This window comes from Dyella sp. 01N448 (genome assembly GCF_056399225.1).
Window position 1 is genome coordinate 285,876 of sequence record NZ_JBFTQX010000001.1, and the last position, 55,280, is coordinate 341,155.

The following is a 55,280-nucleotide window of genomic DNA, read 5'->3' on the forward strand; positions in this document are numbered from 1 at the left end:
GGTAATCTTGAATTTTTCATGACACGTGTTCGTGTTCAGGAAAAATATATTGCAATGCACAAAATGATTTGGTAGGGTAGCCGCCACTACCCCTAATCCCGTCGAGGGACCCAAGTCATGACGCAGCAACTGAACTCCCAGGTTTTCGCCTACGCCAAGCAGCTGGCCGATAGCGCCTTCAAGGCACAGTCGGTGGCCTTCAAGGGTTTGGAGCAGGTCGCCGATCTGCAGATCCGTGCGCTGGAAAAGCAGACGGAAGCTGCGGCTGACTTCTTCAGTGGCGCCCTCGAGACCCGCGATATCGACGGTTTCCGCGTCCTTTGGGAAAAGGCAGCTGCCGCCGGTCGTGAAAACGCCGAGCGCGCCGTGGCCGTCACCCAGGAAATCATCGCCGTGACGCAGAAGACCGCCGAATCGCTCAGCGCGCTCGCGCAGGAGCAGCAGCAGGCTGCCAACGACGCCGTGGCCGCTCCGGTTGCCGCCGTCAAGAAGGCCGCTGCCGCCGCTGGCGCCAAGTAAGACCGCTTAGCGACGCAGCGCTTCTTCCCCCCAGTTGCGTCTAAGGGCCGGACGGTTGTCCGGCCCTTTTTCTTTCGTGAGTTCTCACGACGGCTGCTAGTTTTGTGAACAGATCGGCCTGTGGACAAGATGTCGCGCCAGCCGCGGCTTGTCGCTGTAAATGCCCCGCTGATATACTTTTTGGGATTGGACCGTGGCCCGCAGCTGGTTCGGTGCCGCCTTGAGCGAAGCCGCGCGGGAACATCACGTGATCAACAGTCTTGCTTCCGGTCGTCGTCTGGCACTGCGCATGATTTTGCTGCAGCTCGCCGTGGCGGTGGCCGTCGGTCTCACCTTCCTGATGCAGGGGCCCCGCGAAGCCGTGGCGGCCGCTGCAGGCGCCACGCTGGTGGCGCTGGGTTCCGCGCTGCTGGCGTGGCGCTCCTTCAAGGGGTTGGGTGGGGGAGGCACGGCCATGTGGCACGTGATGTCAGGTTTGGTCCTGAAGTGGATCGTGATCTTCGGAGGGCTGATCGCGATCCTGGGTCAATGGAAATTACCGCCACTAGCTGCCATCACGGGGCTGGTGGCTGCTTACGCAATAAATCTGCTGGCGTTCAGATTCAAGGGCTAACACATGGCAAGCGAGCCGCAGGGCGGACTAACTGAGTACATCCAGCATCACCTTCACCACAATGTGGTGAGCCTGGGTGATGGTACGTTCATGAAGATCCACGTCGACTCGCTCGTCGTGTCCTTCGTGCTGGGTGCCCTGTTCTGCCTGTGGTTCTGGCTGAAGGCCCGCAAGGCGACTTCGGGCGTACCGTCCAAGGGCCAGGCCTTCGTCGAGATCATCGTGGAGTTCGTCGACACCCAGGTGAAGGACACCTTCCACGGCGATCGCCGTACGGTGACCCCGCTGGCGTTGTCCATCTTCATGTGGGTCGTGTTCCTGAACACGATGGACCTGTTGCCGCTGGATGCGCCCGGCTGGGGCGTGAAGACCATCGCCGGTGCCGAGGTTGCTCACCACACCTTCTTCCGCTGGGTTCCCACCGCCGACATCAACACCACCATGGGCCTGGCCCTGGCCGTGTTCTTCATCGTGCTCGCGCACGGCATGAAGGCCAAGGGCGTGGGCGGCTTTGGCTGGGAGCTGATCACGGCGCCGTTCCATGCGGACAACGTGGTCGTCAAGATCATCCTGATGCCGTTCAACCTCGCGCTCAACGTCATCGAATACCTGTCCAAGCCGGTCTCGCTCGCCATGCGACTGTTCGGCAACATGTACGGCGGTGAGCTGGTCTTCATGCTGATCGCGGGCCTGTTCGCGGGCTGGATCAGCTTCCTGCCGGGTGTGCTGTTCAACACCGTATGGGCGATCTTCCACATCCTGATCATCCTGCTGCAGGCGTTCATCTTCATGATGCTGACCATCGTCTACATCGCGACGGCGCGTGAGCATCACTAAGTTTCGCTTTACTCCAAGTTTCGCTTCATCTTTCTTGTTCCAACCAACAACCCGTTATCGATTCACAGGAGAACACCATGGAACTCATCGCACACGTGCAGGGCCTGACCGCCATTGCCATCGGCATCATCATCGGCCTCGGCGCTCTGGGCGCTTGCTTGGGTATCGCCATCATGGGTTCCAAGTTCCTTGAGTCCGCCGCACGTCAGCCGGAGCTGGTGCCGCTGCTGCAGGGCCGCATGTTCCTGCTCGCCGGCCTGATCGACGCTGCGTTCATCATCGGCCTGGCCGTTGCGCTGCTGTTCGCCTTCTCGAACCCGCTGATCAGCGTCCTGCCGCACTAAGTATTCGCTTGGCCGCAAGGCCGATCGGAGAGCGGGTTAGGTGGTGCCGCGGCGAATCCAAAGCCGCGGCTTCACGTCAGCTTCAACGCGTTCGGGAGTATTTGGAAAGCTCATGAATATCAATCTGACTTTCCTGGGCCAGATGGTTTCTTTTGCCATCCTGGTCTGGTTCACCACCAAGTTCATCTGGCCGCAGCTCAATCACGCGATTGAAGAGCGCCAGAAGAAGGTTGCCGATGGTCTGGCCGCCGCTGAAAAGGCGCGCGCCGAACTCAAGGACGCCGACGCCAAGGTGGCCGTCGAGATCAAGCAGGCCCGTCAGCAGGCCAACGAGATCATCGAGCGAGCACAGCAGCAGGCCAACCAGATCGTGGACAAGGCTCGCGCCGAAGCCGTGACCGAGGCCAGCCGTCTGAAGGCCGCCGCTGCCGAGGAAATCGTCAGCATGCAGCAGCGTGCGCGCGAAGAACTGCGTGGCTGGGTCGGCCGTCTGGCGGTCCAGGGTGCGGAGAAAATCGTGCAGCGCGAAGTCGACGTCAACGCCCACAAGGCGATGCTCGACCAGCTCGCGGCCGAGATCTAAGCCATGGCACAGGCAATCACCCTCGCCCGTCCGTATGCGCGTGCCGCCTTCGAGGTAGCCCATGCGGCCGGCTCGCTGGGCGCATGGTCGCAGGCGCTGGCCTTTGCCGCGGAAGTGGCAAAGGACTCGCGCGTGGCCGGTTTCGGCAACGATCCGCGCGTGACGTCGGACCAGCTGGTCGCGTTGCACCTGCCGCAGGGCATGGCTGCCGACGCGCCGTTCGCCCGTTTCCTGGGTGAGCTGGCCGAGCACCGTCGCATGGCGCTGCTGCCGGAAATCGCCGCGCTGTACGAACAGTACAAGCGCGAATCCGAATCGCAGCTGTTGGTGAAGGTGACCAGTGCATTCGCGCTGGATGCCGCCCAGGCTGAACAGCTGAAGGTGTCGCTGAAGCGTCGCTTCAAGCGCGAGATCGAACTGGAAACCCAGGTCGACGCCTCGCTGCTGGGTGGCGTGGTGATCGATACCGGCAGCGAAGTGATCGACGGTTCGGCTCGTGGACGTCTGGCGCGCATGACCCGCGCCTTGACTGCCTAAAAATTTAAGCGAAGTCCGTTTCGCGAAGAGCCCCGCCCGCGGCAGGCGCTTCAAAAAAGACTCAAATCTCAGGATATCGACCCATGTCCAGCTCCACCTTGAACCCGTCCGAGATCAGCGAACTGATCAAGACCCGCATCGAGCAGTTCAAGCTCGGCGCGGAAGCACGTAACGAAGGCACCATCATCAGCGTGTCCGACGGCATCGTGCGCATCCACGGCCTGGCCGATGTGATGCAGGGCGAAATGATCGAACTGCCGGGCAACTCCTATGCGCTGGCGCTGAACCTCGAGCGCGACTCGGTGGGCGCCGTGGTGCTGGGCGAATACCAGCACCTGCGCGAAGGCGACACCGCCAAGACCACCGGCCGCATCCTCGAAGTGYCGACCGGTCCGGAGCTGCTGGGTCGCGTGGTCGATTCGCTGGGCAACCCGATCGACGGCAAGGGCCCGCTGAACGCCAAGACCAGCTCGGCCATCGAAAAGGTCGCGCCGGGCGTGATCTGGCGTAAGTCGGTCGACCAGCCGGTGCAGACGGGCTACAAGTCCGTCGACTCGATGATCCCGATCGGCCGCGGCCAGCGCGAGCTGATCATCGGCGACCGCCAGACCGGCAAGACCGCGCTGGCCATCGACGCGATCATCAACCAGAAAGATTCCGGCATTAAGTGCATCTACGTTGCCATCGGCCAGAAGCGTTCGTCGATCGCCAACGTGGTGCGCAAGCTCGAAGAGAACGGCGCGCTGGCCAACACCATCGTGGTGGTGGCTTCCGCTTCCGAGTCGGCCGCGCTGCAGTACATCGCGCCGTATTCGGGTTGCGCCATGGGCGAGTACTTCCGCGACCGCGGCGAAGACGCGCTGATCATCTATGACGATCTGTCCAAGCAGGCCGTGGCCTACCGCCAGATCTCGCTGCTGCTCAAGCGCCCGCCGGGCCGCGAAGCCTACCCGGGCGACGTGTTCTATTTGCACTCGCGTCTGCTCGAGCGTGCGGCTCGCGTCTCCGAGGAGTACGTCGAGAAGTTCACCAACGGTGAAGTGAAGGGCAAGACCGGTTCGCTGACCGCGCTGCCGATCATCGAAACGCAGGCCGGTGACGTGTCCGCCTTCGTGCCGACCAACGTGATCTCGATCACCGACGGCCAGATCTTCCTGGAAACCGACCTGTTCAACGCCGGCATTCGCCCGGCGGTGAACGCCGGTATCTCGGTGTCGCGCGTGGGCGGTGCCGCCCAGACCAAGATCGTCAAGAAGCTGTCCGGCGGCGTGAAGCTGGCCCTGGCGCAGTTCCGCGAGCTGGCTGCGTTCGCGCAGTTCGCCTCGGACCTGGACCCGGCCACCCGCGCCCAGCTGGACCGCGGCCAGCGCGTGACCGAGCTGATGAAGCAGGCGCAGTACGCGCCGCTCTCCATCGCCGAACTCGCACTGTCGGTGTACGCCGCCGAGAAGGGCTACCTCGACGACCTGCCGGTCAACAAGGTGCTGCCGTTCGAGAAGGGCCTGCACGCGTTCATGCACCAGAACCACGGCGAGCTGATGAAGAAGATCGTCGCCACCGGTGACTGGAACAACGACATCGAAGCCACCTTCAAGTCCTCGCTCGACGAGTACAAGAAGACCGGCAGCTGGTAAGCAATAAAGGGTGTACGGCCGTCCAGACGGCCGTACCGCACTCCGGTCAGCTGACCGGGATCGCACTAACCCAGATAGGTTGAGGCAAACGTGGCAAGCGGACGCGAAATCAAAACCAAGATCAAGAGCACGCAGAACATGCGCAAGGTGACGCGCGCGCTCGAGATGGTCTCGGCCTCGAAGATCCGCAAGGCGCAGGATCTGATGAAGGCCTCGCGTCCCTATGCGCGTGCCATGCGCAAGGTGATCGCGCACGTGGCCCAGGCCAGCACCGACTTCAGCCATCCGTTCCTGCTGGAGCGCGAGAAGGTGCAGCGCGTCGGCTTCCTGGTGGTCAGCACCGATCGCGGTCTGTGCGGCGGCCTGAACTCGAACCTGTTCCGTCGCCTGCTGCCGATCATCCGCGAGTGGCAGGACAAGGGCGCGGAAATCGACGTCGTCGCCGTCGGCCAGAAGGCCACCCAGTTCTTCCGCCGCATCAAGGGCGTGAACCTGATCGGCAGCGTCACCCACCTGGGTGAGAAGCCGAAGGTCGAGAGCCTGATCGGTGTGATCAAGGTCATGCTCGATGCCTACACCGAAGGCAAGCTCGATCGCGTGTTCCTGGCCCACAACGACTTCATCAACACCATGACGCAGAAGCCGGCGGTCCACGCACTGCTGCCGCTGCCGGTGGTGGCACAGGAGATGGTCAGCGGCGAAGGCAAGCCGAACTCGCCGGATTTCCCGGTGGCGGGCCTCAAGCTCGAGCAGAAGCACGACTGGGATTACATCTACGAACCCGATGCCGCCACCGTGCTTGAGCACGTGCTGGGTCGTTACATCGAGTCGGTGGTGTACCAGGGTGTGCTGGAAAACCTCGCCAGCGAGCATGCCGCGCGCATGGTCGCGATGAAGAGCGCATCCGACAACGCCAACAAGGTGATCGGCGAACTGACGCTGATTTACAACAAGGCGCGCCAGGCGGCGATCACGCAGGAAATTTCCGAGATTGTTGGTGGTGCCGCGGCGGTATAACCGGCGCTGTAGCCCAAAATTATTTTGGCGACGCATAGCGGCGCCGCAACAGACACTAAAAGATCCATCCGGAGCACATCCATGAGTCAGGGCAAAGTTGTACAGATCATCGGCGCGGTCATCGACGTGGAGTTCGCACGCGATCAGGTGCCGCAGGTTTACGACGCGCTGAAGGTCGACGGCACCGACATCACGCTGGAAGTCCAGCAGGTGCTGGGTGACGGCATCGTCCGTACGATTGCCCTCGGTTCCACCGATGGCCTCAAGCGCGGCCTGGTGGCCCGCAATACCGGCGAAGGCATCAAGGTGCCGGTCGGCAAGGCCACGCTGGGTCGCATCATGGACGTGCTCGGCAATCCCATCGACGAAGCCGGCCCGATCGGCGAGGAAGACCGCTGGGTCATCCATCGCGAAGCCCCGAGCTACGACGACCAGGCCACCGCCAACGACCTGCTGGAAACCGGCATCAAGGTCATCGACCTGATCTGCCCGTTCGCCAAGGGCGGCAAGGTCGGCCTGTTCGGCGGCGCCGGCGTGGGCAAGACCGTGAACATGATGGAGCTCATCAACAACATCGCCAAGGCGCACTCGGGTCTGTCCGTGTTCGCCGGCGTGGGCGAGCGTACCCGCGAGGGCAACGACTTCTACCACGAGATGAAAGACTCCAACGTGCTCGACAAGGTCGCGATGGTGTACGGCCAGATGAACGAGCCGCCGGGCAACCGTCTGCGCGTCGCGCTGACCGGCCTGACCATGGCCGAGTACTTCCGCGACGAGAAGGACGCGTCGGGCAAGGGCAAGGACGTGCTGCTGTTCGTGGACAACATCTACCGCTACACGCTGGCCGGTACCGAAGTGTCCGCGCTGCTCGGCCGTATGCCGTCCGCCGTGGGTTACCAGCCGACGCTGGCCGCCGAAATGGGCGTGCTGCAGGAGCGCATCACCTCGACCAAGACCGGTTCGATCACCTCGATCCAGGCCGTGTACGTGCCCGCGGATGACCTTACCGATCCCTCGCCGGCGACCACATTCGCCCACTTGGATTCGACCGTCACGCTGTCGCGTAACATCGCCTCGCTGGGTATCTACCCGGCCGTGGATCCGCTGGACTCGACCAGCCGCCAGCTCGATCCGGATATCGTCGGCGCCGAGCACTACGACGTGGCCCGCCGCGTGCAGGGCACGCTGCAGCGCTACAAGGAGCTCAAGGACATCATCGCGATCCTGGGCATGGACGAGCTCTCCGAAGACGACAAGCAGGCCGTGTCGCGCGCCCGCAAGATCGAGCGCTTCTTCTCGCAGCCGTTCCACGTGGCCGAAGTGTTCACCGGCTCGCCGGGCAAGTACGTGCCGCTGAAGGAAACCATCCGCGGCTTCAAGATGATCGTGGACGGCGACGTGGACCACCTGCCTGAGCAGGCGTTCTACATGGTCGGCGGCATCGACGAGGCCATCAAGAAGGCCGAGGAAATGGGCGCCAAGAAGGCGGCCTGATCCCTGTGAGGCATCACGGTGAAGCGCGCAGGCCGCACTTCACTTAGCTCCACACAGCATCGTCTGCTTTTCACCGAACGCACCGGAATACCGTCATGAGTCATACCCTCCGTGTCGACATCGTCAGCGCCGAAGCCGAGATCTTCTCCGGCGACGCGCAGCTCGTGGTCGCCACCGGCGAGATGGGCGAACTGGGCATCGCGCCCCGCCATGCGCCGCTGATCACCCGCCTGAAGCCCGGCCACGTGGATGTGGTGCTGGCCAATGGCGAGCGTCAGCAGTTCTGGGTGTCCGGCGGCATCCTGGAAGTGCAGCCGCAGGTTGTCACCGTGCTGGCCGATACCGCCGCACGCGCCTCCGACCTGGATGAAGCCGCCGCCCAGCGCGCCAAGCAGGAAGCGGAAGACGCCCTGGCCAATCGCACCGACGCGGTCGAGATCGCCGAGGCGCAGGCCAAGCTGGCCCAGGCCATCACCCAGCTGCAGGCGCTGGAGCGCATGCGCAAGACGCTCAAGCACTGAGCAAGCTTGCCCGGGTAGCACCCCGCAGAACGCCGGCCCTGGGCCGGCGTTTTTGTTTATGCTGAGGCTACTCGACAGCGAGGGGGCTACGACATGGATGCGAAGCAGCAAGCTGATTGGCACAGGTTCCCAAGGTTCCTGTTGGTCGCGTTGATCGCTTCGCTGGCCGGGTGCGCGAACGCACCTCACGCCACCTCGACCAAGCCGTCCACTGAAGGTGACACCTCGTATAGGTCCGTGGCCAAGGACGATATGCAGCACTACCAGCTCGCCATGGGTGAGATCTCTACCGGGGCGATTCCCTGGGATCATCCCTCGCCGCCGTACCCGGCCGCCCTGCTCGATCAGCGCCTGCCGCCACAGGAGGTGGAGGCCACGCTTGTCGTCAACGAAGCAGGCAAGGTGGTCGAGGTACGCATCACCGATGAGGCGCAGGCCGATGCGCAGATCCGCCTGTTCGATCAGGCCGTGCGTGAGACCACCATGCAATGGACGTTCGAGCCGCTGCGTTTCAGCCAGTGGGCCGCGGATGCCAACGGCAATAGTCATCAAGTGAGCAGCCAGACGCGCCCCTTCAGTCTTGACTACGTGTTCCGCTTCGCCTGGAAAGACGGCAAGCCGGTTGCCGATGCCAGCGCGGCCAAACACGCCCTGCCATAGCCATAGGTTCTACATCCTCAGGGCCTTAGGGCACTGAGCCTCGGCTGCTATCCTCCGCCGCTAGTCAAGGACAGGTTGGATCCCATGCTCAAGACCACGCCGTTGCACGTCATCGTTCTCGCCGCCGGCGAGGGCAAGCGCATGAAGTCGAAGAAGGCCAAGGTGCTGATGCCCCTGGCCGGCCGGCCCCTGCTTGCCCACGTGCTCGAGGCGGCGCGTGCATTGCAGCCGAAGGCGATCCACGTGGTCTATGGGCATTGCGGCGACCAGGTGCGTGCGGCGTTCGAGGGCCAGGACGACCTGCACTGGGTGCTGCAGTCGCAGCGGCTAGGCACCGGCCACGCCGTGCGCGAGGCACTGCTGGAAGTGCCCGACGACGTTACCGTGCTGGTGCTCTACGGCGACGTGCCGCTCACGCGTACGCAGACGCTGGAGGCCCTGGTACGAGCCGAAGGCACGGTGAGCCTGCTCGCCACGCGCGTCACCCATCCGCACGGCTACGGCCGCGTCCTGCGCGACGGCAACGGCTTCGTGCGCGCCGTGGTCGAAGAAAAGGATGCCGACGACGCACAGCGCGCGATGAACCTGATCAATACGGGCATCCTGGCGGCCGATGCAGTCGCCTTGAAGCGATGGACGTCCAAACTCGATCGCAACAATGTGCAGGGCGAGTACTACCTCACCGACATCTTCGCCATGGCGGCCGGCGAAAATCGCGCGGCAGCCTGCGTGGAATGCGAAGACGAATTCGAGACCGCCGGCGCCAACAATCCCTGGCAGCTGGCGGAGCTTGAGGCTCAGTACCGTTCGCGTGCGGCCCAGGCGTTGGCGCTGGAAGGCGTGCGCATCGCCGATCCGCTGCGCATCGATGTGCGCGGCAAGGTCAGCGCCGGCATGGATGTCGAGATCGACGTGAACGTCGTGCTCGAAGGCGACGTGCAATTCGGCGATGACGTACATATCGGCCCGTTCACGCGCCTCAAGGACGTGAAGCTAGCCAGCGGCACCGTGGTGCAGGCGCACTGCGACCTCGAAGGCGTGGTGACGCACGGGCCCTGCACGATCGGCCCGTTCGCGCGACTGCGTCCGGGCACGGAGCTGGCGGCGGGCGTGCACATCGGCAATTTCGTCGAGACCAAGAAAGCCGTACTCGGCGAGGGCAGCAAAGCCAATCACCTGAGCTATCTGGGCGACACACTGATCGGCCGCGGCGTGAACATCGGCGCCGGCACCATCACCTGCAATTACGATGGCGCCAACAAGCACCTCACCGTGATCGGCGACCGTGCCTTCATCGGTTCCAACAGCGCGCTGGTCGCGCCAGTCACCGTGGGCGAGGATGCGACGATCGGCGCCGGTTCGGTGATTGGCAAGGAGGCGCCAGCCGGCGAGCTGACCATCGCACGCGCCAAGCAGGTAACGCTGCATGGTTGGAAGCGACCGACCAAGCAGTCGTGAAGGATTGCCGCCGCCCGGCGTCTTGGCCCAATCACGGAGTAGTCATGCGCATCGAAATGTCGATCGGTACGTTGCTCGGGTTGCTGCTGTTGAATGCCTGCGCCAGTTCGCCCAGCGGCGATGCAGCGGTGCAGCTGTTTGGCGCGCAGGACGCGCCACGGTTTCACGCCTATCTGGCATGCACCAGCAGCACGGTCGATTGCGCCATCGTGGAGCGCGCGTTCGACCGCTGGGCGGACGACCGGCACGTCGCGCTGGAAACGGTGGCGTCGGACAACCGGGTCTTCATGACGGGCACGCCGTCGCCCACTGCGGAGCAGGCGCAGCCGTACCGCATCACCATGCGCTACGTGCCTGACTTGTCCGCGCCGGCCAACCCCATGGGCGGCGGCAGCATGCGTCCGATGATCAGCTACAACGCGACGGTGCACGTGTTCGATGCGAGCACGGGGCGCTTGTTGAAGACCATGTCGTTCAAGGACAAGGCCATCATCGACCAGGACAGCGGGCAGGCCAATCCGTATATCAACGGTCAGGTGCGCGCGTTCCTGCATCAACTCGATCCTGCTTACGCGAAGACCTCCGCCTCTTGATCCATCGCGCGCGTCCTCGCCGGCAAGTGCGGCTAGCAACGGCCCGGCCAGAAATAGATGCTGCCTCACACCGGACTTTTGACCGACTCGCGCGCTGCCGGCGCACGCGTATAAGCTGCTAGCCGCTGACGCGACAGGGGGTGGTCATGCGCTTTCGGTTCCGACACGCGGTTGCGCTCGTCGCCACCGCCTTGCTGTGGGGAATGATGCCGCAGGTTCATGCGGCGGCGGGCGTGCGCGAGCTGCCCGCCACGCCTGAGATACGGTCGGCGCCAGGAACCGATTACGCCTTGCGCACGCTCTCGTTTGGCGGCGTCACCGCCACACTGATCGACGTGCATTCGGGCGCGGGTGACTGGACGCGTCCGGACCCGGCGAAACTGCCTGCGCTGCCAAGCTCACCATCGCCTGCGAAGGACGCCGTGCAGTGGTTTTATGGCGATGTGGCCGGGTGGATGGCGGTGCCCCAGGGCTGGCGCGTGCAGCGTGCCACCATCGGCGTGGACGCCAATGCGCACTACACCTTCGCTGCGCCCGAAGGTGCGGCCTCGGGTTGGGTCACCTATACCGTGATTCCTGCCTGCGAGGAATGCCTGTTGCAGGAGTCCGAAGCCCTGCTGCCAGGTGCAGGCGAACAACTGGGGGCCAGGCACGACGCCACGCCGATCTATCTGGGCCAGACCAATCCCGTGATGAGCTGGCAGTCCCGCCCGGATGACTGCACGGCGCTGTTCCGCTATCGCCTCGGTGGGCTGACGGTGCACGCGGCCGTGTTGAGCAGCGTGCCGGTGTCAGCGCTGGAAACCGGCAAAGCAGCACTCGCGCTCGCCGATGTCTATGCGGCGCTGCCTGCGGCCAAGTCCGCGCTGGCGGATTTCATGGTGGGAGGGTTCCGCCAGGCGTTTCCTGCCTGCCGTTCACCGCAGGGATGGTCGGGCTGATCAGGCGTAGCGCCAGCCGTCGATTTCCACCAGCAGCTCGCTGCGGCAGATATCGCCGTGCAGCAGCAGCACCGGCACGCCGGCCAGCCGTTGCTGCAGGAATTCGCGCACCACGGGCGCATCCGTCGGGTGGCGCACATACGCCTTGAGCGGCGACTGCGTGTCGAAGCCGGCCGGCATGTTTGCGCTTGAGAGCAGGGCTTCAAGGTTCACCAGGGTTTCGTCCAGCTGCGCGAGCAGATCATCCTCGTGCGCCGACGCGTGACCCACCACGGCGGCCGTGCCGGAGATGGCGAGCGCGTCCTGGCCCGGCAAGGTCATGGCCCGGGCGAAGCTGGGCGGCGTGCGACCGTATTGGCGTGGGTATCGCCAGGCACTCACCTGGCGGGGATTCTCTACGCGTTCGCCCGGCTCGTCGCACGCCAGCAGGTAAACCTGCAGGCGCGGCGCCGAGGCGTGGTGGCCGATGGCGGTGGCGGCGGGAAATCCGTCAGCGAAAAAGCTGGCCATGCCCTCGGCGCGGCCTTCGCAGAATTGCTTGTAGCGCTCGCTGTCGCCGGCGCCGTCATTGATGTCGACCAGGTAGTTCCAGATGCGCTGCACGTGGCGCTCGCGGCGCGTGGCGACAAACTCGCATAACTGCGCGTAAGCGGTCGCCGCCGCGGCGCGCAGGCCGCCATGGAGGTTTTCATCCAGTGTGATGGCGGCGAACAGCCAGCCGTCACCGCTCGACCATTGCAGATCGCCCACCCGCCCCTGCGTCACGGGGCCATCGACCTGCCAGATCTCCAGCGGCGTCGGAGCGTCAAAGATTTCCAGGTCGACCGGCAGCCAGCGGGGATCGATGCTGCGCGCGGCGCCGGTGCCGAAACCGAATACGGCGAGCGTGCCGGCATCCTGCAAGACTGCATCCGGATCGACCCACCGGTAGGACACCTGCGGCGCGCGACGCAGCGCCGGCCTGACGTTTTCACAACCCTGAACCATGGGCATCCAACCGGAGACTCTGGGACGCTATGGTACACTGGCCGGCCTGCGGCTCTGGGGGAGAGACGCAAGAATTCGGGTACGGAAAGGCATGGCCGAGCAGAGCACCGCACAACACGAACTGGCCACGCTGATCGTGGACAGCCTCAATCTGGAAACCGTCACGGCCGACCAGATTGACCCCGATGCACCGCTTTTCGGCGGCGATCTGGGCCTGGACTCCATCGACGCCCTGGAAATCGCCCTGGCCGTGTCCAAGCGCTACGGCTTCCAGCTGCGCTCGGACAACCCCGAGAATCGCAAGATCTTCACCAGCCTGCGCACGCTCTCCGAGCACATTGAACGGCAGCGCGCCGTTTAATATCCATCGGGCATGATGTACCGCGCACGCGGCAGACTTAGGTCGACGCGGTTTCATCGTCATGCAGGCTGAGCAACCCATGTCGTCACCAAACGCAGCTTCACCGAAATCGACGTCGCGGCGCTGGATGCCGCTGATGTTCGGCTATCCGGTGCTGGCGATGGCTGGCGTGCTGACCCACCGCCAGGGCTTCTCGCTGGCGGCCTGCGCCTTGCTGCTTACCGTGTTGATGATTCCTGCGCTGGCTACGCGCCGCGCCATGCCGTGGATCGTATGGACAGGTACGCTGGCGGCCATGGCCTGGCTGTGGCTGCACGGCATGGTGGGCCTGCTGCTGGAATGCGTGCCGATCGCCATCAATATCCTGCTGGCCTCGCTGTTCGGCCGCACGCTGCGGGCAGGCCAGACGCCGCTGATCGCGCGCTTTATCGAAGCATTGGAAGGTCCTGAGCGACTGGCTGTACCCGGCATTGCGCCGTATGCGCGCCACCTCACCTGGTTCTGGACGCTGCTCACGGCAGCACAAGCCCTCGTGCTGGCCGTCTTGCTGCTGTGTGCGGAACCGGGCGGCCTGCTTGGCTCGCTGGGCATCACCTCGCCCTGGCCGGTGCCGGCGGGCATCGCGCAATCCTATGTGCATGTAGGTGGCTACGTGTTGATCGCCAGCGCTTTCCTGCTGGAGAACCTGTTCCGCCGCTGGCATCTGCGTCATGTGCACCACCCACGCTTCCACGAGCTGGCCATGGGCATCGCGGCGCGCTGGCCGGCGCTGGTGCGCGGCGACGATTCGGCCTCGCCATGAGTCAGGCGGCCTTTCAGCGCGTGTTTCGGGTGAGCGCGGATCATGCCTGCCTGCCGGGTCACTTCCCCGGTTCACCATTGGTGCCCGGCGTCATGCTGCTCGAAGAGGTCGCACTGGCCTTGCGCGATTGGCGCGGCCAGCGGCTTGCGCGCGTGCTGGAAGCAAAGTTTGTCGCGCCGCTCCTACCGGAACAGGAAGCGCGGATCGCGCTCATCGAAGCCCAGGGCCGCGTACGTTTTGAGATTCATCGCGGCGACGATCTGCTCGCGCGAGGCTCCATCGAGGGAACGATATGAGCGAACACTGGCAGAGTCGCCCTGAAGGCGGCGGACGCTTTGCGTTGTGGCTGATCCGCAGCATCGCCCTGTACGGCGGTCGTCCGCTCGCCCGGCTGATCCTGTATCCGATCACGCTCTATTTCTATCTGCGTCGCGGGCCCGAGCGCGTCGCATCGCGCCGTTTCCTCGAGCGCGTGCTGGACAAGCCGATCACGCCCTGGCACGTGATGAAGCACATTCACTGCTTCGCATCGACCATGCTGGATCGTGTCTTCCTGCTCGCCCGCGGCGAGAAGGGCTTCGACGTCACGGTGGAGGGCCTGGAGCAGCTGGAGGCCAGCTTCGCCGAGGGGCGCGGCGTACTCCTGCTTGGCACCCACCAGGGCAGTTTCGAGGCCTTGCGCACGCTGAGCTCGCGTCGCCCGGATACGCATCTGCGCGTGGTGCTGGACAAGCAGAAGACGCCGGCCTTGACCCAGTTGCTCGAGGCGCTCGCACCCGACGTGGGCGCCAGCGTCATCGATGCTTCCGCGGGTGGTACGTCGATCACGCTGGCGATGGCCGAGGCCTGCCAGCAAGGCGCCATGGTCGCCCTGCTGGCCGATCGCGGACGCGAACACGAAGTACTGCGCCGCACGCCGTTGCTGGGTGAGCCCGCGCCGTTTCCGGTCGGCCCCTGGCTGCTCGCGCACAGTTTGCGCGTGCCGGTGGTGCTGTGTTTTGGGCTATATGAAGGCGGCAATCGCTATCGCCTGATTTTCGAGCCGTTTGCCGACCGCATCGAGATTCCACGACAGGATCGCGCCCAGGCGCTGGACGCCGTGATCGCCCGTTTCGCCCATCGCGTGGAACACTACATCCGTGTCGCCCCCTACAACTGGTTCAACTTCTATGACTTCTGGCAGCAAGACGTGGACACTGCTGTGCGCCCTGACGCTGTCGCTGTGCGCGAACACGAACGCGAACGCGTCGGCGCCTGAAGACGCCGCCACGGCACGCGCGCTGGTGGCCTCGCTGGGCCGTCCGGCGCCTGCCCGCACGCCGTTTGCCGAAGCGCGCTTCATGAAGATGCTGGACAAGCCGCTGGTCGTTTCCGGGCAGCTGGCGTGGCTGGGTGGCGACAAGCTCGAGCGCACGGTCGAACATCCCACGCGCGAAGTGTCGACCATCGGCGATGGTGAAGTAACGCAACAGCGTGAAGGCCGTTCATCGCGAAGCTTTTCGCTGAAGCGCGCGCCACAGCTCCAGCTGCTGCTGGATAGTTTTGTTGCGCTGCTGGGCGGCGATGCATCTCGCCTGGAGCAAGCGTTCACCGTGCAGCACAGCGCCGATGGCGACGATCACTGGACGCTCACCCTGACCCCGCGCGACGCGAAACTCGCGCAAACGGTGAGCCGCATCGACATCGACGGCAGCGGCAACGAGCCGCACTGCATGCGCATGCAGGAAGCCGATGGCGACCTCGCCATCGACCTGCTCGGCGACTACGCCGCCAAGATGCCGACGGCGCCTACGCGCGACGCACTCACCGCACTCTGCAGGGGCAGCTGAGCGTGCGTCGCAGCCGCGTGACGCTGCTGGTGCTCTGGCTGGCGACGCTCGCCGCGCTTGGCCTGTTCGTTACGCGACACCTCACGGTGAGTACCGACCTGCGCAGCTTCATGCCTGCGCCGACCACACCCGATCAACGCCTGTTGATGGAGCAGGTGGGCGAGGGACCGGGTTCGCGCCTGCTTTTGCTCGCCATCAGCGGCAAGTCCGATGAGCAACTGGCCGGGCTGAGCCAGCAACTCGCCGTGGCGCTGCGCAAAGATCAACGCTACACGCAGGTGCTCAACGGCAGCTTCGACATGGGCGCACTCGACGACGCCCTGCTGCCTTATCGCTATCTGCTCTCGCCCACGCTGGATCATCAGCGCTTGGATACCGCGTATCTGCGCGACGAGCTGGAACAGCGCCTGGACGATCTGTCGTCGCCCGCGGCGTCACTGCTGAAGGGACTGTTGCCGCGCGACCCCACCCTGGAAGTGCTCAAGCTGGCCGAGCGCTGGTCGCCGCCGAAGTCGCCCGAGCTCGTGCAGGGCGTGTGGTTTTCGCCACAGCACGAGGCCTTGTTGCTGGTGCTGACGCAGGCGGCAGGTTTCGATCCCGACGCGCAGTCGCAGGCCATCGATGGCATCCACCGTGCCTTCGATGCCTTGCCCGATCACGCGGGTGGCTCGCTGGTGGTCAGCGGGCCGGGGTACTTCAGCGTGGTGGCGAGCGCGCAGACGCGCGGGCAGGCGGAGTGGATCGGGCGTATCTCGACGGTGGGTTTCATCGTGCTGCTGTTGCTGGCGTATCGCAGCATCGGCTCGTTGCTGTTCTCGGCCTTGCCGATCGCCAGTGCGGCGCTGGCGGGCATTGCCGCGCTCGTACTGCTGTTTCCGCAGGTGCATGGCATCACGCTGGCGTTTGGCTTCACCCTGCTCGGTGTGGCACAGGAGTATCCGATACGCGTGCTGAGTCATCGCCGCGCCGGCGAAAGCGCCGTGCAAAGCGTGCGTGACCTGTGGCCGCTGCTGCTCACGGCGATCGCTTCGGCATGCATTGCCTATGCGGCGTTCTTTGCATCCGGCGTGAATGGCCTCAAGCAATTGGCCGTCTTTACCATCACAGGTTTGTTGGTGGCCGGCTTCAGCACACGCTACCTGTTGCCCTATCTGCTGCCGGAGCGCGTGCACGATGTCGCCGCGATGGGCTGGCTGATCCGCGCACGCGACATCGTGGACCGCCTGCCGCGACCGCGTTGGATTCCCTTGCTGGTGGCCGTCGCCAGCGTGCTGATGCTGGTGTTTGCGCAGGGCCCGTTCTGGCAGAACGACTTGTCGGCGCTTACGCCGTTGCCGCGCGATCTGCTGATGCGTGATGCACGATTGCGCGAGGCCCTGGGCGCGCCCGATGTGCGCTATCTACTGGTGCTGCAGGCGCCCGATGAGCAGGCGGTATTGGCGCTTTCGGAAAAACTCGAGCCCGCCGTGGATGCCTTGGTGGCCCGCCACGCCGTCGATGCGATCGAACTGCCTTCACGCTATCTGCCCAGCGATGCAGTGCAGCGCGCGCGGCAGCGGGCGTTGCCCGATGCGCAAACACTGAAAAGTGCGCTCGACGAAGCCGAGCAGGGCATGCCGTTCCAGCCGGGCCTGTTCCAGCCTTTCCTCGACGATGTGGCGCAAGCACGCAGCTTGCCCGTGCTGACGCCGGAGCGCTTTGCATCATCGCCATTGGGCCAACGCCTGTCGGCCATGCTGATGCAGCGCGATGGTCATTGGCTCGGCCTGGGCACGCTTACTGGTGTGCACGACTTGGCTGCCCTGCAGTCGCTCGCGCGCGACAGCGGCGGTTCGGTGCGTCTGCTCGACCTCAAGGGTGCCGCTGAATCGCTGGTGGTGGATTACCGTGCGCGCATCCTGCACGCCTTGGTCGGCGCAACGCTACTGCTGGTCATCGCGATCGTGGTTGCCTTGCGCAGCGTGCGCAGGGCCTGGCACGTGCTGGCCCCAATGACACTGGCAACTTTCCTGGTGCTGGCCGTGGAACGTGTGTCAGGCGTGGAGATCTCCCTGTTCCATCTCGTGGCGCTGATCCTCGCGGCGGGGCTTGGCCTGCACTATGCGCTGTTCTTCGAGCGCGACACCGGCGACGCCKCCGAGCAGCGCCGCACGCTGCATGCGACCCTGGTCTGCGTGCTGTCCGCGCTGCTGGTCTTCGGCATGCTGGCCTGGAGCACCATTCCCGTCTTGCGCGCGATCGGCTTGACCGTTGCCCTGGGCGTCGCATTTCACTTCTGTCTTTCGATCCTGATGGCACCGCATGCTCGCCAAGACTGACTGGGCCCACCTCATTCCGCATCAGGGCGCGATGTGCTTGCTCGATGCCGTGGTGACGTGGAACCAGACGACCATCCACGCCATCAGCGAGAGTCACGCGTTGGCAGACCATCCGCTGCGCGGCGGTGCTGGCCTGCACGCGGTGCATCTGGCCGAATACGGCGCGCAGGCGATGGCGGTGCATGGCGCCCTGCTGGCGCGCGAACGGGGTGCGAGTGAGGCCAGGCCCGGGCGTCTGGTCAGTCTGCGTGACGTGTCGCTGGCCATCGAATGGGTGGATCCTTCGCAAGGGCGTTTGGACGTCCATGCCCAAAGCCTCTACGCTGACGATGCGGGCGCACAATATGCCTTTCGCGTCGAACAGGGCGGCCGCTTGCTGGTGAGCGGCCGCGCTGCCGTCATTCATCCTCTTCCCTGATGCCGAGGCGGCCATGACTCAGCTCCATACTCCCCGTCGCGCGCTGGTGACCGGCGGCAGCGGCGATCTTGGCGCGGCGATATCGCAGGCGCTCGCCGCAGGCGGCTACCATGTGATCGTGCACGCCAATACAGGTCTGGCTCGCGCCGATGACGTCGCCGCTGCGATCCGCGATGCCGGCGGTGCGGCGCAGTCGGTGGCTTTTGATGTCACTGATGCAGCCGCCACACGGCATGCGCTGGAGACCTTGTTGATCGACGGCCCTGTGCATGCGGTGGTGAACAACGCCGGCATTCATGAGGACAGTCCGCTGGCGGGCATGTCCGAAGACGCATGGCGGCGCGTGATCGACGTATCGCTGCATGGCTTTTTCCACGTTACACAGCCATTGCTATTGCCGATGGCGCGTGCGCGCTTCGGTCGCATCGTGTCGGTGAGTTCGGTGGCAGCGCAGTTGGGCAATCGCGGCCAGGCGAATTACGCCGCCGCCAAGTCCGCCCTGCATGGCGCCACGCGCTCGCTGGCGCGCGAGATGGCGTCGCGCGGTATCACCGCCAACGTGGTGGCGCCCGGCGTGATCGAAGGACGCATGATCGGCGAGCAATTCCCGCCCGAACGCATTCGCGAGATCGTGCCGGCGCAACGCGCCGGCAAACCGGAAGAGGTCGCGGCACTGGTGGCGTTTCTTTGTTCCGATGCCGCCGGCTATATCAACGGCCAGGTGATCGGCGTCAACGGCGGCATGGTCTAAAGCAGCGGTGCCTGCTCAGGTCACCGCGACGTCGAACACCACCGGACTCGAGGCGCGCGAGCGCCGATAGCTGGCCAGCACATCGCCGTGGCGCAGGATCTGCCCCACGGTGTAGAAGGTGATGCGGCTGACATCGCGGATCGGGCTGAAATGGCTGATGCGGAATTCGCCCTGGTAACGCGAAGCGATCGGCACCGACACCACGCTGATGCCTTTCTCGCGCGTGGCGGCGATCAGGATGGCAGCCTCGAACACAAAGTTTTCCGCCGGCAGATCGACCAGGTCGAGCGCGCCGCGCGGATACCAGCGCTGCCCGCTTTGCGTATCGGCTACCGGCTGTGCGCAGGCCCACGAGATGCCCCAATCGGCCACGCCATTGGCACGACGACGACCCTTCGGCTGCTGTTCGCGCTGGAGCAGACGCGCACCGATGACGATGTGATTGGGATAGCGCTGCGCTGCCGCCGCAATGCGCGGGATATCGGCGGCCAGGTGCTGGCCGTCGCCATCCATGGTGAGCACGGCGTCGAAGCCCTGCCGCAGCGCCTCACGAAAACCCGTGCGCAGCGCTTCGCCCTTGCCGCTGCGTTGCGGATGGCGCAGCAAAGTCACCGGCAGTTCGCGCACGATCTCGGGCGTGCGATCGTCCGAACCGTCGTCGACCACGATGACCGGGACGCCCAGCGCCAGCACGGATTGGACCACCTCGCCGATCGCCGCCTCTTCATTGAGGCAGGGAATCAGCACGCACCAACGGGCAGCGGACGTATTCAAGCAAGTGTCTCCAGCACAACCCTCAACGCCAGGGTTTCGGCGGCGGCCAGGGTGCAGTCACCGTGGCCTGTAGCGAGATTCTGCATCAGCGGCCAGGCGGATGCGGCAATCGGATTGGTTTCGTACCACTGGCCCGTCGCGGGCGCCGGGCGCAGCGGATGGTCGGCGTGGGCCTCAAGCTCGATCGCCATGCTCGCCAGCGTGCCCGAGGTGACGGTCGGGGAAAGCACCAGCGCAAAGCCGAAGGAGCTGCCTGTCGCGCTCATCTCGCCCACCGGACCGGTGCCGGCGATATCGCTGCACACCAGCAGTACCGCGCGCTGTTCGGCGAGGCTCAGCGTGGCCGCTTCCAGCAGGCCTGCGCCAAAGGTGGCGCGACCGGCGGAAATCGCGCTGGACAGCGCCTGGCAGCCGGTGGCGATCGTCCAGTAGCCGGCCGGCGCGTTGTGCACGGAATTGTGGAAGCGCGTGGGCGACAGCTCGGCCGGCGCACTGGCCAGGGTGGCGCACATATAGTCGGAAATCAGCTGGTCGCCATAGGCGGAGCTGAATACGCAAGGCAACTCACTTGCGACGCGACCGCTCATGGCTACCGCCTGGCCGGCCACTTCCACTGCCAGCAGCACGCTCTCGGGTGCGCGGCGTCGCTCGTTGGCGGGCAGGGTCGCTGCCGCGGGGCGTGCAGCCGGGGCGTCGATCGACAAGCCTTGCAGCTGCGCCTTCAGTGCCGCGAAATCGCCCAGTGCCGGCGACCACAGGCCAATGCCTTCCACGTGGACTTGCAGCGCACTCATGCCGGCGCCCTCCCGAAGGCAAGGCAGGCATTATTGCCTCCGAATCCAAACGAGTTGCTCAAGGCCACGTTGACGTTGCGCTGCTCGCTCTGCAGCGCCAGTTGCGGGCCGCAGGCTTCATCCGGATCGGTGCATCCAAGGTTGCCGGGAACCATGTTGTGGCGGATCGCTAGCAGCGCGAACACCGCTTCGAGAATGCCTGCGGCGCCCAGCGTGTGACCGGTGAAACCTTTCGTGGAGCTGGCGCGCGTGCTCGATGGAAAGGCGCGTGCGATCAGTGCGGCTTCCACTTCGTCGTTCTTCAGACTCGCCGTGCCGTGCAGGTTGATGTAGTCCACTTGCTCGGCACGCAAGCCGGCGCGCGCGAGCGCGTCGCGCAGCGCCAGCTCGGCACCGACACCTTCCGGATGCGGCGTCGACATATGGTGCGCATCGCTGGATTCACCATAACCGAGCAGGCGCGGTGCGTGTGGCGCGTTGCCCACGCGTTCCAGCAAGGCGAAGCCCGCCGCCTCGCCGATGGAGATGCCACGACGCGCCTGGTCGAATGGACGACACGGTTCGGGCGACACCAGCTCCAACGCGTTGAAGCCAAACAGCACGCTGTCGCACAACGTATCCACGCCGCCCACGATGGCCGCGTCCACCAGCCCAAGGCGAATCAGCCGCTCGGCCGTGGCGAACACTTTCGCGCTGGACGAGCACGCGGTGGAAACGGTCAGGCACGGGCCTTCCAGCCCGAGCGCTTCGGCCACGAAACCGGCCAGCGAATGGGGCGCGTGGATCAGCGGGCGGCGCAATTCCGCCGGCATCCGGCCGTCGGCATCGAGGTGGCGATAGCCCTCCTCAGTGGCGCCGATGCTCGCCGTGGAGGTGCCCAGCACCAGCGCGACGCGCGCGGCGCCGTAGCGCTGGCGTGCATCCAGCGCCTGTTCGAGAAAGCGGTCCTGCTGCAGCCCCAGCCAGGCCAGGCGGTTGTTGCGGCATTCCCACGACGCGTGCGCCGCGGGCAGCTCAGCCTCTTCGACGCCATCGACACGGCCGATCCAGCAGCCCAGGGGAGCGCTGCTGAAGTCGTTTTCACGGAGGCCACCATGGCTGGAAGACAGGGCGGCGAGATGGCTTTCGAGACCTTGGCCGAGCGCTGAAGTGACCGTATAGGCACTTACGGCAAGGGGTTGGATCGGTACTGACATCGCGCGAGCCTAACGAGCGACTGAAACATTTCCTAGTCTGGACAGCCGCCACGCTGGATCGCGTTCATGTTTGTCAGTGCCGTTTTGACCGCCAGTTACGCCTGGCGTGACGGCTGAGCACGACGCCCGGCCGGTCCCCGTGGGACACTGCGCCGTCCACCCTCCGTGCCCTGCCCCGTGCCGCCGATCACCGCCCCCTTGAAGCGTGGCCCCTGGCGCTATCTCAGCGACCGGGACGTACTACACGCCTTCGTGGTGATGGTGGCCGCGGTGACCCTGAGTCTTGGGCTGGTGTGGGTCGGCTATCTCGTTCATGTATGGCGGGTGGCGGCGCGCAGTCCGGTCGCCCCCGGACAGCCGATGACCGTACTGGTATTCGGTCGCCGGCTGGTGCGCGACGCGCCCGAAATGGACTATCAGGCCCGCCTGCTGCGCGCGCTGGCGCTGATGCGTGCGCACCACACCGAACACGTCCTGTTGCTGGGCGGACGCAGCGGCGGGGCCATCAGCGAGGCGGCCGCCGGACGCAGCTGGCTGGAGCAGCACGAGCTGCCGCCGGGCGTGGTGATGCAGCTGGAACAGGCCTCGGTCGATTCGCTGGAAAACCTGCGCCATGCACGCAGCCTGCTGCAGGAAGACGGTCCCGTGGCTCGCGTGCTGCCGCCGGTCGCGCTGGTGACCAGTCGCTACCATCTCGCGCGCTGCCAGCTGCTGGCGCAACGGCTGGGTTTCCGCAGTGTGCCGGTCGCCGCCGAAGCGCGGCTGGTGCTCAACCGCCGTTACGTCGTGCGACTGCTGGCCGAGTCGGGTTATCTGATGTGGATCGATATCGGCATGCGCTGGGCGCGTCTGATCGGCCATCGCCGCATCAGCGCACGACTGAGTTGATGCGATGCGCGACGCGCCGCCGCAGCGGCCCGCGCGCCACGCTTGCTAAGCTGGCGGCCTTTGCACGCCGACGGACCGCCCCATGAGCCAGCAAGCCGACCAAGCCGAACTGTTCCTGCGCGAGTTGCAAGACCGCATTTGCGCGGCGATCGAGCAGATCGACGGCAAGGCGCGTTTCGAAGAAGACGCCTGGACGCGTCCCGCCGGTGGCGGTGGTCGCACGCGCGTATTGCGCGATGGCGCCATCTTCGAACAGGCGGGCGTGAACTTCTCGCGCGTCTACGGTAACCAGCTGCCGCCGAGCGCTACCGCACATCGTCCCGATCTTGCCGGGGGCGGTTTTGTCGCCACCGGCGTATCGCTGGTGCTGCATCCGCGCAATCCGCACGTGCCGACCACGCATGCCAATGTGCGCTATTTCGAGGCGAGCAAAGAAGGCGTGGATCCGGTGTGGTGGTTCGGCGGCGGTTTCGATCTCACGCCGTTCTATCCGCGCGATGAAGACGTGGCGCACTGGCATACCGTGGCGCGCGACCTGTGCGCGCCGTATGGCGACGATGTGTATGCGCGCTACAAGAAGTGGTGCGACGAGTATTTCTATATCAAGCATCGCGCGGAGACGCGCGGCGTCGGCGGCCTGTTCTACGACGATCTCAACGAAGGCGGCTTCGAGCGCTGCTTCGCCTTTACGCGCGACGTGGGGCAGGGTTTCCTCGATGCCTATCTGCCGATCGTCGAGCGCCGCAAGGACGAGGCTTATGGCGAACGCGAGCGCGAGTTCCAGCTGTATCGCCGCGGTCGCTACGTGGAATTCAACCTGGTCTACGACCGCGGCACGCTGTTCGGCCTGCAGTCGGGCGGGCGCACGGAATCCATCCTGATGAGCCTGCCGCCGCGCGTGCGCTTCGAATACAACTTCCAGCCCGAGGCGGAATCGCCGGAAGCGCGGCTGGCGGAATACCTCAAGCCGCGCGACTGGGTGTGAGGCATGAGCGCGTCATCGATCCGTCGATGACGCGCCCTTCAGGGTTCGATCACTCCGTCGGCATGGCGCCGCTGAACTTCACCGGCGTGGCGCCCTTCACGGGGCCGATCTGCGCGCTGTCGCTCACCTGCAGCACCACCTCGCGGCGGAACTCCAGCGTGCCCTGCACCACCGCATGCGGACCGATCACCACGTGCGGCAGACGGTTGTTGCTGCTCCAGCTCCACCCGCCCGGCTTGTCCACCAGGATGCCGCCTTCGATGCGCGAATTGGCGCCCACGGTCACATCGCCGTTGGTGGTCTGCAGACCGCCGCCCACGTGCGCGGCGTCGAGATTGATGCTGCCGTTGACGTTGCCGACCTTGCCGGCCACATCGGCGCCCTGTTGCAGGTGAATACCGCCGTTGGTGGTGCTGACGGTGCCGCTGACGCGGGCGGCCGAGCCCAGGTTCACGCCGCCGTTGACGGTGTCGACGGCCGTGGCCTGCGCATGATCGCCCAGGTTGACCGAGCCATTGACCGTGCTCGCCTTCTGCACCACGGCGTTGTCGCCAACGCGCACCGCGCCGTTGACCGTGCTGACGTTGCCGGCGTGCTGGCCCGCATCCACCTGCGCGGTGCCGTTGACCTTGTCGATATCGTTGTCGCTGGCCTGGGCTACGACGGGCAGGGCCAGGGCGAGGGCGAGTGCTAGCAGATGACGACGCATGATGAGCTCCATGAATAGACTGACCACCCTAGGATGCACCCGGCGCGGGCAGGGTTTAGCATGACCTTCGACAGGGGCCGCGCGATTTGACGGGGCCGGGGCGGGGCCTCACCATCGCGAGTTTCCCGCCACGAATTCCCGCCATGTACAAGCTCGTACTCATTCGTCACGGCCAGTCCCAATGGAACCTGGACAACCGCTTCAGCGGCTGGGCCGATGTGGACCTCACCGAACAGGGCATGGCCGAAGCGGCTGAAGCCGGCCGCCTGCTCAAGGCCGGCGGCTACCGCTTCGACGTCGCGCACACCTCGGTGCTCAAGCGCGCCGTGCGCACGCTGTGGGGCGTGCTCGATGCGATGGAGCAGATGTACCTGCCGGTAGTCACCGACTGGCGCCTCAATGAGCGCCATTACGGCGGCCTCACCGGCCTCAACAAGGCCGAGACCGCCGCCAGGTACGGCGAGGACCAGGTCAAGGTGTGGCGCCGCAGCTACGACATCCCGCCGCCGCCGCTGGACCGCGCCAGCAACGAGTCGGTGAACGATCCGCGCTACGCCAATCTCGATCCCTCGATGATTCCCGACACCGAGTGCCTCAAGGACACCGTCGACCGCGTGGTGCCGTACTGGCACGACGTGCTGGCCCCGGCGATCGCCTCGGGCCAGAACGTGGTGGTCGCGGCGCATGGCAACTCGCTGCGCGCGCTGGTGAAGTACCTGGACAACATCTCCGAAGAGGAGATCGTCGAGCTCAACATCCCCAACGGCGTGCCGCTGGTGTACGAGTTCGACAAGGACCTCAAGCCGATCCGTCACTACTACCTGGGCGATGCCGACGCCATCGCGGCGAAGATGGCCGCCGTGGCGAATCAGGGCAAGGCCAAGTAAGGCCAGTCGCGGGTGACAAGCGTCACCCGCGATGGTTGTGCCCCGTCAGTCGTGCGGGTGTGCCCGGCCCTATAAGCTGCGCGCATCCCATGACCAGGCGATCGCGATGACCCCGAACATGATCTACGCGCTGATGATCCCGCTGATGGCGTTCGCGATCTGGCGCCGTGTGCGCGGGACCTTCGGGCGCCAGCCGATCCGCCGCAAGCGGATGATGGCCCGCATCGCCGTCTTCACGGCGATCGGTGCCCTGATCGGCCTGGGCGGCCTGCACAATCCCCGCCTGCTGGAAGGGCTGCTGGGCGGTGCCTTGGCCGGGGCGGCGCTGGGGGTGGTGGGCATCAAGCTGACCCGCTTCGAGCGCGACGCCGCCGGCAACGACCTCTATATCCCCAACCCCTGGATTGGTGGTCTGCTGACGATGTTGCTGATCGGGCGCCTGGCATGGCGCTTCGTGGTGGTGATGCCGCAGCTGCAGGATCCGGCCATGGCGCACAGCGGGCCCGCCATTGGCAACAGCCCGCTGACCCTGGCGATCTTCGGCCTCACCATCGGCTACTACATCTGCTACTTCGCCGGCCTGCTGGTGCATCACCGCCGCTTCGAGCGGGCCCAGCTGGCGACCTGATGGCGCTTAGAGCGCGTCGCCGTCCATCTCGCCGGTGCGGATGCGGATGACCTGCTCAAGCGAACTGACGAAGATCTTGCCGTCGCCGATCTTGCCGGTCTTGGCCGAGGCCTGGATGGCTTCGACCACGCGGTCCACCTGCTCGTCGCTCACCGCCACTTCCAGTTTGATCTTCGGCAGGAAGTCCACCACGTACTCGGCGCCGCGGTAGAGCTCGGTGTGACCCTTCTGGCGGCCGAAACCCTTGACCTCGGTCACCGTGATGCCCTGCACGCCCACTTCGGCCAGGGCCTCGCGCACATCGTCCAGCTTGAACGGCTTGATGACCGCAACCACCAGCTTCATGGGTTTTCCTCTTGATCGTCAGGTGGCCCGTCGTCCGGGCCGCAGTTCCACATTTTGCCTGTGCAGGGATATCGCTGTCGCGCCCGGGCTCTCTGTAGGAAAATGCCTACAAGTAGAAGTGGAGCACCCTGATAGTGGCATTTACAGACATGAACCTAAACTCCACCCTGACGAGCTCGAGGTGCTATCCATGATGGATAGGCAGGATATCGATCAACTTGCCCAGCGTCTTGTTTCGTTGGTTCCATCTGGACTGGCTCAGGCGCATCAGGATTTGCGCACCAACTTCGGCGATGTTCTGGCGCAGGGATTGCGCCGCCTTGATCTAGTCACCCGCGAGGAGTTTGACGTCCAGAGCCAGTTGTTGGCGCGCACCCGCGCCAAGGTCGAGGCCCTGGAAAAGCGAATCGCAGATCTCGAGGCTGGTGCTGGCACCTGACTGACGGGGTGCGGCGCGGGCCCAAGTCCCGGGAGCCGTCCCCGATCCGTCACCCTCACCCCGAGAACGATCGGGGGCGGCTATTTTTCTCTGCAGGCCGCTGTGGGAGTCGCTCCGTGTTTCAGCCTGGCAGCCGCTCCCGCGTCGTAGCAGGCGTGCGGGCGACATGAGTCTTGCCGTCACCCTCAGTCGAGCCCAGGAAGGCGTGGCGGCTCCCCAGGTCATGGTGGAAGTCCATCTGTCCGGCGGCTTGCCCAGCACCAATATCGTGGGTCTTCCCGAAGCCGCCGTGCGCGAAGCGCGCGACCGTGTCCGCGTAGCCATCCAGAACACGGCGTTCGAATACCCCAACCGCCGGGTCACCGTGAACCTGGCGCCGGCCGAACTGCCCAAGGATGGCGGCCGCTTCGACTTGGCCATCGCGCTGGGCATCCTTGCCGCCGGCGGCCAGGTGCCCCGCGACAAGCTGGACGACTGCGAATTCCTCGGCGAACTGGCCTTGTCCGGCGCTTTGCGCGCCGTGTCGGGCGTACTCCCTGCCTTGTTGCGCGCGCGCGCGCGTGGCCGCCGCGTGGTGGTGCCACGCGGCAATGCGGCCGAGGCCGCCCTGGTGTCCGATGCCGAGGTGCTGGTGGCCGACACGCTGGCCGATGTCTGCAGCTGGCTGCGTGGCGCACAGGAATTGTCGCCGCCGGGCGCGGCGGCCGGCATCTTCGACGAAGTGATCGGTCCCGACCTGGCCGACGTGCGCGGCCAGCTGCAGGCGCGACGGGCGCTGGAAATCGCCGCGGCCGGCGGTCATCACCTGTTGCTGCTGGGGCCGCCGGGTACGGGCAAAACCATGCTGGCTGAGCGCCTGCCCGGCATCCTGCCGCCGCTGAGCGAGTCGGAAGCGCTGGAAACCTGCGCGGTGCGCTCTGTCGCCGGACAAACAGTCGATCCGAAATTCTGGCGTCGCCGTCCCTTTCGGGCGCCCCACCACACCAGTTCGGCCGTAGCCTTGGTAGGCGGCGGTGCGCTGCCGCGGCCGGGCGAGATCTCGCTGGCGCATAACGGCGTGCTTTTCCTGGACGAATTGCCCGAGTTCGGTCGGCATGTGCTGGACGTGCTGCGCGAACCCATGGAATCGGGGCATATCGTGATCTCCCGGGCGGCGCGGCAGTCCACTTTTCCCGCCCAGTTCCAGCTGGTGGCGGCGATGAATCCCTGTCCCTGCGGTTATGCAGGCGATCCTCGCCAGCGTTGCCAGTGCACGCCCGACCAGGTGCAGCGCTATCGCGGCCGCATTTCCGGGCCGTTGATGGACCGCATCGACTTGGGCATCGAGGTGCCGCGCGTGCCTCTGGGTGAACTGGGGACGCCGCCAGGTCCGCAAGACGAAGACTCGGCGACGGTGAGGGCGCGCGTGATCAAGGCGCGCCACCACGGCTTGATGCGGGCAGGACGCGCCAACGCCGAGATCAGCTCGCGTGAACTGGAGCGCGACTGCGCCCTGGGACCGGCCGAACGTCGCTGGTACGACAGCGCGCTGGAGCGGCTGGGGCTGTCGGCCCGCGCCTATCACCGTACCCTGCGGGTGGCCCGCACGATTGCCGACCTGGACGGCGGCGCAGCCTTGCTCGACCGCAACCACCTCGCGGAAGCCTTGATGTATCGCCGTTTCTAAGGACGGCCAGCATGCCTTATGGCCCTTGCGGGTAATTTTTGAACTGACGGGTATTGACTTGGTCGGACGCAGGCGTATTATCTGTACTCGCTGGTTCTGCATTGAGCCATGCCTGCCACCCCGGTATCGGTACTCCCTCCCCCTCCCCCGTCCGATACCGGGGCTTGGCCCTCCCTCTCCCCCCTTGTAGATGCTTCCCCGTCGACCGACGGCTTGCCGTCGTGGACGTCGGCGCGCGGCGCGTGCTCCGATAGCCGCACTGCGACCGCACGAAGGACCGCGCATGACGCTCGATCTCGGACTCCTGCTGGTAGGCATTCTGGGCATCGGCTTTCTTGCCCAATGGCTTGCGTGGCGCGTCAGGCTGCCGGCGATCCTGTTCCTGCTGCTGGCGGGCATCGTGATGGGGCCCGTGGTCGGCGTGCTGGCGCCGGACCGCCTGCTGGGACCGCTTCTATTCCCGATCGTATCGCTGGCCGTGTCGGTGATCCTGTTCGAAGGCAGCCTGACGCTGCGCTTCAGTGAGTTGCGCGAGATCGGTCGCGCGGTGCGTGGCCTGGTGACCTACGGTGCGGTGATCGCCGTCCTCATGCTCGCCGTGGCGGCGCATTACTTTGCCGGCCTCAGTTGGGAAGTTGCCTTGCTGTTCGGCGCGTTGACCTGCGTCACCGGCCCCACCGTGATTGCGCCGATGCTGCGTACGGTGCGGCCCAATGCACGCATTGCCAACACGTTGCGCTGGGAAGGCATCGTGATCGATCCGCTCGGCGCGCTGTTTGCCGTGCTGGTCTACGAGGCCATCGTCTCGCGCCAGCAAGGCCACACGGTGGGCGTGTTTCTGGCGGTGATCGCCAGTGGCGTCGTGATCGGTCTGCTGGCGGCGTGGATACTCGCGTTCCTGCTGCGCAGGCAGATGATTCCGGAATATCTGCAGAACTACGGCACGCTGGTCGCCGTGCTGCTGGCCTTCTCGTTGTCGAACGCGATCACGCATGAGTCGGGCCTGCTGACGGTCACCATCATGGGCATCGCGCTGGGCAATATGCGCGGCGTGCATATCGACGACATCCTCGATTTCAAGGAAAACCTCACCACCCTGCTGGTCTCCACGCTCTTCATCCTGCTCGCGGCGCGCCTGAGTTGGCCGTTGCCCGACGGCATGCTGGGGGCCGGCATCGCCATCTTCATCGTCGCGCAGCTGATCGTGCGGCCGGTGACCGCGACGATCGCCAGCATCGGCAGCGGCTTGAACTGGCGCGAGCGCGCCTTGATCGCATGGATCGCACCGCGCGGCATCGTAGCAGCGGCGGTGTCCGCGCTGTTTGCGCTCAAGCTCGAAGCGCTGGGCATGGCTGGCGCGAAGGAGCTGGTGCCGCTGGTCTTCATCTTGATCATAGGCACCGTGGTGCTGCAGAGCGCGACGGCGCGTCCGCTGGCGCGCTGGTTGAAGGTGGCCGAGCCCGATCCCACCGGCGTGCTGATCTATGGCGCGGATCAGGCGGCGCGCGTGGTGGCGCGTGCCCTGGCCGATGCGGGCTTCCACGTGATCGTGGCGGACGAACAATGGGAAGGCATCAAGCTGGCGCGCATGGATGGCCTGCCGACCTTCTACGGTTATCCCGCGTCGTCACATGCGGAGCGCCATCTCGATCTCACCGGTGTCAGACGCTTGCTGGCCATGTCGACCAATCGCGAACGCAACGCGCTGGCGTGCGTGTACTACCGGCAGGAGTTCGGCCGCGGCAAGGTGTATCGCCTGAGCAACGACGATGGTGTTGATACCGCCAGTCGTGTGCAGCTGGGCGGCGATCTCGCGGCGCCGACGCTGTTCGATGCCGACATGACGCACGAACGTTTCCTGGAGCGTCTCGCCGAAGGCTGGCGCATCAAGTCTACGCGTCTCACGGCGACCTTCGACTGGCCGAATTTCATCGAGCAATACGGTTCGCCGACGGTGTTGTTGTTCGGCGTCGAGGAGCATGGCGCCCTGCGCGTCGCATCGGTGAAGCGAGAACTGGAGCCGCGCCCCGGATGGATGGTGATTGCGCTGGTGCCCCCGCAGAGCCCGAGCTGATCGAAGCGATGTGCGACACCTTCCCTGCGTGCATGCGTGGGGGCGCTGGACAGGGCCGCGCTCCCCACGCACGCGCCGACGTCCCTGTCGGCTTACGCGAGGCAGGCAGCGTCAGGCGGCGCTGGCCTGGCGCGAGGCGTGGAACTGGGCCTCTTCCGTGGACCCCTTGAGCGCCGTGGTGGACGACTGTCCCTGTTGGATCGCCTGGGTCACCGCATCGAAGTAACCCGTGCCGACTTCACGCTGGTGCTTGACCGCAGTGAAGCCACGGTCGGCGGCGGCAAATTCCCTCTCCTGCAATTCCACGAACGCGCTCATCTGACGACGGGCATAACCATAGGCCAGATCGAACATGCCGTAGTTAAGGCTATGGAAACCGGCGAGCGTGATGAACTGGAACTTGTAGCCCATCGCGCCCAGTTCCTTCTGGAAGGTGGCGATGGTGGCGTCGTCGAGATTCTTCTTCCAGTTGAAGCTGGGCGAGCAGTTGTAGGCGAGCAGTTTGCCCGGATACTTCGCGTGGATCGCCTCGGCGAACTTGCGCGCTTCCTCCAGATTGGGCTTGCTGGTTTCGCACCACACCAGATCCGCATACGGCGCATAGGCGAGGCCGCGACTGATGGCTTGATCGAGGCCCGGGCGCACACGGAAGAAGCCTTCCACCGTGCGTTCGCCGGTGATGAACGGCTTGTCGTTGTCGTCGATGTCCGAGGTGAGCAAGTCGGCGGCATCGGCATCGGTGCGCGCCACGATCAGCGTGGGCACGCCAAGGACGTCGGCAGCGAGGCGTGCGGCGTTGAGCTTGTCGACCGCTTCGCGCGTCGGCACCAGCACTTTGCCGCCCATATGGCCGCACTTCTTTACTGAGGCCAGTTGATCCTCGAAGTGCACGCCGGCGGCGCCCGCTTCGATCATCGCCTTCATCAGTTCGAATGCATTGAGCACGCCGCCGAAACCGGCTTCCGCATCGGCGACGATCGGCACCATCCAGTCGATGTCGCTCTGCCCTTCCGCGTGATGCAGCTGATCCGCGCGCAGCAGCGTGTTGTTGATGCGCTTGACCACCGAGGGCACCGAGTTGGCGGGATACAGCGACTGGTCGGGATACATTTCGCCGGCGAGGTTCGCATCCGCTGCCACCTGCCAGCCGCTCAGGTAGATCGCCTGCAGGCCGGCCTTCACCTGCTGCATGGCCTGGTTGCCGGTGAGTGCACCAAGTGCGTTGACGAAATCTTCCTTGTGCAGCGACTTCCACAAACGCTCCGCGCCGCGACGGGCGAGCGAGTGCTCAACCGCCACCGTGCCGCGCAGCCGTGCCACGGCATCGGCGTCGTAGTTGCGCTGGATGCCGTTCCAGCGGGCGTTGTTCTTCCATTCGAGGGCAAGCTGATCGGCGGTAGGCAGGGTGGTTTTCATGAGAGAGACTCCGTTGCATGTGCATGAATGCGGATGTGTGGGAGCGCACCCTGTGCGCGACTGCGGCCTTGCGGCATGACGCTCCGTTGGCTTGTCGCGCACAGGGTGCGCTCCCACCGTTGCTCTGCTGCCGATCAGCCGATCTGGGCGTACGCGGCCAGGGTGAGGAAGTCGCCGAGTTCTTCAGCGTGCGTAAGTTGCCTGAGCAACGCCGCCGCCTCTTCCGCGCGATGTGCGACGGGGCTGTTGCTCTCCACCAGCCGGTGCGTGTGCTTCACCAGCGCGTGATCGAAGAAGGCGAAATCGATCGGCGCGTGGTCGGTGAATTCCAGCGGACCGCGATGCAGCCATTGCCAGATCTGCGAGCGCGCAATCTCTGCGGTCGCCGCGTCTTCCATCAGGTGATGGATCGGCACGCAGCCCTGCCCGTCCAGCCACGAGGCGGTGTAGCGCAGCGCCACTTCCACGTTGTTGTCGAAGCCGGCGCGCGTGATGGTGCCGCTGCATGGTGCGATCAGCTGGTCGCGGCACACCTTCACGTCGTTGCGCGTCACATTGAGCTGGTTGGGCGAAGGCATGTACTTGTCGAACACCTCCTGCGCGACCGGCACCAGTGCGGGATGCGCCACCCAGGTACCGTCATGGCCTGCTTGCACTTCGCGTAGCTTGTCGGCGCGCACCTTGGCGAGTGCGGCTTCGTTGGCCTCGTCATCGCCCTTGATCGGAATTTGTGCAGCCATGCCGCCCATGGCAAACGCGCCACGGCGATGGCAAGTCTGGATCAGCAGTTCCGAATAGGACTTCAGGAACGGCACCGTCATCAGCACCTGGCTGCGGTCGGGCAGCAGGCGGTCGCGATGGCCGCGGAAGGTCTTCAGGTACGAAAAAATATAGTCCCAGCGACCGCAGTTGAGACCGACGACGCGCCCGCGCAGCGCATGCAGGATCTCGTGCATCTGGAACACGGCCGGCAGCGTTTCGATCAGCACCGTCGCCTTCATGCAATCGGGCGGCAGCTCGAGCGCGGCCTCGGCGGCGGCCATCACGTCGTCCCACAACGCCGCTTCTTCCATCGCCTGCAACTTGGGCAGATAGAAATACGGGCCCCGATCGCGCGCCTGCAGCGTGCGCGCGTTGTGGAAGGCGTACAGACCAAAATCCACCAGCGCGCCGGACATCGGTTCACCGTCGACGGTAATGTGACGCTCTGGCAGATGCCAGCCGCGCGGACGCACCACCAGCACCGCAGGGTTGCCGTTGACGCGGTAGTGCTTGCCCTCGGGCGACGTGAATTCGATCGCGCCATTCACCGCGTCACGCAGATTGATCTGGCCGTCGATCTGGTTGGCCAAGGTGGGCGCCGAGGAATCCTCGAAGTCCGCCATGAACACCTTCGCGCCGGAATTGAGCGCATTGATGATCATCTTGCGTTCGACCGGTCCGGTGATTTCTACCCGGCGGTCGCGCAGCGCCAGCGGAATCGGCGCCACCGTCCAGTTGCCCTCGCGGATGGCGACGGTGTCGGCACGGAAGTCAGGCAGCTCACCGGCGTCATAGCGGGCCTGACGGCCCTCGCGGGCGGCCAGCAGGCTCAGGCGGCGATCGTCGAACTGCCGGTGCAGTTCCGCCAGAAAGGCCAGGGCCTCGGGGGTGAGGATGGCGGCGTGTTCCGGGCGGATGCCGCCCAGCACCTGCGCCGCGGAAAGGGCGAGTCGTTCCTTGGGGACGGCCATGGGAATCTCCGTGATGACGTTGGGATGACACTAGGTCGCGGAGACTGGCTTTGACAAAGCAAATGTTTCAATCTTTGGTATTGTCTTTCTTAATGTCTATCGCAACACCATGAATTTAAAAGGCCGCTGATGGACAAGAAGCCGCTGAACAAGGCAAAAAAGCGCACTGTGGCGCCCCATCGGCGACGTACGGATACGTATGGAGAGGGCGGTGAAGGGAGCCGGTTCTACTACAAGGGCAACCGCCAGAAGCAGCTGAGGGCGTTCGTCTACACGGTGAAGCTGGGCACGCTGACTCGGGCGGCCGAAGCGCTGTTTCTGTCTCAGCCGACGGTGAGCCTCCAGCTTCAGGCCTTGGAGCGCGAGCTAGGTGTCCGCCTGCTGGAGCGCCGGCGCCGACGCATCAACCTCACCGATTCGGGCGAGGCGCTGTACGAGCTCGCGCGCCCGCTGGTGGAAGGCTGGGAAAACCTCGACCGCGACTTCCAGGCCAAGGTGAAGGGCTTGCAGGGCGGACGGCTCACCATCGCCGCCGGTAGTTCCACCATCCAGTACCTGCTGCCGGATCTGGTGCGCCGCTACCGCGAAAGCTACCCCGAAGTGCAGCTGCAACTGGCCAACGTGACCGGCAAGGACGGCTTGGCGCTACTGCGCGCCGACGAAGCGGACTTCGCCGTGGGCTCCATGCTCGACGTGCCCAACGACATCGCGTGGGCGCCGGTGCATCACTACGACCCGATGCTGATCATGCCGCCCGATCATCCGCTGGCGGCCAAGACCACGGTGACGGTGCAGGATCTCTCGCCGTACGGCCTGATCCTTCCGCCGCAGCGATTGTCGACGTACCGCCTGGTGGACCTGGTTTTCCAGCAGCGGCAGGTGCCTTACCGCGTGGCTATCGAAGTGGGCGGCTGGGACGTGATCAAGGAATACGTCGCCATGGGCCTGGGCATTTCCATCGTCACCGGCATCTGCATCACCGAAGCGGACCGCTCGCGTTTGGCCGTCCGTAACATGAAGCAGTATTTCCCGCAGCGCAGCTACGGCGTGGTGATGCGCAAAGGCAAGTTCCTCAGCGCGGAGGCGAGGGCGTTTATCGATCTGGTGAAGCCGGGCTTGTTGACGCATCGCGATTACGATGAGTCGGGCCATTCGGAGCGTTAGGGACGCATGGCTTTCTGTGGGAGCGCACCCTGTGCGCGACGGCCTCAGGTTCCATCACCGCCAGTCGCGCACAGGGTGCGCTCCCACAATGAGGCCTACGTGCGCTCAATCGTTCGCGTTGCGGTGCTTGCCCCGATACGGCGTAAACAACGCACGGATCTTCGCCATATCCGCATCCGGATCATCCGTAGCGTGCACCACCGGTCCAAACCGGAAAGTCTTGCTCGGATAATCCAGGAACAGCGTCTGGATCGGCACGTTCGCATCATGTGCAATGCGCAGAAAACCCGACTTCCACTGCTTGACCTTCTTGCGCGTGCCTTCGGGCGTGATGCCCAGCCACATGCGGTCCTTTTCCCGGAACCGCTGCACCATCTGATCCACCACGTTGAGCGCGGCGCTGCGGTTGATCGCGATCATGCCGATCGGGCGCAGGATGATACCCAGCGGACCGTCCAGCACCTCGCGCTTGATCATGATGTTGATGTCCACGCCCAGGCCGATCTTCATCAGCAGGCCGTAGTAGCCATCCCAATAGGACGAATGCGGCGCACCGATGATGATCAGCTTGGGCTCGTTGGGCAGCTCGCCGAGCAGCTTCCAGCCGGACAGGCGCAGCAGGCAGCGTGCGAGCCACGGCCAGAACTTGCTGTTGAGCTTGGGCGCCTCGGGCGGGGCAGGGGGCAGCATCGGGGTGCTCATTCACGACTCCAGTCACGCGACCGCGTTTGCTTGATCTTGCCGCGTTGCTGTTTGCCGGCGAGCCGGCGCTCTTTCGAGCCGCGGGTGGGTTTGGTGGCGATGCGCGCCTTGGGTACGACCAGGGCGGCACGGATGATCTCGACCAGGCGATCGCGCGCATCTTCGCGATTGCGGCCCTGGTCGCGGAAACGGCGTGCCTGGATCACCAGCACGCCTTCGTCGGTCAGGCGGCGATCGCGGCGCGCGAGCAGGCGTGCGCGCAGTGGTTCGGGCAGGGACGGCGAATGGGCCACGTCGAAGCGCAGTTCGACCGCGCTTTCCGTGCGATTGACGTGTTGGCCGCCGGGACCGTCTGCGCGTAGGAATCGCTCAGTCAGCTCGGTCTCGGGCAGGACGATGGATCGGCTGATGGTGAGCATGGCGCAAAGTTTAGCGGGCGAGCGTGACATGCCGCCACGACGCGGCGCATCACAAATCCGGCAAAGACCAGCCGAAGCGTTCGAGCAGGCCTTGATAGGCGGCATCCAGCGGCGCTTCCAGACGCATCGGCTCGCCGCTCAGCGGGTGCGCGAAACTCAGCCGCCACGCGTGCAGAAGCATGCGGTGGCAGCTGAAGTACTGCTTGTACAGGCGGTTGTGATCGCTGCGCCCGTGCTGGCAATCGCCAATGATGGGATGGTGCAGGTGCGCCATATGCTTGCGGATCTGGCGAAAACGGCCGGTCTGCGGTTCGGCCAGCACCATGGCGTAGCGCTGCTGGGGATAGCGTCCCAGTTCAATGGGTACTTCCACCGTGGCCAGCCGTCGATAGCTGGTGCGCGCCTCGCGCCTCGCGCCGCGGTCCGCTGTCGCGGGAGCCGGGCAGGGGATAATCGACCAGCGCCTCCTCAGGCTCCGGCCAGCCGCGCACCACGGCGAGGTATTGCTTGTGCACGTTGCGGCCCATGAACTGCTCGCCGAGCGAGGCGGCAATCTCGCTCGAGCGCGCCACCAGCAACACGCCGCTGGTCGCGCGGTCGAGGCGATGGGCGAGGTAGGTCGTGCCACCGACCTGTTCGCGCAGCAGGTCGATCAGAAACTCTTCTGCGTTGCCGACCATTTTCGAACGATGCACGGCGAGGCCCGCGGGCTTGTTCACCGCGATGATGGCGTCGTCCTGGTAGAGGATATCGAGCATGTCGGAACAATCAGCGACGAGGCCAGCCCGCTACGAAGGCAAGCAAGCCGGCAGCGGAGCAAGCGGATGCGAGCCACACGCCGTGCTCGCTCGCCTGAGTCCACAGCACCGCACTGCCAATCAGCAAGCTCGCGCCTAGCAACCCAAACGAGAGCGCGCGTCGCGTGCGTTGCCCCTCATCGCGCTGTTGCGCCAGTTCAGCCGGATCACTGACCGTCTGCCGCTCGCCGGTAGCCACCTGGCGCAACGCATCGCGCACCAGTTCCGGGAACTGAGGCGCGGCATGGAACCACTCGGGCAGGCGCTTGCGCACCTCGCGCAGGGTTTGGCGCGGACTGTAGCGCTCGCGCAGGATGCGCTTGAGCACCGGGTGCGCCACCGCCCAGATATCGATCTCCGGGTCGAGCATGCGGCCGACGCCTTCGATATTGAGCAAGGTCTTTTGCAACAGGATCAGCTGCGGCTGCAGCGTCAACTCGTAGCGGCGCGCCGTCTGGAACAGCTTGACCACCAGCTCGGCCAGTGAGATCTGCGACAGAGGACGGGTGAAGTAGGGCTCGCAGACGGTGCGCACTGCCGCGGTCAGTTCGTCGATGCGCACGGTGGACGGCATCCAGCCGGCATCCACGTGCAGCTGCGCGATGCGTGCGTAGTCGCGTTCGAACAAGGCGATGAAATTCTGCGCGAGCCAATACTGGTCGCGTTCCGGCAGCGATCCCATGATGCCGAAATCCAGTGCGATGAAGCGCGCATCGCCCGGGCGCGCCGTGTCGACCCAGATATTCCCGGGATGCGCATCGGCGTGGAAGAAGTTGTCGCGAAACACCTGTTCGTAGAACAGTCGCACACCCTTTACGGCGAGCGCCTTGCGGTCGATGCCGGCCGCATCAATCGCGGCGATGTCGTCGCAGCTCACGCCGTAGACGCGTTCGAGCGTCAGCACGCGGGCGCTGGTGAGGTCCCAGAACACCGCCGGCACGTAGAGGTCTTCGCCGCTCTTGAAGTTGCGGCGAAGCAGGCTGGCGCTGGCGCCTTCGCGCTGCAGATCCAGCTCGTTTTCCAGCATCTTCTCGACTTCGGCGACCACGTCGAGCGGGCGGATCTTGTCGGCATTGGGATGCCAGCGCTGCGCCAGCTCGCCGAGCGAACGCAGCAGCTTGATGTCGCGCGCGATCTGCTGGTCGATGCCCGGACGCAGCACCTTGACCACCACCGCGCTGCCATCGGCCAGTGTCGCCGCATGCACCTGCGCGATCGAGGCAGAGGCCAGCGGCGTTTCATCGAAGCTGGTGTACAGCGCGGTGATCGGCGCCTTCAGTTCCTGCTCGATGATGGCGCGCGCTTCGGCGCCGGGGAACGGCGGCACCTGATCCTGCAGTTGCGCGAGTTCGTCGGCAATGTCCGCCGGCACCAGGTCGCGGCGCGTGGAAAGGACCTGGCCGGCCTTGACGAAAATCGGGCCGAGCTCGGTGAGCGCCAGTCGCAGGCGGGCGCCGCGTGGGAGATTCGTGATGTCCGTGCGCGGCCGCGCCACGAACGGGCGCACCAGCTTGAGCGGACGGAACAAGTGCGCGGCATCGACCAGTTCATCCAGGCGATAAGCGAGCAAAACGGAAGCGACGCGCATCACGCGCGGTACCACCTTCAGCGGTGTCCTCACGCGGTGGGTCCCTTCTTCAGACGCTGCTCCAGGCGCGTCAGGCGCGCTTCCAGGCGTTCGCTGCGTTCGCGCAGTTCGTCGACGCCGTCGAGGAAACCTTCCACTTCACCGGGCGCGGCTGCCACGCGGGCTTCGTCGCGCAGCCAGTCGGCGGTATCCGTGGTGAGATGGCTTGCCGTCTCCTTCGCATGCGCCAGCCCGCTGCGCACGGCCTTGGCCAGCGGCACGCCGAGCACATCGCCGAAAGTGCGTGCGAACGCCTCTTCGAAATCCGGCGCGAACTTGCTCGCGAGTTTTTCCAGACGACGCGCAAGATCGGCATCGCCCGCGATCTCCACCTTGCCGGGCGCCACGCCTTCATCATCGCGCTTCACCAGCATCGCCAGCAGGCTGCCGGGCGTTGCCGCGACCCGCAGGTGGTTGTCGTCCTGCGCAGGACCGACCTTCAGCCGCTCGCCTTCCACCGTCACCGACAACGCCAGCTCCGGTCCGCGCAGATGCAACTGCACGCTGCGCCCATCGAGCGCCGATAGCCGCCCGGCGGTTTCCGGATCGAGCGACAAGGTGTGGTTCAACGCCGTTTCCAGCGCGCGGCCGGCGAGGGCGCGCATGGGGCGGGGCAGGAGGGACATGAGGGATGGGGCAGTCATGGCGGCGATTGTAGCGGGTCGGGTGGTGGGGCTGAGGTTGAAGAGCAGGGACTATGTTTGAAGCGTTCCCGCGAGCACCCGCCCCTCACCCCAGCCCTCTCCCCGGAGGGGAGAGGGAGAAGTGCGGTGCACCGCTCCGTAGGTTTGTCGCGCACAGGGTGCGCTCCCACAGACAAGCGCCAGGCGCGGTAGCGAGTTCGCAATCCGCAGCGTCAAAGCCGATGCGTAGCGAGGCCCCGCTTTAAGTCCTCAGCGATTCGGGCGCGTTGCGCAGCGCTTGGAAGTACCCGCTGTGTACCCTCGGAGGTTGTCCCCTGACGGTGTGCCTCGAGCGTTCGGGCTTATCCCAACACGATGCTGCGGGCGTTATCAGGCCATTCTCTTTGGGTTACTTTTCTCTTGGGCCAGCAAGAGAAAAGTGACTCGGTCGGCGGCAGCCGATCGAAACGCCCGCCGCGTAGGCGGCACGCTGGCGGAGAGGCGACAACTAGACACCGAGGCTCTGGATCCCGGCCTGCGCCGGGATGACGAGCAAAAAAAGAGACCAGCGAAAGGCGTCCAGCGCGCTACGGCGCCGCCCCCACAAACCCCATCTGCCGCCACGCCTCATACACCGCAATCGCCACAGTATTCGACAGATTCAGGCTTCGACTGTTCGCCCGCATCGGCAAGCGCAACCGCTGCTCTTCCGGAAGCGCATCAAGCACCTCCCCAGGCAACCCAGCCGTCTCACACCCAAACAACAACGCATCCCCTTCAACGAAACGCGCATCCACATGCGCGACCCGCCCGCGCGTGGAAAACGCAAACACACGTGGCTGCCCGATGCTCTCTAGGCAGCTGGCGAGATCGTCATGCACAGCCAGCTGCGCGTATTCGTGATAGTCCAGGCCTGCACGGCGCAGGCGGGCATCGTCCAGCTCGAAGCCCAGGGGGCGGATCAGGTGCAGCGAGGCGCCGGTGTTGGCGCACAGCCTGATCGCGTTGCCCGTATTGGGGGGTATTTCCGGTCGGTAGAGGATGACATGCAGCATCCGGCCATTATCAGGTCTGTCCGTGGACCCGTAAAACAGTGAGCGTCCTTGCTCAGCCGTTGGAGAGCCGCGGGCACACCACGCCGTCGGGCGGCAGCGCGCAAGCGGTCGGGGCAATCAGTTGGCCGGCGCTGCCGGCGGCGGCGAGGCGAATGGCTTCGGGGGAAGCGTTCACCATGGCACCCAGCACGAGTCCGCAAACCAGCAGGCAGGCAACGAAAAGGCCGCGCAGCATCAAGGCTTCGAATTTCATGATCATGTCTCCGATGAAAGGTGGGGTAGTCCTGCACGGTACATATGGCAAGCCCCGTGCCAAGCCTTTCTGTCGGGTCAAGTGGCTGTTACTACGAGGAATTTTGTTGGTCGGTGAGTAGGCGTGAGCTGTCCGCGGACAGCGACCGGGCGTGGCCGGACAACTGCGGACACCTGTCCGGAGGTCCTGCACGCCGCCCCGTCATGATCTTGCGTCGAACGAAGCTCGACGGCGGTTGTCCACCATGCCATTGGTCATTTGCCAAGGTTCCGGGCCGTGGCTAGCCTCGGAATGTTCATTCGTCAAAAAAAACAGGAGTGTCGTGATGGCAAGAAAGCCCCTCGCCCTACTCGTTGCAGGAGTGCTCAGCATGTCCGCCGGCCTGCCCGCGATCGCGCTGCCTCAGGCGGCCGCTGCCGAATCCACGCAAGCAGTTCCGGATATCGCCTTTACCCGCTTCACGCTGCCCAACGGGCTCACCGTGGTGGTGCATGAGGACCACAAGGCACCGGTGGTCGCGGTAAGCATCTGGTACCACGTGGGTTCGGGTGATGAGCCCAAGGGCAAGACCGGCTTCGCGCACCTGTTCGAGCACCTGATGTTCTCCGGCTCGGAGAATCACAAGGGCACGTATTTCCAGCCGTTCGAGCTGGCCGGCGCCACCGACATGAATGGCACCACCTGGTTTGACCGCACCAACTACTTCGAAACCGTGCCGACCACCGCGCTCGACATGGCGCTCTGGATGGAGTCGGACCGCATGGGCCACCTGCTCGGCGCGATCGGCCAGAAGGAACTCGACACCCAGCGCGGCGTGGTGCAGAACGAGAAGCGCCAGGGCGAAAACCGTCCCTACGGTCGCGTGGACCAGAACATCCTGTCCAACACCTATCCGGGCAACCATCCCTACCAGCACGACACCATCGGCTCGATGGCCGATCTCAACGCCGCCTCGCTGGGCGATGTGAAGCAGTGGTTCCACGATTACTACGGCGCTGCCAACACCACCCTGGTGCTGGCTGGCGACATCACCGTGGCGGAAGCCAAGGCCAAGGCCGAGAAGTATTTCGGCGACATCCCCGCCGGCCCGCCGGTGCCGCGCCAGCAGGCGTGGATCACGCCGCTCACCAAATCCACCCGCGGCATCCAGCATGACCACGTGGCGCAGCCGCGCATCTATCGCACCTGGGTGGTGCCGCAGCTGGGCACGGACGATGCGATCCAGCTCGACCTCGCCTCCACCGTGCTCGGCGGCGGCAAGACTTCGCGCCTGTATCAGCGGCTGGTCTACCAGGACAAGCTGGTCGATGACGTGTCCGCCAGCATTTCGCCGTTTGCGCTGGCCAGCCAGTTCCAGATCCAGGCCGACATCAAGGACGGCGTGGACCAGGCCAAGGTCGAGGCTGTCATCGCCGAAGAGGTGAAGAAGTTCCTCGCCGAAGGCCCCACGGCCGACGAACTGGAACGCGCCAAGATCGGCAACCGCGCCGGCTTCGTGCGCGGCCTGGAAAAGGTCGGCGGCTTCGGCGGCAAGGCTGTGATTCTGGCGGAAGGTCAGGTGTATCGCGGTGATCCGGGTGCCTACAAGAAGGACCTGGAACGCGCCAATGCCGCCACTCCGGGCAGCGTCAAGGCTGCTGCCGACAAGTGGCTCAGCAAGGGCGATTACCTGCTGACCGTGCTGCCCGCCGGCAACGACTTCAATCCCGACAGCGAAGACGCCAAGGTGGTCGCGCTGGGCCCGCAGCCTGATCGCCCAGCCGCCAAGATGCCGGCCAAGCACGAATACACCGTGGCCAAGAGCGACATCGACCGCAGCAAGGGCGTGCCGCAGGTGTCGCAGTTCCCGGACCTGAAATTCCCGGCGCTGGAACGCGGCAAGCTCAAGAACGGCATCGAAGTGATCCTGGCCGAGCGCCATACCATTCCGGTGACGCATGTGCAGCTGATGTTCGACGCGGGCTACGCGGCCGACCAGGGCCACAAGCTCGGCACCGCCAGCTTCACCACCACGCTGATGAACGAGAGCACCAAGGATCTCGACTCGGTGGAAGTGGCCAAGCGCAAGCAGCGCCTGGGTGCGATCACCCGCATCGGTTGCGGGCTGGACTCGTGCTCGGCCTCGCTCAATGCCTTGAACGACCAGCTGCAGCCGTCGCTGGCCTTGTTCGCCGACATCGTGCGCAACCCGGCGTTCAAATCCGAGGACATCGAACGCATCCGCGGCCAGTGGCTGGCCGGCATCGCGCAGGAAAAGACCCAGCCCACCGCGCTGGCCCTGCGTACCCTGCCGCCGCTGCTCTACGGCGCCAATCACGCCTATGGCATCCCGTTCACCGGCTCGGGTACGGAAGCTGCCATCAAGTCGATGCAGGCATCGGACCTGTCCACTTTCCAGAACGACTGGTTGCGTCCGGACAACGTCAAGATCCTGGTCGCCGGCGACACCACGCTGCAGCAGATCATCCCGCAGCTCGATGCCGCCTTTGGCGACTGGAAGGCGCCGTCCAGCGCCGTGCCGAAGAAGAACATCGCCACGGTGGCCGCCCAGCCCAAGCCGCGCGTGTTCCTGATCGACAAGCCCGATGCACCGCAGTCGCTGATCCTGGCCGGCCTGCTGGCGCCGTCCAGCAAGGCGCCGAACGAGCTGTCCATCGACGTGGCCAATGGCGCGTTCGGCGGCAGCTTCACCTCGCGTCTCAACATGAACCTGCGCGAGGACAAGCGCTGGGCCTATGGCGCCTTCAGCTTCATGCGCGATGCGATCGGTCAGCGTCCGTTCCTGATGTACGCCCCGGTGCAGACCGACAAGACCGCTGAATCCGCGCACGAAGTGGCCAAGGAAGCCAACGAGGTGATCGCTGCGCGTCCGCTCACCGAGCAGGAAGTGAACAAGATCAAGGACTCCAACGTGCGCGGCCTGCCGGGCAGTTTCGAGACCGGCTCGGAGGTGCTCAGCGCGTTGAGCGAGATCGTCCAGTACAACCGTCCGGACGATTACGTGCAGACGCTCAAGGCCCGCACCGAAGCGGTGACCCAGCCCGATGCCGAAAGCGCGATCAAGGAAATCGTCCAGCCCAAGGCGCTGACCTGGGTGATCGTGGGTGATCTGAAGAAGATCGAGCAGCCGGTGCGTGCGCTGAATCTTGGCGACGTGCAGGTGATCGACGGCGACGGCAAGCCAGTGGCGTCCAAGCCGTCGAAGTAAGCGTGAGATTGAGGGATGCGCTGACCTGATCGGCGTGGGCGGCATGACATTCAGAAGGCCGCCAAGTTGTGAGGCGCGGTGAAGCGCAGGCTGGTTGCCTGTGCAAGCCGTGCATCGCGGCTTGGGGGCCTTCTGGATGTCACCGGAGGCCGGCTCTGCCTGCCCGCAGCTGTGTGCCGCGCCGATTCGACAGGCACCCAGCCTGCCTTCATCGTCGCAACACACATCTGCGGGCAGGCAGAGCCGGTGACGCCCACGCCGATCAGGTCAGCGCATCCCCTATGGGGAGCTGTTCACGTCCCCGGGTTAGGATGGAGGCCGGGCGGGAAACCGCCTGGCCTTTTCATTTCCATCATGTTGCGGAGCTGCTCATGCGTAAGACCCTGCTGTTGCTCGTTCCCATCGCGCTGCTTGGCGCGTGCACCTATGGCATCACGCTCGACGACGCCGGGAAGAACGTCCGTACGGCGTGGAGCGGCGATGTGTCTTCCTGCCGTGACCTGGGCAAGGTCACCGTGTCCGTGATGGATCACGTCGGCCCCATCGATCGCAACGACATCAAAGTGCGCGACGAGCTGGAAGTGATGGCGCGCAACGAGGCGGCCAAGATGCACGCCGATACCATCAAACCGATGGGCGAACCCACCGACGGCTCGCAGCCGTGGGGCGCCTACCAGTGCGGCAATGCCCAGCTGGCGCCGTCGGCCCGTCCGGCCAACCCGACGAATCCGAATCCGAATCCGGCGCCGAACGGCACCGCGCCGGGTGGGTTCGAGACTTACCCTGCCAAGGGCAACTGAGCCGCGTCGAGCGCGCGCTCAGTTCGCAACAGCGCCTCGGCCATCGCCGAGGCGACGGGCGAACCACTCGCCAGCTTTACCTCGAAGGCGCCCTCGTGGCGCCTTTTTCACGCGCGCCGTCCGACGCTCTTGCATGCCATTCGGGGCGGGCATAAAATTCAGTTATATATATTACATATATGTACTAATTAATCGGGGCGCCATGAGCAGCTTTCTTCCGACCGAACAGCGTCTGACGGTGACCCGTCAGCGCTATCCCGCCTTTCCGCAGGACCCGGCCGTGCTCATCCGGTTGATCCGGCACATCTTCAAGCGCGTGAACGACGACGCCAACGCGATGCTGCGCCCGTACGGCATCAATCATCCGCAATACAACCTGTTGATGATGATCTACGGCACCGAGGGCAATGCGATGCATCCCACCGAGCTGGCCGACGCGGCGGGCGAGAAGCTGGCCAACATCACGCGACTGACCAACGAGCTGGCCGACAAAGGTCTGATTGCACGCAACGCCAGCGACGAGGATCGTCGCAAAATCACGCTCACTTTGACTGACGAAGGCTTCGCGCTGATCGAAAGCTTCCTGCCCGATGTCTGCGCGATGCTGGAATGGCAGGTGGAAGGCATGTCCCAGCGCGATGTGGGGCAGCTGGAGCGTCTGCTCAAGAAGTTTCTCGATCAACTGGAGCGTGCCTGACCATGTCGGCGATGCCTGGCGACCTCGCCTCCTGGCGCAACCCGCCGTGGTTGCGCGATTTCGCCGCCGAAGAGGGCCAGGCCTGGATCTTCGTGGTGAAGAGCCTGATCGCGTTCTATCTCGCGGCATGGCTGACGATGGTGTTCCAGCTGGAGCAGCCCGCGACCACGATGATCACCGTGGCCATCGTGATGCATCCGCAGAGCGGCACGGTGCTGGCCAAGAGCTTCTATCGCGCCCTGGGCACCTGCACCGGCAGCCTGTTCGGCGTGTTGCTGATGGCGGCGTTCCCGCAGCAGCGCGAACTGTTCCTGCTCAGCTTGTCGATCTGGGTGGCGCTATGCGCCGGCGGCGCGGTGCTCTACCGCAACTTCATGTCCTACGGCTTCGTGCTCGCCGGCTATACGGCTTTCATCGTGGTGCTGCCGGCGATCGATCATCCGACGGCAGTGTTCGATTCGGCGGTGGGTCGCGTGAGCGAGGTGATGCTCGGCATCATCGTCTCCGGCCTGGTCAGTGACGTGGTCCTGCCGGTGCGTTTGCGCGACGTGCTTCGACGCATCTCGCGCGAGCATTACCAGCACTTCATCGATTTCGCGCGCGGCAGCCTGGGCGGCGCCATTCCGCGAGAGGACATGGAGAACGCGCATCTGCGCTTCGTGCGTGCGGCGGTGCAGATCGAGGATTTGCGCTCCTCAGTGATCTTCGAGGACCCCGAGGTGCGCGCGCGCAGCAGCCGCATGCAGTTGCTCAATCTGCGCTATATGGCAGCGGCCACCAGCTTCCAGTCGCTGCACCATCTGATCAATCGCCTGCAGCGCAGCAACCACCCGCGCACGGCGGCGGCGCTGATCAAACTCTATGGTCCCATTGGCAAGGCGCTCAGCCCTGATCCTTCCGAAAAGCCGATGCCGCGTTTGCTGGCGACGCGCATCGAGGCCTGCGAAGCGGAGCTGCCGGTGCTCGCGGCCAAGTTGCGCGAAGATCTGCGGCAGGATCCGAATCTGCTGCTGGAATTCGACAGCGGCACCACCCTGGTGCGTCGCTTTGCTGCCGAGTTGCGCGACTTCACTTCACTGGAAGCAACCCTGCGTGAAACCCAGGGTGTGATCGGCGGCACCGTCGAGCGCGTGGACTTCAAGCGCGCCAACGATTACGCCTCGCCGCTGATTGCCATCGTGCGCACCTTCCTCACCATGGCCACGCTGAGCGTGTTCTGGATCGAAACCGGCTGGACCTTCGGCCTCAGTGCGCTGTTATTGGCCACCGTGTTCAGCGGTTTGCTGGCGACCTCGCCCATGCCGGTGCTGGCAACCGCCAACACCTGGGTGGCTTACGCGATCGGCTTGGTGGCCGCGTACTTCGTGGTATTCGAATTGATGCCGGGCAGCGATGGCTTCGTGATGCTGATCCTGGTGACCGCGCCACTGCTCGCGCTCGGGCCGTATCTCACCACGCGCAATGCCACTTTACCCGGTGTGGGCGCGGGTTACTCGCTGGGTTTCGTCTATATCCTGGCGCTCAAGAATCCGATGGTTTATGCGCCCGAGCGCTTCATCAACGACGGCATCGCCGCGCTGTTCGGCCTGATGGCGAGTGGCGCGGCCTTCATGATCATCCCGACCGTGATCGGTACGCAGTGGTTGCGCCGACGTCAGCTGGCGCAGTTGCGGCGGCAGGTGGTGTATGCCGCCACCGCACCGATGGATGGCATCCTGTATCGCTTCGAAAGCGTGAATCGCGATCTCTATCAGCAGATCGTGCAGTTCACCCGCCAGGGCAGCGAAGAGTCGCGCGCGCTGTTTTCCTGGGCGCTCGCCGTGCATGACAGTGGTCGCGCGGCGATCGAGTCGCGCCAGGACATGTTGCATACGGGCCTGCCGCCGCCGGTGAGGGAATCCATGCAATACGCCTTGGATGCCTTGGCGAAGCTTTACGACGCGCCCGACCAGGCGCGCTGGGCGGTGGCCGATGACGCCGTTGACCAGGCCATCACACTCACTACGCAGACACTGCCGCAGGCGCGGGCCAGCTGCCAGCCGGCGCTGGCGGACCTGCTGCAATTGCGCACGGCGTTGCGCGACGACGAGTCCGCGCTCGCACCCTACATCGTCAAGGCACCGGAGATCGCCCATGCCCCGTGAAGTCGCCCTTGCCGATGCCCTGGTACCGGGCTTGCTGTTGGTCTACCTGGGCTGCCTGCTGGTGCTGTGGGGTATCGACACCCTCATTGGCCGCTACGGCTTGTATCGCTACGTGTGGCATCCCTCCCTGTTTCGCGTTGCCGTGTTCTTCGTGCTGTTCGGCGCGGCTGGCCTGCTCCTATATCCCTGACCTATGAAACTCGAACCTCAAGCTGTGCTCCGTTTCGCCATCACGGCCGTCGTCGTGATCGTGGCCTTGCTGCTGTGCCATGCGCTGTGGCGGCACTACCTGTATGCGCCATGGACGCGCGATGGCCGCGTGCGCGCCGAAGTGGTGCGCATCGCGCCGGACGTCTCGGGCCTGGTCACGCGCGTGCCGGTGATCGACAACCAGGAAGTGAAGAAGGGCGAGGTGCTGTTCGAAATCGACCCGCAGCGCTTCCAGATCGCCGAACAGCAGGCCGAAGCCAACCTCAATGCTGCCAAGGCCGCTGCGCGCGCCGCCGGCGCGAACATCGACGCGGTGCTGGCCAGCGCTGCGGCACGCAAGGCCGAGTACGACATGCGCCAGGAGCAGGCACAGCGTCGCCAGGATCTGGCCGACGTGGTGCCGAAGGAAGAACGCACCGATGCCAAGTCCGCAGCCCTGACCGCGCGCGCCGTGTGGGAACAGGCGCAGGCCAGCGGCCATCAGGCCAATGCTTCGCGCGAACAAGCGGAAGCCGCGGTGGTGCAGGCGCAGGTGGCACTGGATCGCGCCAAGCTCGACCTGGAACGCACCGAAGTGCGTGCGCCGGTGGACGGCTACGTAACCAATCTTGATGTGCGTGTCGGTGACTATGCCGCGACCGGCAGCCCGCGCCTCGCGCTGATCGATCGCCATAGCTACTACATCTACGGTTACTTCGAGGAAACCAAGCTGCCGCATCTGCGCGTGGGTGATCCGGTGGACATTCGCATGTTGAGCGGCGGTATTCGCCTCAAGGGTCATATCACCGGCGTCGCGCGCGGCATTACCGATCGCGACAATCCGACCGGCCGCGATCTGCTGGCCGACGTCAATCCGACCTTCAACTGGGTGCGCCTGGCGCAGCGTGTTCCGGTGCGCGTCGACATCGATGAGTCCAGCGAGCCGAAGGGCCTGATCCTCTCGGCCGGCATGACGGTGAGCATCGACGTGCAGCCGCGCCGCGTGCTCGACAAGGAACGCTGAGGCCCGTGTAGGAGCGCACTTGTGCGCGACCGCTTGACGTGACCGTCACGGTAATCTGGCGGTCGCGCACAAGTGCGCTCCTACAAGATGGGGCTGGATTGCTAACATGGCCCCTATGAATCGACCGCTACCCTCGCCACGCAACCTTGCACGTCGACTGCTTTCACTGGGTCGGGGTCGCGGGCTCGACTTGTCCGGTCAGGTGAGTTTCACCGTGCCGGCAGAGGCCATCACCACGCTGGCGGGCCCGACCGAGTTTCGCGAAACGCTGCTTTCGCTGATTGCGCAGGCCAAGCGCCGCATCGTGCTGGTCGCGCTATATCTGCAGGACGACGATGCCGGTCGCGAAGTGATCGAAGCGCTGCATGCGGCGCGACGCGCACACCCTGATCTGTCGGTGGAGGTGTATGTCGACTGGCATCGCGCGCGTCGAGGCCTGATCGGCAAGGGCGACAGCGAGGGCAATGCTGCGATGTATCGCGAGTATGCGCAGCGCCTGGGCGAGGGCGTGGTCATTCGTGGCGTGCCGGTGCAGACGCGCGAGTTGTTCGGCGTCTTGCACCTGAAGGGCTTCATCGTTGACGACGCGGTGCTTTACAGCGGCGCCAGCCTCAACGATGTGTACCTGGCCAGGCACGGCCGCTATCGACTCGATCGTTATCACCTGATTCGTCACCGGGCGCTGGCCGACAGCATGGCCGGCTATGTCGATGCGCAGCTCCGCGGCAGCGACGCCGTGCCGCGACTGGATCGCCTGCCGCAACCGCGTACGCGTGACCTGCAGGAGCCGATCCGCCGCTTGCGCCAGTCGCTGCAGTTGGCGCAATACGGCGGCGCCAGTGAGGCGCCGCGCGATGGCGACGTCGCGGTGATTCCGTTGGCCGGTTTCGGGCGCAACGACAATGCGCTCAACGAAACACTACTGGCCCTGCTGCGTGGCGCGCAGCGGCGCGTGATCCTGCTGACGCCCTACTTCAACCTGCCGCGCCCCGTGCGCGTGGTGATCGGTCACTTGCTGCGCCGTGGTTGCCAGCTGGACATCATGGTCGGCGACAAGACGGCCAATGATTTCTACATCCCGCCGGAGCAGCCGTTCAGCCGCATCGGGATGCTGCCGTATCTGTATGAAGCGAATCTGCGTCGCTTCGCGCACGACCATCAGGGCGCCATCGACAGCGGCCAGTTGAACCTTTGGCTATGGCGTGACGGCGACAACACTTATCACCTGAAGGGTCTGTTGGTGGACGGGGAATTCGCCGTGCTGACCGGCAACAACCTCAACCCGCGTGCCTGGGCGCTGGATCTTGAGAATGGCCTGCTGTTGCGCGATCCCTCACGCAGGCTGTTGCCGCAGCACGAAGCCGAATGGCAGGCGTTGCGCAGGCATGCCACACGTCTGGCGCATTATCGCGACCTGCCAGGTGTGCGCAGCTATCCGCCGGAAGTGCGCAAGCTGCTGCGGCGCATGCGGCGCGTGCGGCTGGATCGGTTGGTGAATCGGCTGCTCTGAGTCGTCGCCTGTCCCTGTGGGAGCGCACCCTGTGCGCGACAACCTCACAGAGCGGGGACCACACGGCGCCGCGGTCGCGCACAAGGTGCGCTCGTACAAGTGAGAGGAGCGCCACCTATCGAAGTTCTTTTGTAGGAGCGCACTTGTGCGCGACCACCTACGAAGCGGGGACGATGCGACGCCGCGGTCGCGCACAAGTGCGCTCCTACAGAGAACATCGATGCTCAGCCCGCCAAACGCTCCAGCCGCAGCGCCAGCCAGCGCGATACATCCGGCCACTCGCTGTCGATCACGCTGAAGCACACCGTATTGCGCAAGCTGCCGTCGGGACGGCGCTTGTGATTGCGCAGGACGCCTTCGCGTTGCGCGCCCAGTCGCTCGATGGCGCGCTGGGAATCGAGGTTGCGATGGTCGGTGTGAAACTCCACCGCCACGCAGTTCCAGGTTTCGAAGGCATGCTGCAGCAACAGGCGCTTGCATGCGGTGTTGAGATGGCTCTTCTGCCAGCGCTTGGCGTACCAGGTGTAGCCGATGGCAACGCGGCGCGGGTCATCCACGTAGTCATAGAAACGCGTGCTGCCTACGATGTCGCCGCTGCTCTTCTCGCGCACCGCGAAGGGCAGCATCAGACCCGCCTGTTGGCCAGCCAGGGCCTTGGCGATGTAGCCGGTCGTCTCGCCGAGCCCGGGCGCGCTGGTGAACCACAGCTTCCACAGCTCGCCGTCCGCCGCCGCAGCCTCGAGGGCAGGGGCGTGGTCGGGGGCGAGGGGTTCGAGGGCGACGTAGGCGTCTTCCAGCAGGACAGGCGTCAGCGCGGGCATTGGTGCTCCGTGGGAGGTCTCAGGCGTCCAGATCGGGGATCAGCCTGCTTTCCAGCCGGGCGATGTGGTCCTTCAGCAGCAGCTTGCGCTTCTTCAGGCGCGTGATCTGAAGCTCGTCCCGGCTGAGCGACACGGCCAGGTGCTCGATGGCCACGTCGAGATCGCGGTGCTCTACGCGCAGCTCGGCCAGCAAGTGGGCAATTTCGGCTTGGTCCTGGACCTGCATGTCGGTGCGAATGGCTGGGGAAAACACACGCAGTGTAGCGCTGCGCGACCCAAAGAGACTGCCCCGGCCGGCCAGATCGTTACAATGGGAGGCCGTCCCGTTGCCCACCGATCATGTCCGCCCAGCCCGACGCCACCCGCAAGCAGCACTACGAGGCCACCAAGCTGGCCAAGCGCCTGCGCCATCAGGTGGGCCAGGCCATTGCCGACTTCAACATGATCGAGGAGGGCGACAAGGTCATGGTCTGCCTGTCCGGCGGCAAGGACTCCTACACGCTGCTGGACGTACTGCTGTCACTGCAGGCCAAGGCGCCGGTGCGGTTCGAGATCGTCGCGGTGAACCTGGACCAGAAGCAGCCCGGTTTCCCTGCCCACGTGCTGCCGCAATACCTTGCCGGGCGCGATGTGGCGTTCCATATCATCGAGCAGGATACGTACAGCACGGTCACCCGGGTCATTCCCGAGGGCAAGACCATGTGCAGCCTGTGTTCGCGCCTGCGCCGCGGCGCGCTGTATCACTGGGCGGCGGCCAACGGTGTCAGCAAGATCGCGCTGGGCCACCATCGCGACGACATCCTCGGCACCTTTTTCCTGAACCTGTTCTATCAGGCGCAGCTGAAGGCGATGCCGCCGAAGCTGCGTTCGGACGATGGCCGCCACGTAGTGATCCGCCCCTTGGCATACTGCAAGGAAAGCGATATCGCCGAGTACGCCCAGGCCAGGGAATTCCCCATCATCCCGTGCAATCTCTGCGGTTCGCAGGAAAACCTGCAACGCAAGGCGGTTAGGCGCATGATGGAGGACTGGGAGCAGACCCAACCCGGGCGCGCCGAGAACATTTTTCGCGCGCTGGGCAGTGTGCAGCCCTCCCAGCTCACCGATCGCAAGCTGTTTGACTTCGCCACGCTGGGCGCGCGCGAAGGTGTCGCCCGCGCCGATGCGCACGAGTGGCTTGCCGGTACGCCGGACGAGTCGTGACCTTCACCGAAAACCAGTCGAGTAACGCCGTGTCTCTCTTTGCATCCGTTGAAATGACCCCGGGCGATCCGATCCTGGGACTCACCGAGGCCTTCGTGGCCGACACCCGTCCGGGCAAGGTCAACCTGGGCGTGGGCATTTATTACGACGAGCAGGGCCGCATCCCACTGTTGCGCGCCGTGCAGCAGGTCGAGCAGCAGCTGGCGCTCGATGCCAAGCCGCGTGGCTACATCCCCATCGACGGCCTGCCGGCGTACGACCTCGCCACCCAGAAACTGGTGTTTGGCGAAGACTCGCCCCTGCTGGCCGCCGGCCGCGTGGCGACCTCGCAGACTGTCGGCGGCAGCGGCGCGCTGCGCGTCGGCGCCGACCTGCTCAAGCAGATCCTGCCGAGCGCGAAGATCGCCATCAGCAACCCGAGTTGGGAAAACCACCGCGTGGTGTTCGGCGCGGCCGGTTTCGACGTGCTGACCTATGCCTACTACGACGCCGCCACGCACGGCCTGGACTTCGCCGGCATGCTGGCGGACCTGGGCAAGCTGGAGCCGGGCACCGTCGTGCTGCTGCACGCCTGCTGCCACAACCCGACCGGCGTAGACCTCAATGCCGAGCAGTGGCAGCAAGTGGTGGACCTGGTGAAGGAGCGCGGCCTGCTGCCCTTCATCGACATGGCCTACCAGGGCTTTGACGAAGGCATCGACGCCGACGCCACCGCGGTGCGCCTGTTCGCCGCCTCCGGCATCGACGCCTTCGTGGTTGCCAACTCGTATTCCAAGTCGTTCTCGCTGTATGGCGAGCGCGTTGGCGCGTTGTCCATCGTGGGCAAGACGCGCGACGAAGCCTTGCGCGTGCAGTCCCTGGTCAAACGCACCATCCGCTCGAACTACTCCAGCCCGGCCACCCACGGCGGCCTGCTGGTCTCCACCGTGCTGGGCAGCGCCGAGCTCAAGGCCATGTGGGAGCAGGAGCTGGGCGAGATGCGCGAGCGCATCCACGCGATGCGTGCCGGCATGGTCGAGAGGCTCGCCGCGGCGGGTGCATCGCATTTCGGCTTTATCCAGGAGCAGGCTGGCATGTTCTCCTACTCGGGCCTCAGCAAGGCCCAGGTGGACCGCCTGCGCGAGGAGTACGCCATCTACGCCATCGGCACTGGCCGGATCTGCGTGGCGGCGTTGAACCGCGCGAATCTGGATACGGTGGTGAATGCGGTGGCTGCGGTCAGCCGCTGATCTAGCCCCAAGCCCTCCTATTCGTCATCCCGGCGCACGCCGGGATCCAGCGCCTCAGTGCGTGAGAAGGCGACGCGGCATCATCGATGCCCATCGCACCTGGATCCCGGCCCTCGTCGGGGTGACGGCAGAAAAAATACGGATACCGAATGTTCTTCCGCAATCTCACGCTGTTCCGCTTTTCCCCCGCCATTGCCGACGACCTGAACCGCCTCGACGAAGCGCTGGGCGACCATCGCCTGCGCCCCTGCGGCCCGCTGGAAATGGGCACCAAGGGTTTCGTGCCGCCGGTAGGTCGGGGCGATGAAGCCCCGCTCACCCACGCAGTGAATGCCTGCACCATGGTCACCGTGGGCGGTGAGGACAAGCTCCTCCCCGGTTCGGTGGTAAACGACGAACTTCACCGCCGTGTTCAGAAGATCGCCGAAGAAGAGGGCCGCAAGGTCGGTGGCCGCGAACGCAAGCGCATCAAGGAAGACGTGCTCAACGAACTGGTGCCGCGCGCCTTCATCCGCAGCTCCCGCCAGCGCGCCTACGTGGACAAGAAGAACGGCTGGCTGGTGCTCGATACCTCCAGCCGCAAGTCCGCCGAGAACACGCTGACGCAGATCCGCGAAGCGATGGGCAGCTTCCCGGCCGTCCCGCTGGCACCGGAAGAGGGCCCGCGCGTGCTCATGACCGACTGGCTGGCCAACGGCAACCTGCCGGCCGGGCTGGCGCTGGGCGACGAGGTGGAGCTGCGCGACCCGGCCTCCGCCACCGGCGCCATCGCCAAGTGCCGCCGCCAGGACCTCGATGGCGAGGAAGTGAAGGAGCATCTGCGCAACGGCAAGCAGGTGTTCCAGCTCGGTCTCACCTTCGATGAGCGCATGAGCTTCGTGCTTGGCGAGGACCTGATCGTGCGCAAGCTCAAGTTCCTGGACGTGATCACCGAGGAACTGGGCGACAGTCATCCCGACGCAGCCGCCGAGGCTGACGCGACCTTCACCCTGCTGACCCTCGAGGTCGAGCGCCTGCTGGGCAAGCTTGAGGAATGGTTCGGCCTGCCGCGTCCCGCTGAGGCCTGAGCCGCTCCGTTCAGGGTTTTCCGTCCCGACCGTACGGTCGGGACGGTCATCGCTTCGCCTTGCGAAGCCTGCATGCTCCCCCCACATTTCCTCTGGGACACTGGTCGTCCTTTGGAACTCGATCGGCCTGGACGCCAAGCAGTTAAGGCGGGGACATGACGCAGCATCTTGAAGGCGATTGGCTGGAACTGGCCACCGCGAGCGGCAGCACCATCCGTGTGCTCAAGGCCGCCCATCCGCGCGCGCGCCGGTTGCGGCTGACGGTCACGCCCAAGGGTGCGCGCGTGTCGTATCCGCATGGCACGCATCCGGCACAGGTGAGCGCGTTTCTGCGCCATCACGCTGACTGGCTGGAGCGCAAGCTCGACGAGTTGCATCTGATCGTGAAGCCCTTGCCGCCGCTGCGCGTGGGTACGCCCACGGAGTTTCCGTTGCGCGGCGAAACCGTGCAGCTCGATTGGGCGGAAGGTCCGTATCCGCGTGTCGAAGCCGGCGAGGGCACGCTCACCCTGGTGATCCCCCGACCGCATACGCGTGCGGTGCCGGTGGCGCGCGGCTTGCTCGCTTCGTATTTCGAAGCGCAGGTCCGTCGCGATGTGTCGCGCTGGCTGGCAGGTTATGTGCCGCAGCTGGGGCTGGCGCCTACGGCATTGCGCGTGCGGCCGATGAAGAGCCTGTGGGGCAGCCTGGACACGCGCGATCGCATCAACCTCGATCTCGCGCTGGCGCTGGCGCCGCCCAACGCCTTGAAGTACGTGCTCGCCCATGAGCTGTGTCACCTCAAGGTGCGCAGCCACGCGCCGCGTTTCTGGGCGCAGGTGGAATTGCTGTTCCCCGAATGGCGCGAGCAACGCGACTGGTTGCGCCTCAATGGCGCCTGGCTGAAGACCGAACTCGATCGTCTGATTGCCGACGTGGCGGACTGAGCTTTTCGTTTAACCCCTTTCCGGCATTCCCGGCGAATATGAAAGTATCGCCAACGGAAAGGACGCCATGT

At 65.1% G+C, this 55,280-nt stretch carries 58 protein-coding genes and 1 pseudogene (1 of these 59 only partly in view); 42 read left to right on the forward strand and 17 right to left on the reverse strand.

The window, feature by feature from the left end:
* Window positions 1–117: 117 nt before the first annotated feature.
* From AC1DKY_RS01270 to AC1DKY_RS01335, 14 genes are all read left to right on the forward strand, one after another.
* Window positions 118–519, forward strand: a complete 402-nt coding sequence (locus AC1DKY_RS01270; protein WP_441601950.1) for a phasin family protein — start codon at window positions 118–120, stop codon at window positions 517–519.
* 220 nt (window positions 520–739) lie between these two features.
* Window positions 740–1,132: a hypothetical protein gene (locus tag AC1DKY_RS01275; protein WP_441601951.1), complete on the forward strand. Its 393-nt coding sequence runs from the start codon at window positions 740–742 to the stop codon at window positions 1,130–1,132.
* Between the two features lie 3 nt (window positions 1,133–1,135).
* Window positions 1,136–1,969 (forward strand): F0F1 ATP synthase subunit A, encoded by an 834-nt coding sequence (gene atpB, locus AC1DKY_RS01280; protein ID WP_477179867.1) that lies wholly within the window; start codon window positions 1,136–1,138, stop codon window positions 1,967–1,969.
* Window positions 1,970–2,046: 77 nt separating this feature from the next.
* On the forward strand, window positions 2,047–2,313 hold the full coding sequence (gene atpE / locus AC1DKY_RS01285) for a F0F1 ATP synthase subunit C (RefSeq protein WP_266159141.1): 267 nt from the start codon (window positions 2,047–2,049) through the stop codon (window positions 2,311–2,313).
* A gap of 112 nt (window positions 2,314–2,425) precedes the next feature.
* Window positions 2,426–2,896 (forward strand): F0F1 ATP synthase subunit B, encoded by a 471-nt coding sequence (locus AC1DKY_RS01290; protein WP_441601953.1) that lies wholly within the window; start codon window positions 2,426–2,428, stop codon window positions 2,894–2,896.
* A 3-nt stretch (window positions 2,897–2,899) separates the two neighbouring features.
* Window positions 2,900–3,433 carry a F0F1 ATP synthase subunit delta gene (locus AC1DKY_RS01295; protein WP_441601954.1) on the forward strand — a complete coding sequence of 178 codons (534 nt, stop codon included), beginning with the start codon at window positions 2,900–2,902 and terminating at the stop codon, window positions 3,431–3,433.
* Between the two features lie 83 nt (window positions 3,434–3,516).
* Window positions 3,517–5,067, forward strand: coding sequence for a F0F1 ATP synthase subunit alpha (gene atpA / locus AC1DKY_RS01300; RefSeq protein WP_477179868.1), 1,551 nt, complete (start codon window positions 3,517–3,519; stop codon window positions 5,065–5,067).
* Between the two features lie 90 nt (window positions 5,068–5,157).
* Window positions 5,158–6,084, forward strand: a complete 927-nt coding sequence (gene atpG / locus AC1DKY_RS01305; RefSeq protein WP_204634670.1) for a F0F1 ATP synthase subunit gamma — start codon at window positions 5,158–5,160, stop codon at window positions 6,082–6,084.
* A gap of 81 nt (window positions 6,085–6,165) precedes the next feature.
* On the forward strand, window positions 6,166–7,578 hold the full coding sequence (atpD, locus tag AC1DKY_RS01310) for a F0F1 ATP synthase subunit beta (protein ID WP_441601956.1): 1,413 nt from the start codon (window positions 6,166–6,168) through the stop codon (window positions 7,576–7,578).
* Window positions 7,579–7,673: 95 nt separating this feature from the next.
* Window positions 7,674–8,099 carry a F0F1 ATP synthase subunit epsilon gene (locus AC1DKY_RS01315; protein WP_441601957.1) on the forward strand — a complete coding sequence of 142 codons (426 nt, stop codon included), beginning with the start codon at window positions 7,674–7,676 and terminating at the stop codon, window positions 8,097–8,099.
* A 237-nt stretch (window positions 8,100–8,336) separates the two neighbouring features.
* Window positions 8,337–8,759, forward strand: coding sequence for an energy transducer TonB (locus AC1DKY_RS01320; protein WP_441601958.1), 423 nt, complete (start codon window positions 8,337–8,339; stop codon window positions 8,757–8,759).
* An 84-nt stretch (window positions 8,760–8,843) separates the two neighbouring features.
* A complete protein-coding gene (gene glmU / locus AC1DKY_RS01325; protein WP_441601959.1) occupies window positions 8,844–10,217 on the forward strand; it encodes a bifunctional UDP-N-acetylglucosamine diphosphorylase/glucosamine-1-phosphate N-acetyltransferase GlmU in 1,374 nt (457 codons plus the stop codon).
* Window positions 10,218–10,261: 44 nt separating this feature from the next.
* Window positions 10,262–10,810 carry a hypothetical protein gene (locus tag AC1DKY_RS01330; RefSeq protein WP_441601960.1) on the forward strand — a complete coding sequence of 183 codons (549 nt, stop codon included), beginning with the start codon at window positions 10,262–10,264 and terminating at the stop codon, window positions 10,808–10,810.
* Between the two features lie 146 nt (window positions 10,811–10,956).
* On the forward strand, window positions 10,957–11,751 hold the full coding sequence (locus AC1DKY_RS01335; RefSeq protein WP_441601961.1) for a DUF4850 domain-containing protein: 795 nt from the start codon (window positions 10,957–10,959) through the stop codon (window positions 11,749–11,751).
* Here the strand turns inward: AC1DKY_RS01335 and AC1DKY_RS01340 are convergent, their stop codons facing one another.
* A complete protein-coding gene (locus AC1DKY_RS01340) occupies window positions 11,752–12,738 on the reverse strand; it encodes a chorismate transformation FkbO/Hyg5 family protein (protein ID WP_441601962.1) in 987 nt (328 codons plus the stop codon).
* Window positions 12,739–12,829: 91 nt separating this feature from the next.
* On the opposite strand from AC1DKY_RS01340, the gene AC1DKY_RS01345 reads away from it, so the two are divergent.
* The 8 genes from AC1DKY_RS01345 to fabG all read left to right on the forward strand — a co-directional run bounded on the left by AC1DKY_RS01345 (window position 12,830) and on the right by fabG (window position 19,217).
* Complete coding sequence (locus AC1DKY_RS01345) at window positions 12,830–13,099, forward strand: phosphopantetheine-binding protein (RefSeq protein ID WP_046971235.1); 270 nt, start codon at window positions 12,830–12,832, stop codon at window positions 13,097–13,099.
* 79 nt (window positions 13,100–13,178) lie between these two features.
* Window positions 13,179–13,901 carry a COG4648 family protein gene (locus tag AC1DKY_RS01350; RefSeq protein WP_441601963.1) on the forward strand — a complete coding sequence of 241 codons (723 nt, stop codon included), beginning with the start codon at window positions 13,179–13,181 and terminating at the stop codon, window positions 13,899–13,901.
* On the forward strand, window positions 13,898–14,197 hold the full coding sequence (locus AC1DKY_RS01355) for an ApeI family dehydratase (protein ID WP_441601964.1): 300 nt from the start codon (window positions 13,898–13,900) through the stop codon (window positions 14,195–14,197). The genes AC1DKY_RS01350 and AC1DKY_RS01355 overlap by 4 nt, the downstream gene beginning before the upstream one ends.
* The gene (locus tag AC1DKY_RS01360) at window positions 14,194–15,159 is read left to right on the forward strand and encodes an LpxL/LpxP family acyltransferase (RefSeq protein ID WP_441601965.1); all 966 of its coding nucleotides are present in this window, start codon (window positions 14,194–14,196) and stop codon (window positions 15,157–15,159) included. The genes AC1DKY_RS01355 and AC1DKY_RS01360 overlap by 4 nt, the downstream gene beginning before the upstream one ends.
* Window positions 15,071–15,730 carry a LolA-related protein gene (locus AC1DKY_RS01365; protein ID WP_441601966.1) on the forward strand — a complete coding sequence of 220 codons (660 nt, stop codon included), beginning with the start codon at window positions 15,071–15,073 and terminating at the stop codon, window positions 15,728–15,730. Before AC1DKY_RS01360 ends, AC1DKY_RS01365 begins: the two co-directional genes overlap by 89 nt.
* A 2-nt stretch (window positions 15,731–15,732) precedes the next feature.
* Window positions 15,733–18,048 (forward strand): MMPL family transporter, encoded by a 2,316-nt coding sequence (locus AC1DKY_RS01370; RefSeq protein WP_477179869.1) that lies wholly within the window; start codon window positions 15,733–15,735, stop codon window positions 18,046–18,048.
* Complete coding sequence (locus AC1DKY_RS01375; RefSeq protein WP_441601968.1) at window positions 18,032–18,466, forward strand: hotdog family protein; 435 nt, start codon at window positions 18,032–18,034, stop codon at window positions 18,464–18,466. Before AC1DKY_RS01370 ends, AC1DKY_RS01375 begins: the two co-directional genes overlap by 17 nt.
* A 13-nt stretch (window positions 18,467–18,479) precedes the next feature.
* The gene (fabG, locus tag AC1DKY_RS01380; protein ID WP_441601969.1) at window positions 18,480–19,217 is read left to right on the forward strand and encodes a 3-oxoacyl-ACP reductase FabG; all 738 of its coding nucleotides are present in this window, start codon (window positions 18,480–18,482) and stop codon (window positions 19,215–19,217) included.
* 15 nt (window positions 19,218–19,232) lie between these two features.
* Here the strand turns inward: fabG and AC1DKY_RS01385 are convergent, their stop codons facing one another.
* The 3 genes from AC1DKY_RS01385 to AC1DKY_RS01395 are packed head-to-tail and all read right to left on the reverse strand — an operon-like array spanning window position 19,233 to window position 21,981.
* The gene (locus tag AC1DKY_RS01385; protein ID WP_441601970.1) at window positions 19,233–19,991 is read right to left on the reverse strand and encodes a glycosyltransferase family 2 protein; all 759 of its coding nucleotides are present in this window, start codon (window positions 19,989–19,991) and stop codon (window positions 19,233–19,235) included.
* A complete protein-coding gene (locus AC1DKY_RS01390; protein ID WP_441601971.1) occupies window positions 19,988–20,785 on the reverse strand; it encodes a beta-ketoacyl synthase chain length factor in 798 nt (265 codons plus the stop codon). Before AC1DKY_RS01390 ends, AC1DKY_RS01385 begins: the two co-directional genes overlap by 4 nt.
* On the reverse strand, window positions 20,782–21,981 hold the full coding sequence (locus AC1DKY_RS01395; protein WP_441601972.1) for a beta-ketoacyl-[acyl-carrier-protein] synthase family protein: 1,200 nt from the start codon (window positions 21,979–21,981) through the stop codon (window positions 20,782–20,784). Before AC1DKY_RS01395 ends, AC1DKY_RS01390 begins: the two co-directional genes overlap by 4 nt.
* Before the next feature lie 198 nt (window positions 21,982–22,179).
* On the opposite strand from AC1DKY_RS01395, the gene AC1DKY_RS01400 reads away from it, so the two are divergent.
* A complete protein-coding gene (locus AC1DKY_RS01400; RefSeq protein WP_441601973.1) occupies window positions 22,180–22,869 on the forward strand; it encodes a YdcF family protein in 690 nt (229 codons plus the stop codon).
* Between the two features lie 82 nt (window positions 22,870–22,951).
* On the forward strand, window positions 22,952–23,854 hold the full coding sequence (gene hemF / locus AC1DKY_RS01405) for an oxygen-dependent coproporphyrinogen oxidase (protein WP_441601974.1): 903 nt from the start codon (window positions 22,952–22,954) through the stop codon (window positions 23,852–23,854).
* A gap of 49 nt (window positions 23,855–23,903) precedes the next feature.
* Here the strand turns inward: hemF and AC1DKY_RS01410 are convergent, their stop codons facing one another.
* Window positions 23,904–24,563 carry a DUF4097 family beta strand repeat-containing protein gene (locus tag AC1DKY_RS01410; protein ID WP_441601975.1) on the reverse strand — a complete coding sequence of 220 codons (660 nt, stop codon included), beginning with the start codon at window positions 24,561–24,563 and terminating at the stop codon, window positions 23,904–23,906.
* Between the two features lie 143 nt (window positions 24,564–24,706).
* Between AC1DKY_RS01410 and gpmA the strand changes: the two genes are divergently transcribed.
* Both gpmA and AC1DKY_RS01420 read left to right on the forward strand, forming a co-directional pair.
* Window positions 24,707–25,450, forward strand: coding sequence for a 2,3-diphosphoglycerate-dependent phosphoglycerate mutase (gene gpmA, locus AC1DKY_RS01415; RefSeq protein ID WP_441601976.1), 744 nt, complete (start codon window positions 24,707–24,709; stop codon window positions 25,448–25,450).
* 118 nt (window positions 25,451–25,568) lie between these two features.
* Window positions 25,569–26,078, forward strand: a complete 510-nt coding sequence (locus AC1DKY_RS01420; RefSeq protein WP_441601977.1) for a CcdC protein domain-containing protein — start codon at window positions 25,569–25,571, stop codon at window positions 26,076–26,078.
* 6 nt (window positions 26,079–26,084) lie between these two features.
* Here the strand turns inward: AC1DKY_RS01420 and glnK are convergent, their stop codons facing one another.
* Entirely contained in the window at window positions 26,085–26,423 is a 339-nt protein-coding gene (gene glnK / locus AC1DKY_RS01425) for a P-II family nitrogen regulator (RefSeq protein WP_046971250.1), read from the reverse strand.
* A 190-nt stretch (window positions 26,424–26,613) separates the two neighbouring features.
* Here glnK and AC1DKY_RS01430 point away from each other — a divergent pair, with 190 nt between their 5' ends.
* From AC1DKY_RS01430 to AC1DKY_RS01440, 3 genes are all read left to right on the forward strand, one after another.
* Window positions 26,614–26,862, forward strand: coding sequence for an accessory factor UbiK family protein (locus AC1DKY_RS01430; RefSeq protein ID WP_354015077.1), 249 nt, complete (start codon window positions 26,614–26,616; stop codon window positions 26,860–26,862).
* Between the two features lie 166 nt (window positions 26,863–27,028).
* Window positions 27,029–28,528: a YifB family Mg chelatase-like AAA ATPase gene (locus AC1DKY_RS01435; RefSeq protein WP_441601978.1), complete on the forward strand. Its 1,500-nt coding sequence runs from the start codon at window positions 27,029–27,031 to the stop codon at window positions 28,526–28,528.
* 283 nt (window positions 28,529–28,811) lie between these two features.
* The gene (locus tag AC1DKY_RS01440; RefSeq protein WP_441601979.1) at window positions 28,812–30,602 is read left to right on the forward strand and encodes a cation:proton antiporter; all 1,791 of its coding nucleotides are present in this window, start codon (window positions 28,812–28,814) and stop codon (window positions 30,600–30,602) included.
* A gap of 111 nt (window positions 30,603–30,713) precedes the next feature.
* Here AC1DKY_RS01440 and aceA read toward each other — a convergent pair whose 3' ends face one another.
* Together aceA and aceB are read right to left on the reverse strand one after the other, a co-directional pair.
* Window positions 30,714–32,018, reverse strand: coding sequence for an isocitrate lyase (gene aceA / locus AC1DKY_RS01445; RefSeq protein ID WP_441601980.1), 1,305 nt, complete (start codon window positions 32,016–32,018; stop codon window positions 30,714–30,716).
* 134 nt (window positions 32,019–32,152) lie between these two features.
* Window positions 32,153–33,751 (reverse strand): malate synthase A, encoded by a 1,599-nt coding sequence (gene aceB / locus AC1DKY_RS01450; protein WP_441601981.1) that lies wholly within the window; start codon window positions 33,749–33,751, stop codon window positions 32,153–32,155.
* 129 nt (window positions 33,752–33,880) lie between these two features.
* On the opposite strand from aceB, the gene AC1DKY_RS01455 reads away from it, so the two are divergent.
* Window positions 33,881–34,915, forward strand: a complete 1,035-nt coding sequence (locus AC1DKY_RS01455) for a LysR family transcriptional regulator (RefSeq protein WP_441601982.1) — start codon at window positions 33,881–33,883, stop codon at window positions 34,913–34,915.
* A 105-nt stretch (window positions 34,916–35,020) separates the two neighbouring features.
* On the opposite strand, the gene AC1DKY_RS01460 is transcribed toward AC1DKY_RS01455, so the two are convergent.
* The 7 genes and pseudogenes from AC1DKY_RS01460 to AC1DKY_RS01490 form a co-directional block, all read right to left on the reverse strand.
* Window positions 35,021–35,617 (reverse strand): 1-acyl-sn-glycerol-3-phosphate acyltransferase, encoded by a 597-nt coding sequence (locus AC1DKY_RS01460; protein WP_441601983.1) that lies wholly within the window; start codon window positions 35,615–35,617, stop codon window positions 35,021–35,023.
* Window positions 35,614–36,036, reverse strand: a complete 423-nt coding sequence (gene arfB, locus AC1DKY_RS01465) for an alternative ribosome rescue aminoacyl-tRNA hydrolase ArfB (RefSeq protein WP_121883105.1) — start codon at window positions 36,034–36,036, stop codon at window positions 35,614–35,616. The genes AC1DKY_RS01460 and arfB overlap by 4 nt, the downstream gene beginning before the upstream one ends.
* Before the next feature lie 49 nt (window positions 36,037–36,085).
* A pseudogene (locus AC1DKY_RS01470) lies at window positions 36,086–36,794 on the reverse strand (pseudouridine synthase).
* A gap of 10 nt (window positions 36,795–36,804) precedes the next feature.
* A complete protein-coding gene (ubiB, locus tag AC1DKY_RS01475) occupies window positions 36,805–38,442 on the reverse strand; it encodes a ubiquinone biosynthesis regulatory protein kinase UbiB (RefSeq protein WP_441602137.1) in 1,638 nt (545 codons plus the stop codon).
* A gap of 8 nt (window positions 38,443–38,450) precedes the next feature.
* Window positions 38,451–39,086, reverse strand: a complete 636-nt coding sequence (locus AC1DKY_RS01480) for a ubiquinone biosynthesis accessory factor UbiJ (protein ID WP_441601984.1) — start codon at window positions 39,084–39,086, stop codon at window positions 38,451–38,453.
* A 584-nt stretch (window positions 39,087–39,670) separates the two neighbouring features.
* Window positions 39,671–40,138 carry a tRNA (uridine(34)/cytosine(34)/5-carboxymethylaminomethyluridine(34)-2'-O)-methyltransferase TrmL gene (gene trmL / locus AC1DKY_RS01485; RefSeq protein WP_441601985.1) on the reverse strand — a complete coding sequence of 156 codons (468 nt, stop codon included), beginning with the start codon at window positions 40,136–40,138 and terminating at the stop codon, window positions 39,671–39,673.
* Window positions 40,139–40,190: 52 nt separating this feature from the next.
* Window positions 40,191–40,391: a hypothetical protein gene (locus AC1DKY_RS01490; RefSeq protein WP_046972488.1), complete on the reverse strand. Its 201-nt coding sequence runs from the start codon at window positions 40,389–40,391 to the stop codon at window positions 40,191–40,193.
* 325 nt (window positions 40,392–40,716) lie between these two features.
* Between AC1DKY_RS01490 and AC1DKY_RS01495 the strand changes: the two genes are divergently transcribed.
* The 7 genes from AC1DKY_RS01495 (at window position 40,717) to pssA (ending at window position 49,963) form a co-directional block, all read left to right on the forward strand.
* Window positions 40,717–43,599, forward strand: a complete 2,883-nt coding sequence (locus tag AC1DKY_RS01495) for a M16 family metallopeptidase (RefSeq protein WP_441601986.1) — start codon at window positions 40,717–40,719, stop codon at window positions 43,597–43,599.
* 371 nt (window positions 43,600–43,970) lie between these two features.
* Window positions 43,971–44,399 carry a DUF4156 domain-containing protein gene (locus AC1DKY_RS01500; protein WP_441601987.1) on the forward strand — a complete coding sequence of 143 codons (429 nt, stop codon included), beginning with the start codon at window positions 43,971–43,973 and terminating at the stop codon, window positions 44,397–44,399.
* A gap of 202 nt (window positions 44,400–44,601) precedes the next feature.
* Entirely contained in the window at window positions 44,602–45,096 is a 495-nt protein-coding gene (locus tag AC1DKY_RS01505; RefSeq protein ID WP_441601988.1) for a MarR family transcriptional regulator, read from the forward strand.
* Between the two features lie 2 nt (window positions 45,097–45,098).
* The gene (locus tag AC1DKY_RS01510) at window positions 45,099–47,240 is read left to right on the forward strand and encodes an FUSC family protein (RefSeq protein ID WP_441601989.1); all 2,142 of its coding nucleotides are present in this window, start codon (window positions 45,099–45,101) and stop codon (window positions 47,238–47,240) included.
* A complete protein-coding gene (locus AC1DKY_RS01515; RefSeq protein ID WP_441601990.1) occupies window positions 47,230–47,430 on the forward strand; it encodes a DUF1656 domain-containing protein in 201 nt (66 codons plus the stop codon). Before AC1DKY_RS01510 ends, AC1DKY_RS01515 begins: the two co-directional genes overlap by 11 nt.
* A gap of 3 nt (window positions 47,431–47,433) precedes the next feature.
* On the forward strand, window positions 47,434–48,453 hold the full coding sequence (locus AC1DKY_RS01520; RefSeq protein ID WP_441601991.1) for an HlyD family secretion protein: 1,020 nt from the start codon (window positions 47,434–47,436) through the stop codon (window positions 48,451–48,453).
* A 115-nt stretch (window positions 48,454–48,568) separates the two neighbouring features.
* A complete protein-coding gene (gene pssA, locus AC1DKY_RS01525; RefSeq protein WP_441601992.1) occupies window positions 48,569–49,963 on the forward strand; it encodes a CDP-diacylglycerol--serine O-phosphatidyltransferase in 1,395 nt (464 codons plus the stop codon).
* A 224-nt stretch (window positions 49,964–50,187) separates the two neighbouring features.
* On the opposite strand, the gene AC1DKY_RS01530 is transcribed toward pssA, so the two are convergent.
* Together AC1DKY_RS01530 and AC1DKY_RS01535 are read right to left on the reverse strand one after the other, a co-directional pair.
* Complete coding sequence (locus AC1DKY_RS01530; RefSeq protein ID WP_441601993.1) at window positions 50,188–50,784, reverse strand: GNAT family N-acetyltransferase; 597 nt, start codon at window positions 50,782–50,784, stop codon at window positions 50,188–50,190.
* 19 nt (window positions 50,785–50,803) lie between these two features.
* Window positions 50,804–51,010, reverse strand: a complete 207-nt coding sequence (locus AC1DKY_RS01535) for a YdcH family protein (RefSeq protein WP_046972478.1) — start codon at window positions 51,008–51,010, stop codon at window positions 50,804–50,806.
* A gap of 113 nt (window positions 51,011–51,123) precedes the next feature.
* Here AC1DKY_RS01535 and ttcA point away from each other — a divergent pair, with 113 nt between their 5' ends.
* From ttcA to AC1DKY_RS01560, 5 genes are all read left to right on the forward strand, one after another.
* Window positions 51,124–51,987: a tRNA 2-thiocytidine(32) synthetase TtcA gene (ttcA, locus tag AC1DKY_RS01540; RefSeq protein ID WP_441601994.1), complete on the forward strand. Its 864-nt coding sequence runs from the start codon at window positions 51,124–51,126 to the stop codon at window positions 51,985–51,987.
* A gap of 29 nt (window positions 51,988–52,016) precedes the next feature.
* Window positions 52,017–53,216, forward strand: coding sequence for an amino acid aminotransferase (locus AC1DKY_RS01545; protein ID WP_441602138.1), 1,200 nt, complete (start codon window positions 52,017–52,019; stop codon window positions 53,214–53,216).
* Window positions 53,217–53,365: 149 nt separating this feature from the next.
* Entirely contained in the window at window positions 53,366–54,283 is a 918-nt protein-coding gene (locus tag AC1DKY_RS01550) for a recombination-associated protein RdgC (protein ID WP_441601995.1), read from the forward strand.
* Window positions 54,284–54,438: 155 nt separating this feature from the next.
* The gene (locus AC1DKY_RS01555) at window positions 54,439–55,209 is read left to right on the forward strand and encodes a M48 family metallopeptidase (RefSeq protein WP_441601996.1); all 771 of its coding nucleotides are present in this window, start codon (window positions 54,439–54,441) and stop codon (window positions 55,207–55,209) included.
* A 67-nt stretch (window positions 55,210–55,276) separates the two neighbouring features.
* Window positions 55,277–55,280 carry the 5' end (the start) of a sigma-70 family RNA polymerase sigma factor gene (locus AC1DKY_RS01560; protein ID WP_441601997.1) on the forward strand. It continues 674 nt past the right edge of the window, so only the first 4 of its 678 coding nucleotides appear in the window; its start codon is at window positions 55,277–55,279; its stop codon lies off the right edge, out of view.

Coding starts and splice junctions, on each gene's coding strand:
- AC1DKY_RS01480 (WP_441601984.1), bottom strand. CDS start 39,086: ATGTCCCTCCTGCCCCGCCCCATGCGCGCCCTCGCCGGCCGCGCGCTG.
- AC1DKY_RS01375 (WP_441601968.1), top strand. CDS start 18,032: ATGCTCGCCAAGACTGACTGGGCCCACCTCATTCCGCATCAGGGCGCG.
- AC1DKY_RS01490 (WP_046972488.1), bottom strand. CDS start 40,391: ATGAAATTCGAAGCCTTGATGCTGCGCGGCCTTTTCGTTGCCTGCCTG.
- AC1DKY_RS01350 (WP_441601963.1), top strand. CDS start 13,179: ATGTCGTCACCAAACGCAGCTTCACCGAAATCGACGTCGCGGCGCTGG.
- AC1DKY_RS01390 (WP_441601971.1), bottom strand. CDS start 20,785: ATGAGTGCGCTGCAAGTCCACGTGGAAGGCATTGGCCTGTGGTCGCCG.
- atpE (WP_266159141.1), top strand. CDS start 2,047: ATGGAACTCATCGCACACGTGCAGGGCCTGACCGCCATTGCCATCGGC.
- AC1DKY_RS01360 (WP_441601965.1), top strand. CDS start 14,194: ATGAGCGAACACTGGCAGAGTCGCCCTGAAGGCGGCGGACGCTTTGCG.
- AC1DKY_RS01270 (WP_441601950.1), top strand. CDS start 118: ATGACGCAGCAACTGAACTCCCAGGTTTTCGCCTACGCCAAGCAGCTG.
- AC1DKY_RS01340 (WP_441601962.1), bottom strand. CDS start 12,738: ATGGTTCAGGGTTGTGAAAACGTCAGGCCGGCGCTGCGTCGCGCGCCG.
- AC1DKY_RS01410 (WP_441601975.1), bottom strand. CDS start 24,563: ATGCGTCGTCATCTGCTAGCACTCGCCCTCGCCCTGGCCCTGCCCGTC.
- AC1DKY_RS01535 (WP_046972478.1), bottom strand. CDS start 51,010: ATGCAGGTCCAGGACCAAGCCGAAATTGCCCACTTGCTGGCCGAGCTG.
- gpmA (WP_441601976.1), top strand. CDS start 24,707: ATGTACAAGCTCGTACTCATTCGTCACGGCCAGTCCCAATGGAACCTG.
- AC1DKY_RS01290 (WP_441601953.1), top strand. CDS start 2,426: ATGAATATCAATCTGACTTTCCTGGGCCAGATGGTTTCTTTTGCCATC.
- AC1DKY_RS01550 (WP_441601995.1), top strand. CDS start 53,366: ATGTTCTTCCGCAATCTCACGCTGTTCCGCTTTTCCCCCGCCATTGCC.
- glnK (WP_046971250.1), bottom strand. CDS start 26,423: ATGAAGCTGGTGGTTGCGGTCATCAAGCCGTTCAAGCTGGACGATGTG.
- AC1DKY_RS01330 (WP_441601960.1), top strand. CDS start 10,262: ATGCGCATCGAAATGTCGATCGGTACGTTGCTCGGGTTGCTGCTGTTG.
- AC1DKY_RS01440 (WP_441601979.1), top strand. CDS start 28,812: ATGACGCTCGATCTCGGACTCCTGCTGGTAGGCATTCTGGGCATCGGC.
- AC1DKY_RS01495 (WP_441601986.1), top strand. CDS start 40,717: ATGGCAAGAAAGCCCCTCGCCCTACTCGTTGCAGGAGTGCTCAGCATG.
- AC1DKY_RS01315 (WP_441601957.1), top strand. CDS start 7,674: ATGAGTCATACCCTCCGTGTCGACATCGTCAGCGCCGAAGCCGAGATC.
- arfB (WP_121883105.1), bottom strand. CDS start 36,036: ATGCTCACCATCAGCCGATCCATCGTCCTGCCCGAGACCGAGCTGACT.
- AC1DKY_RS01520 (WP_441601991.1), top strand. CDS start 47,434: ATGAAACTCGAACCTCAAGCTGTGCTCCGTTTCGCCATCACGGCCGTC.
- AC1DKY_RS01505 (WP_441601988.1), top strand. CDS start 44,602: ATGAGCAGCTTTCTTCCGACCGAACAGCGTCTGACGGTGACCCGTCAG.
- AC1DKY_RS01515 (WP_441601990.1), top strand. CDS start 47,230: ATGCCCCGTGAAGTCGCCCTTGCCGATGCCCTGGTACCGGGCTTGCTG.
- fabG (WP_441601969.1), top strand. CDS start 18,480: ATGACTCAGCTCCATACTCCCCGTCGCGCGCTGGTGACCGGCGGCAGC.
- atpD (WP_441601956.1), top strand. CDS start 6,166: ATGAGTCAGGGCAAAGTTGTACAGATCATCGGCGCGGTCATCGACGTG.
- atpB (WP_477179867.1), top strand. CDS start 1,136: ATGGCAAGCGAGCCGCAGGGCGGACTAACTGAGTACATCCAGCATCAC.
- aceA (WP_441601980.1), bottom strand. CDS start 32,018: ATGAAAACCACCCTGCCTACCGCCGATCAGCTTGCCCTCGAATGGAAG.
- glmU (WP_441601959.1), top strand. CDS start 8,844: ATGCTCAAGACCACGCCGTTGCACGTCATCGTTCTCGCCGCCGGCGAG.
- AC1DKY_RS01355 (WP_441601964.1), top strand. CDS start 13,898: ATGAGTCAGGCGGCCTTTCAGCGCGTGTTTCGGGTGAGCGCGGATCAT.
- AC1DKY_RS01510 (WP_441601989.1), top strand. CDS start 45,099: ATGTCGGCGATGCCTGGCGACCTCGCCTCCTGGCGCAACCCGCCGTGG.
- AC1DKY_RS01455 (WP_441601982.1), top strand. CDS start 33,881: ATGGACAAGAAGCCGCTGAACAAGGCAAAAAAGCGCACTGTGGCGCCC.
- AC1DKY_RS01460 (WP_441601983.1), bottom strand. CDS start 35,617: ATGAGCACCCCGATGCTGCCCCCTGCCCCGCCCGAGGCGCCCAAGCTC.
- AC1DKY_RS01335 (WP_441601961.1), top strand. CDS start 10,957: ATGCGCTTTCGGTTCCGACACGCGGTTGCGCTCGTCGCCACCGCCTTG.
- pssA (WP_441601992.1), top strand. CDS start 48,569: ATGAATCGACCGCTACCCTCGCCACGCAACCTTGCACGTCGACTGCTT.
- AC1DKY_RS01345 (WP_046971235.1), top strand. CDS start 12,830: ATGGCCGAGCAGAGCACCGCACAACACGAACTGGCCACGCTGATCGTG.
- AC1DKY_RS01430 (WP_354015077.1), top strand. CDS start 26,614: ATGATGGATAGGCAGGATATCGATCAACTTGCCCAGCGTCTTGTTTCG.
- AC1DKY_RS01555 (WP_441601996.1), top strand. CDS start 54,439: ATGACGCAGCATCTTGAAGGCGATTGGCTGGAACTGGCCACCGCGAGC.
- hemF (WP_441601974.1), top strand. CDS start 22,952: ATGAGCCAGCAAGCCGACCAAGCCGAACTGTTCCTGCGCGAGTTGCAA.
- AC1DKY_RS01395 (WP_441601972.1), bottom strand. CDS start 21,981: ATGTCAGTACCGATCCAACCCCTTGCCGTAAGTGCCTATACGGTCACT.
- AC1DKY_RS01500 (WP_441601987.1), top strand. CDS start 43,971: ATGCGTAAGACCCTGCTGTTGCTCGTTCCCATCGCGCTGCTTGGCGCG.
- AC1DKY_RS01365 (WP_441601966.1), top strand. CDS start 15,071: ATGACTTCTGGCAGCAAGACGTGGACACTGCTGTGCGCCCTGACGCTG.
- AC1DKY_RS01530 (WP_441601993.1), bottom strand. CDS start 50,784: ATGCCCGCGCTGACGCCTGTCCTGCTGGAAGACGCCTACGTCGCCCTC.
- AC1DKY_RS01420 (WP_441601977.1), top strand. CDS start 25,569: ATGATCTACGCGCTGATGATCCCGCTGATGGCGTTCGCGATCTGGCGC.
- trmL (WP_441601985.1), bottom strand. CDS start 40,138: ATGCTGCATGTCATCCTCTACCGACCGGAAATACCCCCCAATACGGGC.
- AC1DKY_RS01435 (WP_441601978.1), top strand. CDS start 27,029: ATGAGTCTTGCCGTCACCCTCAGTCGAGCCCAGGAAGGCGTGGCGGCT.
- aceB (WP_441601981.1), bottom strand. CDS start 33,751: ATGGCCGTCCCCAAGGAACGACTCGCCCTTTCCGCGGCGCAGGTGCTG.
- AC1DKY_RS01295 (WP_441601954.1), top strand. CDS start 2,900: ATGGCACAGGCAATCACCCTCGCCCGTCCGTATGCGCGTGCCGCCTTC.
- ttcA (WP_441601994.1), top strand. CDS start 51,124: ATGTCCGCCCAGCCCGACGCCACCCGCAAGCAGCACTACGAGGCCACC.